The sequence below is a fragment of the Mesorhizobium sp. P171375 genome (genome assembly GCF_057786075.1).
In genome coordinates this window covers 64,516-118,881 of the sequence record NZ_JBYNWF010000001.1, presented here as the reverse complement: position 1 = coordinate 118,881, position 54,366 = coordinate 64,516, and the positions used below count along the sequence as shown (strand labels likewise).

Annotated in this window: 58 protein-coding genes, 1 tRNA gene and 1 riboswitch (2 of these 60 cut by a window edge); of the genes, 25 read left to right on the top strand and 34 right to left on the bottom strand. The window is 63.8% G+C overall.

Annotated elements, in window-relative coordinates; genetic code table 11:
* Positions 1-534: the 5' portion of a methionine biosynthesis protein MetW gene (gene metW, locus ACYHH6_RS00585; RefSeq protein ID WP_112562220.1), read on the bottom strand. Its footprint begins 81 nt before the window's first position; only the first 534 of its 615 coding nucleotides appear in the window; the start codon lies at positions 532-534; its stop codon lies beyond the left edge, outside the window.
* Positions 535-592: 58 nt separating this feature from the next.
* Positions 593-1,762 (bottom strand): homoserine O-acetyltransferase MetX, encoded by a 1,170-nt coding sequence (gene metX / locus ACYHH6_RS00580; protein ID WP_192258304.1) that lies wholly within the window; start codon positions 1,760-1,762, stop codon positions 593-595.
* Between the two features lie 60 nt (positions 1,763-1,822).
* A riboswitch (SAM riboswitch) is annotated at positions 1,823-1,900 on the bottom strand.
* A gap of 119 nt (positions 1,901-2,019) precedes the next feature.
* Here metX and hisC point away from each other — a divergent pair.
* The gene (gene hisC, locus ACYHH6_RS00575; RefSeq protein WP_435053286.1) at positions 2,020-3,138 is read left to right on the top strand and encodes a histidinol-phosphate transaminase; all 1,119 of its coding nucleotides are present in this window, start codon (positions 2,020-2,022) and stop codon (positions 3,136-3,138) included.
* Positions 3,139-3,142: 4 nt separating this feature from the next.
* The gene (locus ACYHH6_RS00570) at positions 3,143-4,078 is read left to right on the top strand and encodes a prephenate/arogenate dehydrogenase family protein (protein WP_352585382.1); all 936 of its coding nucleotides are present in this window, start codon (positions 3,143-3,145) and stop codon (positions 4,076-4,078) included.
* Positions 4,079-4,086: 8 nt separating this feature from the next.
* Here ACYHH6_RS00570 and ACYHH6_RS00565 read toward each other — a convergent pair whose 3' ends face one another.
* Together ACYHH6_RS00565 and ACYHH6_RS00560 are read right to left on the bottom strand one after the other, a co-directional pair.
* Positions 4,087-5,010: a sugar kinase gene (locus ACYHH6_RS00565; RefSeq protein ID WP_352585383.1), complete on the bottom strand. Its 924-nt coding sequence runs from the start codon at positions 5,008-5,010 to the stop codon at positions 4,087-4,089.
* A 61-nt stretch (positions 5,011-5,071) separates the two neighbouring features.
* Positions 5,072-6,070, bottom strand: a complete 999-nt coding sequence (locus tag ACYHH6_RS00560) for a DUF2125 domain-containing protein (protein WP_352585385.1) — start codon at positions 6,068-6,070, stop codon at positions 5,072-5,074.
* A 122-nt stretch (positions 6,071-6,192) separates the two neighbouring features.
* On the opposite strand from ACYHH6_RS00560, the gene ACYHH6_RS00555 reads away from it, so the two are divergent.
* From ACYHH6_RS00555 to ACYHH6_RS00545, 3 genes are all read left to right on the top strand, one after another.
* Positions 6,193-6,714, top strand: coding sequence for a gamma-glutamylcyclotransferase (locus ACYHH6_RS00555; protein ID WP_352585387.1), 522 nt, complete (start codon positions 6,193-6,195; stop codon positions 6,712-6,714).
* Between the two features lie 119 nt (positions 6,715-6,833).
* On the top strand, positions 6,834-7,781 hold the full coding sequence (locus tag ACYHH6_RS00550) for an aldo/keto reductase (RefSeq protein WP_352585389.1): 948 nt from the start codon (positions 6,834-6,836) through the stop codon (positions 7,779-7,781).
* Positions 7,782-7,878: 97 nt separating this feature from the next.
* Entirely contained in the window at positions 7,879-8,499 is a 621-nt protein-coding gene (locus ACYHH6_RS00545; RefSeq protein ID WP_352585391.1) for a LysE family translocator, read from the top strand.
* Between the two features lie 18 nt (positions 8,500-8,517).
* Here ACYHH6_RS00545 and ACYHH6_RS00540 read toward each other — a convergent pair whose 3' ends face one another.
* Both ACYHH6_RS00540 and ACYHH6_RS00535 read right to left on the bottom strand, forming a co-directional pair.
* Entirely contained in the window at positions 8,518-9,318 is an 801-nt protein-coding gene (locus tag ACYHH6_RS00540) for a lysophospholipid acyltransferase family protein (RefSeq protein WP_352585393.1), read from the bottom strand.
* A gap of 89 nt (positions 9,319-9,407) precedes the next feature.
* Positions 9,408-10,313 carry a LysR family transcriptional regulator gene (locus ACYHH6_RS00535; RefSeq protein WP_352585395.1) on the bottom strand — a complete coding sequence of 302 codons (906 nt, stop codon included), beginning with the start codon at positions 10,311-10,313 and terminating at the stop codon, positions 9,408-9,410.
* A 115-nt stretch (positions 10,314-10,428) separates the two neighbouring features.
* Between ACYHH6_RS00535 and ACYHH6_RS00530 the strand changes: the two genes are divergently transcribed.
* Complete coding sequence (locus tag ACYHH6_RS00530; RefSeq protein ID WP_352585397.1) at positions 10,429-11,061, top strand: pyridoxamine 5'-phosphate oxidase family protein; 633 nt, start codon at positions 10,429-10,431, stop codon at positions 11,059-11,061.
* 5 nt (positions 11,062-11,066) lie between these two features.
* Here ACYHH6_RS00530 and ACYHH6_RS00525 read toward each other — a convergent pair whose 3' ends face one another.
* The 3 genes from ACYHH6_RS00525 to ftsE form a co-directional block, all read right to left on the bottom strand.
* On the bottom strand, positions 11,067-11,792 hold the full coding sequence (locus ACYHH6_RS00525) for a YdcF family protein (protein WP_352585398.1): 726 nt from the start codon (positions 11,790-11,792) through the stop codon (positions 11,067-11,069).
* A gap of 134 nt (positions 11,793-11,926) precedes the next feature.
* Positions 11,927-12,916, bottom strand: coding sequence for a cell division protein FtsX (locus tag ACYHH6_RS00520; RefSeq protein ID WP_352585400.1), 990 nt, complete (start codon positions 12,914-12,916; stop codon positions 11,927-11,929).
* On the bottom strand, positions 12,909-13,568 hold the full coding sequence (ftsE, locus tag ACYHH6_RS00515) for a cell division ATP-binding protein FtsE (protein ID WP_352585401.1): 660 nt from the start codon (positions 13,566-13,568) through the stop codon (positions 12,909-12,911). The genes ACYHH6_RS00520 and ftsE overlap by 8 nt, the downstream gene beginning before the upstream one ends.
* A 180-nt stretch (positions 13,569-13,748) precedes the next feature.
* Between ftsE and ACYHH6_RS00510 the strand changes: the two genes are divergently transcribed.
* The 3 genes from ACYHH6_RS00510 to ACYHH6_RS00500 all read left to right on the top strand — a co-directional run bounded on the left by ACYHH6_RS00510 (position 13,749) and on the right by ACYHH6_RS00500 (position 15,392).
* Positions 13,749-14,387 (top strand): hypothetical protein, encoded by a 639-nt coding sequence (locus tag ACYHH6_RS00510; protein ID WP_352585402.1) that lies wholly within the window; start codon positions 13,749-13,751, stop codon positions 14,385-14,387.
* Positions 14,388-14,413: 26 nt separating this feature from the next.
* Positions 14,414-14,956, top strand: coding sequence for a hypoxanthine phosphoribosyltransferase (gene hpt, locus ACYHH6_RS00505; protein ID WP_192258290.1), 543 nt, complete (start codon positions 14,414-14,416; stop codon positions 14,954-14,956).
* 64 nt (positions 14,957-15,020) lie between these two features.
* On the top strand, positions 15,021-15,392 hold the full coding sequence (locus ACYHH6_RS00500; RefSeq protein WP_352585404.1) for a response regulator: 372 nt from the start codon (positions 15,021-15,023) through the stop codon (positions 15,390-15,392).
* Positions 15,393-15,398: 6 nt separating this feature from the next.
* Here the strand turns inward: ACYHH6_RS00500 and ACYHH6_RS00495 are convergent, their stop codons facing one another.
* Entirely contained in the window at positions 15,399-16,349 is a 951-nt protein-coding gene (locus ACYHH6_RS00495) for a DMT family transporter (RefSeq protein WP_352585405.1), read from the bottom strand.
* A 287-nt stretch (positions 16,350-16,636) separates the two neighbouring features.
* Here ACYHH6_RS00495 and ACYHH6_RS00490 point away from each other — a divergent pair, with 287 nt between their 5' ends.
* Positions 16,637-17,500: a LysR substrate-binding domain-containing protein gene (locus ACYHH6_RS00490; RefSeq protein WP_352585406.1), complete on the top strand. Its 864-nt coding sequence runs from the start codon at positions 16,637-16,639 to the stop codon at positions 17,498-17,500.
* Positions 17,501-17,522: 22 nt separating this feature from the next.
* Here the strand turns inward: ACYHH6_RS00490 and ACYHH6_RS00485 are convergent, their stop codons facing one another.
* The 3 genes from ACYHH6_RS00485 to ACYHH6_RS00475 form a co-directional block, all read right to left on the bottom strand.
* Positions 17,523-17,894, bottom strand: a complete 372-nt coding sequence (locus ACYHH6_RS00485; protein ID WP_352585408.1) for a glyoxalase superfamily protein — start codon at positions 17,892-17,894, stop codon at positions 17,523-17,525.
* A gap of 41 nt (positions 17,895-17,935) precedes the next feature.
* The gene (locus ACYHH6_RS00480) at positions 17,936-20,551 is read right to left on the bottom strand and encodes a TIGR02302 family protein (RefSeq protein WP_352585409.1); all 2,616 of its coding nucleotides are present in this window, start codon (positions 20,549-20,551) and stop codon (positions 17,936-17,938) included.
* A gap of 137 nt (positions 20,552-20,688) precedes the next feature.
* Complete coding sequence (locus ACYHH6_RS00475) at positions 20,689-21,630, bottom strand: threonine/serine dehydratase (protein WP_352585410.1); 942 nt, start codon at positions 21,628-21,630, stop codon at positions 20,689-20,691.
* Positions 21,631-21,680: 50 nt separating this feature from the next.
* Here ACYHH6_RS00475 and ACYHH6_RS00470 point away from each other — a divergent pair, with 50 nt between their 5' ends.
* On the top strand, positions 21,681-21,983 hold the full coding sequence (locus ACYHH6_RS00470) for an ArsR/SmtB family transcription factor (RefSeq protein WP_112562241.1): 303 nt from the start codon (positions 21,681-21,683) through the stop codon (positions 21,981-21,983).
* A gap of 20 nt (positions 21,984-22,003) precedes the next feature.
* On the opposite strand, the gene lysA is transcribed toward ACYHH6_RS00470, so the two are convergent.
* The 3 genes from lysA to argH form a co-directional block, all read right to left on the bottom strand.
* Positions 22,004-23,272, bottom strand: a complete 1,269-nt coding sequence (gene lysA, locus ACYHH6_RS00465; RefSeq protein WP_352585412.1) for a diaminopimelate decarboxylase — start codon at positions 23,270-23,272, stop codon at positions 22,004-22,006.
* A gap of 59 nt (positions 23,273-23,331) precedes the next feature.
* Positions 23,332-23,538 (bottom strand): hypothetical protein, encoded by a 207-nt coding sequence (locus ACYHH6_RS00460; RefSeq protein ID WP_112562243.1) that lies wholly within the window; start codon positions 23,536-23,538, stop codon positions 23,332-23,334.
* 70 nt (positions 23,539-23,608) lie between these two features.
* A complete protein-coding gene (argH, locus tag ACYHH6_RS00455; protein WP_352585414.1) occupies positions 23,609-25,009 on the bottom strand; it encodes an argininosuccinate lyase in 1,401 nt (466 codons plus the stop codon).
* Between the two features lie 35 nt (positions 25,010-25,044).
* Between argH and tlpA the strand changes: the two genes are divergently transcribed.
* A complete protein-coding gene (tlpA, locus tag ACYHH6_RS00450) occupies positions 25,045-25,740 on the top strand; it encodes a thiol:disulfide interchange protein TlpA (protein ID WP_352585415.1) in 696 nt (231 codons plus the stop codon).
* Here tlpA and ACYHH6_RS00445 read toward each other — a convergent pair.
* Positions 25,737-28,181 (bottom strand): bifunctional diguanylate cyclase/phosphodiesterase, encoded by a 2,445-nt coding sequence (locus ACYHH6_RS00445; RefSeq protein WP_352585417.1) that lies wholly within the window; start codon positions 28,179-28,181, stop codon positions 25,737-25,739. The two genes, tlpA and ACYHH6_RS00445, sit on opposite strands and share 4 nt — an antisense overlap.
* A 126-nt stretch (positions 28,182-28,307) precedes the next feature.
* Entirely contained in the window at positions 28,308-28,436 is a 129-nt protein-coding gene (locus tag ACYHH6_RS00440; protein ID WP_352585418.1) for a hypothetical protein, read from the bottom strand.
* Between the two features lie 217 nt (positions 28,437-28,653).
* Here ACYHH6_RS00440 and ugpB point away from each other — a divergent pair, with 217 nt between their 5' ends.
* From ugpB to ACYHH6_RS00420, 4 genes are all read left to right on the top strand, one after another.
* Positions 28,654-29,964, top strand: a complete 1,311-nt coding sequence (gene ugpB, locus ACYHH6_RS00435) for a sn-glycerol-3-phosphate ABC transporter substrate-binding protein UgpB (protein ID WP_112393259.1) — start codon at positions 28,654-28,656, stop codon at positions 29,962-29,964.
* A gap of 71 nt (positions 29,965-30,035) precedes the next feature.
* Complete coding sequence (ugpA, locus tag ACYHH6_RS00430; RefSeq protein WP_112393729.1) at positions 30,036-30,920, top strand: sn-glycerol-3-phosphate ABC transporter permease UgpA; 885 nt, start codon at positions 30,036-30,038, stop codon at positions 30,918-30,920.
* Between the two features lie 9 nt (positions 30,921-30,929).
* Positions 30,930-31,778 carry a sn-glycerol-3-phosphate ABC transporter permease UgpE gene (ugpE, locus tag ACYHH6_RS00425; protein WP_352585421.1) on the top strand — a complete coding sequence of 283 codons (849 nt, stop codon included), beginning with the start codon at positions 30,930-30,932 and terminating at the stop codon, positions 31,776-31,778.
* A gap of 7 nt (positions 31,779-31,785) precedes the next feature.
* On the top strand, positions 31,786-32,847 hold the full coding sequence (locus ACYHH6_RS00420; RefSeq protein ID WP_352585423.1) for a sn-glycerol-3-phosphate import ATP-binding protein UgpC: 1,062 nt from the start codon (positions 31,786-31,788) through the stop codon (positions 32,845-32,847).
* Between the two features lie 35 nt (positions 32,848-32,882).
* Here the strand turns inward: ACYHH6_RS00420 and ACYHH6_RS00415 are convergent, their stop codons facing one another.
* The 3 genes from ACYHH6_RS00415 to ACYHH6_RS00405 form a co-directional block, all read right to left on the bottom strand.
* Entirely contained in the window at positions 32,883-33,965 is a 1,083-nt protein-coding gene (locus ACYHH6_RS00415) for an ABC transporter ATP-binding protein (protein ID WP_352585424.1), read from the bottom strand.
* Positions 33,962-35,533, bottom strand: a complete 1,572-nt coding sequence (locus ACYHH6_RS00410) for an ABC transporter permease (RefSeq protein WP_352585425.1) — start codon at positions 35,531-35,533, stop codon at positions 33,962-33,964. Before ACYHH6_RS00410 ends, ACYHH6_RS00415 begins: the two co-directional genes overlap by 4 nt.
* A gap of 154 nt (positions 35,534-35,687) precedes the next feature.
* Complete coding sequence (locus ACYHH6_RS00405) at positions 35,688-36,695, bottom strand: iron ABC transporter substrate-binding protein (RefSeq protein WP_352585427.1); 1,008 nt, start codon at positions 36,693-36,695, stop codon at positions 35,688-35,690.
* A 204-nt stretch (positions 36,696-36,899) separates the two neighbouring features.
* Here ACYHH6_RS00405 and ACYHH6_RS00400 point away from each other — a divergent pair, with 204 nt between their 5' ends.
* From ACYHH6_RS00400 to ACYHH6_RS00390, 3 genes are all read left to right on the top strand, one after another.
* Positions 36,900-37,436, top strand: a complete 537-nt coding sequence (locus tag ACYHH6_RS00400) for a sigma-70 family RNA polymerase sigma factor (protein ID WP_352585428.1) — start codon at positions 36,900-36,902, stop codon at positions 37,434-37,436.
* Position 37,437: 1 nt separating this feature from the next.
* A complete protein-coding gene (locus tag ACYHH6_RS00395) occupies positions 37,438-38,076 on the top strand; it encodes an NrsF family protein (protein WP_352585430.1) in 639 nt (212 codons plus the stop codon).
* A gap of 204 nt (positions 38,077-38,280) precedes the next feature.
* Positions 38,281-40,209, top strand: coding sequence for a PAS domain S-box protein (locus ACYHH6_RS00390; protein ID WP_352585432.1), 1,929 nt, complete (start codon positions 38,281-38,283; stop codon positions 40,207-40,209).
* A gap of 130 nt (positions 40,210-40,339) precedes the next feature.
* Here the strand turns inward: ACYHH6_RS00390 and ACYHH6_RS00385 are convergent, their stop codons facing one another.
* From ACYHH6_RS00385 to ACYHH6_RS00355, 7 genes are all read right to left on the bottom strand, one after another.
* Complete coding sequence (locus ACYHH6_RS00385; protein WP_352585434.1) at positions 40,340-41,218, bottom strand: 3-hydroxybutyryl-CoA dehydrogenase; 879 nt, start codon at positions 41,216-41,218, stop codon at positions 40,340-40,342.
* Between the two features lie 119 nt (positions 41,219-41,337).
* Entirely contained in the window at positions 41,338-42,267 is a 930-nt protein-coding gene (locus ACYHH6_RS00380) for an electron transfer flavoprotein subunit alpha/FixB family protein (RefSeq protein ID WP_352585436.1), read from the bottom strand.
* A 23-nt stretch (positions 42,268-42,290) separates the two neighbouring features.
* A complete protein-coding gene (locus tag ACYHH6_RS00375; protein ID WP_352585438.1) occupies positions 42,291-43,040 on the bottom strand; it encodes an electron transfer flavoprotein subunit beta/FixA family protein in 750 nt (249 codons plus the stop codon).
* Positions 43,041-43,256: 216 nt separating this feature from the next.
* Positions 43,257-44,057, bottom strand: coding sequence for a rhomboid family intramembrane serine protease (locus ACYHH6_RS00370; RefSeq protein ID WP_352585439.1), 801 nt, complete (start codon positions 44,055-44,057; stop codon positions 43,257-43,259).
* Between the two features lie 31 nt (positions 44,058-44,088).
* Positions 44,089-44,670: a cob(I)yrinic acid a,c-diamide adenosyltransferase gene (locus ACYHH6_RS00365; RefSeq protein ID WP_352585441.1), complete on the bottom strand. Its 582-nt coding sequence runs from the start codon at positions 44,668-44,670 to the stop codon at positions 44,089-44,091.
* Positions 44,671-44,689: 19 nt separating this feature from the next.
* Complete coding sequence (locus tag ACYHH6_RS00360; protein WP_112562259.1) at positions 44,690-44,881, bottom strand: twin transmembrane helix small protein; 192 nt, start codon at positions 44,879-44,881, stop codon at positions 44,690-44,692.
* 23 nt (positions 44,882-44,904) lie between these two features.
* Positions 44,905-45,771 carry an SDR family oxidoreductase gene (locus tag ACYHH6_RS00355; RefSeq protein ID WP_352585443.1) on the bottom strand — a complete coding sequence of 289 codons (867 nt, stop codon included), beginning with the start codon at positions 45,769-45,771 and terminating at the stop codon, positions 44,905-44,907.
* A gap of 60 nt (positions 45,772-45,831) precedes the next feature.
* Between ACYHH6_RS00355 and ACYHH6_RS00350 the strand changes: the two genes are divergently transcribed.
* Entirely contained in the window at positions 45,832-46,680 is an 849-nt protein-coding gene (locus tag ACYHH6_RS00350) for a YihY/virulence factor BrkB family protein (RefSeq protein ID WP_192258267.1), read from the top strand.
* A gap of 113 nt (positions 46,681-46,793) precedes the next feature.
* Here the strand turns inward: ACYHH6_RS00350 and ACYHH6_RS00345 are convergent, their stop codons facing one another.
* Positions 46,794-47,690 (bottom strand): DMT family transporter, encoded by an 897-nt coding sequence (locus ACYHH6_RS00345; protein WP_352585446.1) that lies wholly within the window; start codon positions 47,688-47,690, stop codon positions 46,794-46,796.
* A gap of 221 nt (positions 47,691-47,911) precedes the next feature.
* On the opposite strand from ACYHH6_RS00345, the gene ACYHH6_RS00340 reads away from it, so the two are divergent.
* Positions 47,912-48,199, top strand: a complete 288-nt coding sequence (locus tag ACYHH6_RS00340) for a hypothetical protein (RefSeq protein ID WP_112562263.1) — start codon at positions 47,912-47,914, stop codon at positions 48,197-48,199.
* On the opposite strand, the gene gluQRS is transcribed toward ACYHH6_RS00340, so the two are convergent.
* Positions 48,200-49,075: a tRNA glutamyl-Q(34) synthetase GluQRS gene (gene gluQRS / locus ACYHH6_RS00335; protein WP_352585448.1), complete on the bottom strand. Its 876-nt coding sequence runs from the start codon at positions 49,073-49,075 to the stop codon at positions 48,200-48,202.
* A gap of 75 nt (positions 49,076-49,150) precedes the next feature.
* On the opposite strand from gluQRS, the gene ACYHH6_RS00330 reads away from it, so the two are divergent.
* On the top strand, positions 49,151-49,792 hold the full coding sequence (locus ACYHH6_RS00330; protein WP_352557616.1) for a DNA-3-methyladenine glycosylase family protein: 642 nt from the start codon (positions 49,151-49,153) through the stop codon (positions 49,790-49,792).
* Positions 49,793-49,920: 128 nt separating this feature from the next.
* A complete protein-coding gene (locus tag ACYHH6_RS00325; protein ID WP_008874122.1) occupies positions 49,921-50,478 on the top strand; it encodes an HNH endonuclease in 558 nt (185 codons plus the stop codon).
* A 152-nt stretch (positions 50,479-50,630) separates the two neighbouring features.
* Here the strand turns inward: ACYHH6_RS00325 and ACYHH6_RS00320 are convergent, their stop codons facing one another.
* Positions 50,631-51,149: a disulfide bond formation protein B gene (locus tag ACYHH6_RS00320; RefSeq protein WP_352585450.1), complete on the bottom strand. Its 519-nt coding sequence runs from the start codon at positions 51,147-51,149 to the stop codon at positions 50,631-50,633.
* A gap of 65 nt (positions 51,150-51,214) precedes the next feature.
* Positions 51,215-51,799: a YqaA family protein gene (locus tag ACYHH6_RS00315; RefSeq protein ID WP_352585452.1), complete on the bottom strand. Its 585-nt coding sequence runs from the start codon at positions 51,797-51,799 to the stop codon at positions 51,215-51,217.
* Between the two features lie 275 nt (positions 51,800-52,074).
* On the opposite strand from ACYHH6_RS00315, the gene ACYHH6_RS00310 reads away from it, so the two are divergent.
* Both ACYHH6_RS00310 and ACYHH6_RS00305 read left to right on the top strand, forming a co-directional pair.
* Positions 52,075-52,159 (top strand) — tRNA-Leu (locus tag ACYHH6_RS00310).
* Between the two features lie 104 nt (positions 52,160-52,263).
* A complete protein-coding gene (locus tag ACYHH6_RS00305) occupies positions 52,264-53,640 on the top strand; it encodes a tyrosine-type recombinase/integrase (RefSeq protein ID WP_352585454.1) in 1,377 nt (458 codons plus the stop codon).
* Positions 53,641-53,713: 73 nt separating this feature from the next.
* On the opposite strand, the gene ACYHH6_RS00300 is transcribed toward ACYHH6_RS00305, so the two are convergent.
* Both ACYHH6_RS00300 and ACYHH6_RS00295 read right to left on the bottom strand, forming a co-directional pair.
* Entirely contained in the window at positions 53,714-54,250 is a 537-nt protein-coding gene (locus tag ACYHH6_RS00300; RefSeq protein WP_352585455.1) for a hypothetical protein, read from the bottom strand.
* Positions 54,247-54,366 carry the 3' end of a DUF6680 family protein gene (locus ACYHH6_RS00295; protein ID WP_352585456.1) on the bottom strand. 465 nt of this gene lie beyond the right edge of the window, so 120 of the gene's 585 nt are visible here — the last part of the coding sequence; its start codon lies off the right edge, out of view; the stop codon is at positions 54,247-54,249. The genes ACYHH6_RS00300 and ACYHH6_RS00295 overlap by 4 nt, the downstream gene beginning before the upstream one ends.

Here is a 54,366-nt window from a genome sequence, read left to right as displayed (position 1 = left end):
GTTGCCGTCCAGCGCAGTCGCTTTCTCGACCGAGGCGCCGAGCTCCTCGACCAGGTTGACGAAGTCGCGGATGGTGCAGAAATGGATGTTGGGCGTGTCGTACCAGGAATAGGGCAGGTCCTCGGTCACCGGCATCCGTCCCTTGAAGAACAGCGACAGCCGCACCCGCCAATGGCCGAAATTGGGGAACGAGACGATGGCGCGGTTGCCGATTCTGAGCAGTTCGTCGAGCACCAGCTTCGGGTTGCGGGTCGCCTGCAGGGTCTGCGACAGGACGACGAAATCGAAACCCTTATCGGGATAGAATTCGAGGTCGGTGTCGGCATCGCCCTGGATGACCGAGAGGCCGCGCGCCACGCATTCATTGACGCCGCGCTGCGACAGTTCCAGCCCGCGGCCGTCGACCTGCTTGGTCTCCTGCAGGAGTTCGAGCAGCAGGCCGTCGCCGGAGCCGACGTCGAGCACCCGCGAGAGCGGCGGAATGAGGCCGGCAACGACTTCGAGGTCGACGCGCTGGGCGCGGTTGACACTCATGGCTTCGCCCCTCGGATGGCGCATGATCCCGGTGCGAAAAGTCTGCAACTTTTCGGGGTCATGCGCGGAGCCCCCTGGCGCGGGCCGCCGAGCCGATGAAGCCATTGATGGCGGCGAACAGTTCCGGTTCGTCGAGCAGGAAGGCATCGTGGCCGCGATCGGTGTCGATCTCGACGAAGGAGACGGACGCGCCGGCTGCGTTCAGCGCATGCACGATCGAGCGGCTCTCCTCGGTCGGGAACAGCCAGTCCGAAGTGAAGGAGACCAGGCAAAAGCGCGTCTTTGTGCCGGCAAAGGCATCGGCGAGCCGGCCGCCATGGTCGGCGGCGAGGTCGAAATAGTCCATCGAACGGGTCATGTAGAGATAGGAATTGGCGTCGAAGCGGTCGACGAAGGTCATGCCCTGATGGCGCAGATAGCTCTCGATCTGAAAGTCGGCGTCGAAACCGAAGGTCAGCGCTTCGCGATCCTGCAGATTGCGGCCGAACTTGCGGTGCAGTGCCGCTTCCGACAGATAGGTGATGTGGGCGGCCATGCGCGCCACCGCCAGCCCCTTTTCCGGGCGCTTGCCGTGCTCGAAATATTTGCCGCCATGCCAGTCCGGGTCGGCCATGACGGCCTGGCGACCGACCTCGTGGAAGGCTATGTTCTGCGAGGAATGGCGCGCGCCGGTGGCGATCGGCAGCGCCGAGAAGACGCGCTCGGAATAGCACGACGCCCATTCCAGCACCTGCATGCCGCCCATCGACCCGCCGAGCACGCAAAACAGCTTCTCGATGCCGAAATGGTCGACCAGCATCAGCTGCGCCCGCACCATGTCGCGGATGGTGATGATCGGCAGGTCGAGCCCGTAGGGCTTGCCGGTGGCGGGATTCGTCGAGGCCGGACCGGTCGAGCCGAGACAGCCGCCGATGACGTTGGAGCAGATGACGAAGAAGCGGTTGGTGTCGATGATCTTGCCGGGGCCGATCAGCACTTCCCACCAGCCAGGCTTGCCGGTCACCGGATTGGTGTTGGCGACGTGCTGGTCGCCGGTCAGCGCGTGGCAGACCAGAATGGCGTTGGAGCGGGCGTCGTTCAGCGTGCCGTAGGTCTGGTAGGCGATCTGGAACGGCGACAATAGCGTGCCGGCGTCGAGCTTGAGCGGCTTGTCAGGGCCAAAACGCAACACCGGGCTCGACGGGTTGTCGGCCTCATTGTTGGTTTTTGCGGCGCGGAGCGCGGTCATGTGACTCTCCTTGCCCGCCGTCAGGCAATAAAAAACCGGCAATGCGATCGCAAAGCCGGTTACGTCACGCAAACGGCCCTTTAGCGAGTTGTTTAACGTGGCTGCAAGCCGACCGGCCAAATCACCACGGAACTGTTCCGTTCTTCTAGAACTCGGGCGGCCCGGCGTCAACGGCCAGCTATTGCCCGGGCCTCTCGACATTCGGAGCCACGGCTTGTATTTCCGCTGCGGCCTCCGGACGGAGGCATTCTCGACGGATTTGCGACATGAACAAGACAACGGACAAGGCACGGCCGACGCCCCGCGCGGGCATCATGGACATCGACGCCTATGTGCCGGGCAAGAGCACGGCGCCGGCCGGCGTCGCCAAGGTCCATAAATTGTCGTCGAACGAGAACCCGCTCGGCCCGTCACCGAAAGCAATCGAGGCCGCGCGGGAGGTCGCTGCCAAGCTTGATGTCTATCCCGATGGCACCGCCCGTCGGCTGCGCGAGGCGATCGCCGAAGTGCATGGCCTGAACCCGGCGAACATCATCTGCTCCAACGGTTCTGACGAGATCCTCGGCCTGCTGGCGCAGACCTATCTGGCGCCCGGCGATGAGGCCATCATCACCGAACACGCCTTCATGATCTACAAGATCTACATCCAGTCGGCCGGCGGGACACCGGTGACGGTCAAGGAGACCGACGAGCGCGCCGATGTCGACGCGATCCTCGCCGCGGTGACGCCGCGGACCAAAATCATCTTCCTTGCCAATCCCAACAATCCGACCGGCACCTATTTGCCGTTCCAGGAGGTCCGTCGCCTGCATGCCGCCTTGCCTGGCAACGTGCTTCTGGTGCTCGACGCGGCCTACGCCGAATATGTCCGGCGCAACGACTATGAGGCCGGCATCGAGCTGGCCGGCAGCGCGCAGAACGTTGTCATGACCCGCACCTTCTCCAAGCTCGGCCTTGGCGGTGCGCGCATCGGATGGATGTACGGTCCCCTTCACATTGTCGATGCCATCAACCGGATCCGCGGCCCTTTCAATGTCAACGCGACGGCGATCGAGGCGGGCATTGCCGCCATCCGCGACCGCGCCCATGTCGAGCGCAGTTCGTTGCACAACGAGACCTGGCTTACCTGGCTGAATGACGAGCTGACGAAGCTAGGGCTCAGGGTGACACCGAGTGTCGGCAATTTCGTGCTCATCCACTTCCCCAATGACAAGAAGCATTCGGCAGAGGCGGCGGACGAGTACCTCACCCAGCGCGGCTATATCTTGCGCCGCGTTACCGGCTACGGGTTTCCCAACGCGCTGCGCATGAGCGTCGGCACGGAAGAAGCCAATCGTGGCGTCATCGATGCCCTCACGACATTCCTGAAAAGCTGAAACAATGACATCACCGATGTTTGAAAAGATCGCGCTGGTCGGCATCGGCCTGATCGGCTCGTCGCTGGCCCGCGTCATCCGCCGCGAAGGCCTGGCCGCCCATGTCGCCATCGCGACGCGCAGCCCGACCACGCTGGCGCGTGCGAAGGAGCTCGGTCTCGGTGAGTCCTACACCACGGACGCAGAAGAAGCGGTTCGCGATGCCGACCTCATCATCGTCTCGGTGCCGGTGGGATCGTCGGGCGAGGTGGCGCAAGAGATCGCGCCGGCGCTGAAAATGGGCGCCATCCTCACCGATGTCGGCTCGACCAAGGCCTCGGTGATTGCACAGATGCAGCCCTATGTGCCGGACGGCGTGCATTTCATCCCGGGACATCCGCTGGCGGGTACGGAAAAGTCCGGCCCGGATGCCGGCTTCGCCGAGCTGTTTGAGAACCGCTGGTGCATCTTTACGCCGCTGCCCGATACCGATCCGGCCGCGCTGGAGAAGCTGTCGCAATTCTGGCGGCGCTGCGGCTCCAACATCGACACAATGGACCCGCAGCATCACGACATGACGCTGGCGATCGTCTCGCATCTGCCGCACATCATCGCCTACAACATCGTCGGCACGGCCGACGACCTGGAATCGGTGACCAAGACCGAAGTCATCAAATATTCGGCCTCGGGTTTCCGCGACTTCACCCGTCTCGCGGCTTCGGACCCGACTATGTGGCGGGACGTATGCCTGCACAACAAGGATGCCATCCTGGAAATGCTGGCACGCTTCTCGGAGGATCTGGCCTTTCTGCAGCGGGCGATCCGCTGGGGTGACGGCGATAAGCTGTTCGACCTATTCACCCGCACCCGTGCCGTGCGCCGCTCGATCATCGAGGCCGGCCAGGATATCGACGTGCCGGATTTTGGTCGCCAAGCGGTGGAACACCCCGCCAAGAGCTAAAATCCGTTTCAGGCAGGCCAGGTCGCCGCGACCATGGCCATTGTCTCGGCCCGGTCCGGCGCGCCCAGCCGGCCGCCGAAGCGCTGGCATTTGAGCGCGGCGGCCGCACTGGCAAAGCGCAAGGCCTGCTCGACAGGCATGGCTTCGGCGAGCCCAACGGCAAAGGCGCCGTGGAAGATGTCGCCAGCGGCCAGCGTGTCGACGGCCTTGACCTTCGGCGCCGCGATGTGGCGAACGCAGCCTGAGGACCGGTCATGCCACCAGCTTCCCGCCGCTCCGCCGGTCACCGCGACGAAGGCATCGGTGCGGCTGGCGAGATCGGCGCAGGCGGTCTCCGGATCTAGGGCGTGGCCGCAGACAATGCGCGCCGCTGTCTCCGAAGCGACGATGTGCGACGCCAGCGGCAACAGAAGCTCCAGCACTTCGAGTGGCGCTGTGTCGGCATCGAGGATCGCCGGCCTGCCGGCGTCGCGCGCGGCGGTCAGGGCAAGGGCGGCAGCGCCCGGCCAGCGCACATCGACGAGAACGGCGTCAAATGCGGCAAGGTCTGTGACGGGCAGCGTCTCGGGATCAGCCTGCGCCTTCGGGTCGTAGAAAGGCACGATAACGCGCTCGCCATGGGCGTCGACGAGGATCGAGGCCAGCGCCGAACGCGCACCTTGAACGCGGCGGACAAAACTGCAATCGACGCCCTCGGCCTCGATGCCGGCCAGCAGCTGGTCGCCGATGACATCGTCACCCGCACTTGCCCACAGGAACACCTCGGCGCCGAGACGGCGTGCGGCGCAGGCCGCACTTGTCGCCATGCCCGCAGCGATCTGGACGCCGTCCGAAGCGATGAACTTGCCTTGGTGCGTGGGCAGGGTTTCGAGGCGCAGGATGGTGTCCAGCGTCAGCGCGCCGACACTAAGCAGTTTTACTGGCCGGTTCATGCGTTGGCTTGGCTAAGCATGGATCCTCCCCCAAAGCGGTTCCCGCCTTTGGGATCATGCTCTAATCGAGCGGCTTGATCTTGCCCAGAGGAATGAAGCCGAGCGAGGCCTTGCCCTTCACCACCTTGAGCGGCATCGACGGCTCGTTGCCGAGCAAAGCCAAGCCGGCAAAGCCTTGTTCGATCTGGCTCTTCTGCTCGGGGATGGCGGTGGCGAGGATTGCCGCCACGGCCTTGGGATCCTTGAGCTTGATCGTCAGGTCGGCGTTGACCAGGCCATTGGCGTCGACCGACACCGGGCCGGAGACGGTGATGCGCGCGGTTCCCGACGACAGATCGAGCTTGTGGATGTCGGCGGTCTGGCCGCGCACGCTCTTTGCCTCGGTCTTCATCAGCGCCACGCCGTTTTTCAGCGTCGCGTCACCGCTGCCGTCGAGTGGCGGCAGCACGCGCCCGCCGATCGCGTCTGGATCGATCTCAAGATCGGTGAAGTTTCCGACATAACCGATGTCCTGGCCGTCGGGCCGCAGTTCTCCCGCCGCAGTTCCGGCGCTGAACAGCGAAACCGGGTCGGTGTCATCAGCCGGGTCGGTCTGGCCGGACAGGCCTTCGGCCTGCAGCGAAATGCTGCGCGGCAAGGGCCAGGACAGCTTTGCACCGGCCTGTAGATTGTCCCAGTCGATCCAGAGCGGGGTCATCCCGGGCATCGATGTGCGCAGCGGTCCGCGCAACTCGGCGGCGGGCGATAGCGGGCGGATGAGTTCGGCCAGAAAGTTGAAGCTACCGGTCGAGGCAGCGACGTTCCTGGCGTCGTCCTCGTAAGCCAGCGTATCACAGGAAATGGCGAAGCTCAGGGGATAGCCGCTGACGGTGAGATTGGCGCAGCCGGCCTCGATGCCTTTGATATTCAGCTGCGCCACCGCCTTGTCGGCTTCGCTTCTGACGCGGCCGGCAACATAGAACCAAACCGCGCTGTAGGCGCCGAACAGCATAACGGCCAAAGCGGCGAGCCAGAACAGCCGGCGGCGAAACTTCGACGGGCGTTCGTCACTTGACGTCATGCTGCGGCTTTCATTAACGCGGCGTGTTGCGGGTGGACTGTGGTTTACGCAACAAGCAAAAAGACAGAAGAGCACCGATTCCGATGCGGCGGCGTCACTCTCGTGCAATCAGGCTTGGCGATATGGGCGATTTTTGGGTTTTTGGCTACGGCTCGCTGATCTGGCGGCCGGGATTCGCGCATGTCGAGACCCGGCGCGCCCGCCTTTACGGCTACCGCCGGTCGCTCTGCGTCTATTCCTTCGTGCATCGCGGCACGCGCGAGCGGCCGGGCCTGGTGCTTGGCCTCGACCGTGGCGGCTCCTGCATCGGGCTGGCGTTTCGCGTGCCCGGTGAGTTGCGCGATGAGGTGCTTGACTATCTGCGCGAGCGCGAACTGGTGACCAGCGTCTACCTTGAGCGTGTGCTCGACATCCGCCTCGACGGCGGCGAAACGGTCCCGGCGCTTGCCTATATCGTCGACCGCCAGCACGAGCAGTATGCCGGCGGCCTCGACGCGGCGCATGCGGCAAACGTCATCCGCGGCGCCATCGGCCAGTCCGGAAACAATGAGGACTATGTGCTGAGCGCGGTCGAGCACCTCGAAGCGCTCGGTATCAGCGATCACTGGCTGGAAGAGGTGGCGAAACGGGTCGCGCCTTTGTGAAGTGCTGGGCCGCCGGAAAATTGGCTGAGGCCTTTGACCTCGGCGCGGCGAGACCTAGCTTAGCTGCGGCCCGAAGCATTCGGGTTCGCCCGCCGCCGCCAGCATCACGGAGCCCCATCTTGCAGAAACGCCGTCTCGGTCAAACCGACCTTTCCATCGCGCCGCTGGTTCTGGGCGGTAATGTCTTCGGCTGGACCGCCGACGAGAAGACCTCCTTCGACCTGCTCGACCGGTTCGCCGGCGCCGGCCTCAACGCCATCGACACGGCCGACGCCTATTCGCGCTGGGTGCCCGGCAACAAGGGCGGCGAATCCGAGACGATCATCGGCAAATGGATGAAAAGCCGCGGCAACCGCGACAAGATCGTCGTCATCACCAAGGTCGGCTCGGATATGGGGCAAGGCAAAAAGGATTTGTCGGCCGCCCATATCGAGAGGGCGGTCGACGCATCGCTCAAGCGGCTGCAGACCGATGTGATCGACCTTTACCTGTCGCACTGGGCGGACCCGGCCACGCCTTACGAGGAGACGCTCGGCGTTTACGATAAGCTGCTCGCCGCGGGCAAGGTCCGCCATATCGGCGCCTCCAACCTCGACGCCGGCCAGTTGCGCGCCGCACTCGATGTGGCCAGCCTGCGCGGCCTGCCGCGCTATGCCGTGCTGCAGCCGGAATACAATCTCTACGATCGCTCGTCTTTCGACGGGCCGCTGCATGATCTGTGCGTGGCGGAGGATATCGGCGTCATCACCTATTTCGCTCTCGCCAAGGGGTTTTTGAGCGGCAAATACCGAAGCGAGGCCGATCTTGGCAAAAGTGAACGCGGCGGTGGCGTGAAGGGCTATCTCAATGCGCGCGGCATGCGCATCCTGGCGGCGCTCGACACTGTGTCGGCGCGGCATTCGGCCAGCCAGGCGGAAGTGGCGCTCGCCTGGGTGATGGTGCAGCCCGGCATCACCGCACCGATCGCCAGCGCCACGACGCTCGATCAGGTCGACAGCCTGGTGCGCGCCGCATCGCTGAAGCTCAGCGCGGAGGATCTCGCGGCGCTGGACAAGGCCAGCGCCTAGCTGCTCAGCCTGAGCCTTTGCCGCGCACGAACATCCAAGACGCCCTGCGCCGCCCGACATATTTCTCCCGCATCGTGGCAAGATGCGGGAGAATCGCATGACCGCAGAGGTTCTTTCCCAGTCGTGGCAGCAATTGCTGGCGCTGGTGCTGGCGGCAACCGTCGTCATGGGCAGTCCGGGCCCGGCGACGATCAGCGTCACGGCGATAGGCGCAGGCTTCGGCCTGCGCAATTCGCTCCGCTATGCTTGGGGGATCATTCTCGGCACGGTTGCGGTGCTGCTGGTGGTGGCCACCGGCATCACGGCTATCCTCACCTCGATGCCGGGGGTGGCGCCCGTGCTGGCGGTCGCTTCCGCCGCCTACATCCTCTATCTCGCCTTCAGAATAGCGACGGCGCCGCCGCTGGCGGCACGCGACAGCAGGGCTGTGCTGCCAACCTTCCTCGGCGGCTTCCTGCTCGCCGTCGCCAATCCGAAGGCCTATGTGGCGATTGCCGCGGTCCTTGCCGGCTCCGCGACGGCGGCCGGCGCCGATGCTCTCGGCGTTCCGGCGAGGCTCGCGGTTCTCACCTTGATGATCGTCGCTATCCATGTGCTGTGGCTTCTGGCTGGCGCGGCCTTCGCCCGCACCCTGCGCCAGCCACAGGCGTCGCGGATCATCAATCTGGTGTTCGCCGCAACACTGGTGCTGACCACGGCATTGGCCGCGTGGCCGTAAGTCCGAGTCGTGTCGAGATCAGGCCTGGGTCTTCGTGGCCGCAGCGAGTTCGGCCAGTCGCTTGACCGCCGTTGGCGGCATTGGCGGCGGGTTCGGCGCGCGGGAAGCTTCGATCAGGAGCTGATCGCAGGCGGCTTCGGTCTCGCCGATCAGCCGGTCCATGAATTCGTCCTTGCCGAGCCCGGGCGGGATCGGCGGCAGGAAGCGGGCCTTGATGGTGCCGGGAAAGCGCATGAATTTGCGGCGCGGCCAATAGAGGCCGGCGACATGGGCAACCGGCACCACCGGAACGCCGAGCTGCGCGTAGAGTTCGACAATGCCGTATTTGTAGGCCGGCTCGTCGCCCGGCGCGCGGCGCGTGCCTTCGGGATAGATGATCAGCTGACGCGGATTGCGTGCCATTTCCTGTCTGGTCGAGGCAACGACCTGCTTCAGCGCCTTGGAGCGGCTGCCGCGGTCGACCGGGATCATCCGCATCTTCATGATGTACCAGCCGAAGAAGGGGATCCAGGTCAGTTCGCGCTTCAGGATGTAAAGCGGGTCCTGAAGGAGGGGGAAGAAGGCGATGGCATCCCAGAATGACTGGTGTTTCGGCGCCAGGATGAAGGAACCTTCGGGCAGGTTTTCCAAACCGGTGATGTCGCTCCTGGTGCCGGCGATCTTGTCGTGGAGCCACAGGCTGGTGCGCGACCAGAATTTCGGCACGAACCAGGCACGGTGGCGCGGCGACAGGAAATAGTACGGGGTCCAGAGGATCATCTGGACGATCAGGTTGACGTAGAAGACGAGGTTGAACGCCAGCGAGCGGATATAGAGCATGCGGGGAAGGGCCCGTTGAGGAGGTGTGCGTTGGTTACACCAAGCGCGGGCAAAAAGGAAACGCCGCAAAGGCCGCAGCCAGCCTCGGCTCACCACATCGCCTGCAGCAGCCGCTGCTTCAGCCGCGGTGCGGCGAAATCGAGGAAGGCACGCAGTTTCACCGGCAGCAGGCCCTGGCCGGCATGGACGAGGCTGACCGGCCATGGCTGCGGCTCGAAGGGCCGCAAGACCGGGACGAGCACGCCGGAGCGTACCGCGTCCGCGATCTGGTAGGACAGCACCCGCGTCATGCCTGCGCCGGCAATCGCGGCATCGATCGCCGCTTCCGCGGTGTTGACGCGCAGCCGCGAGCGGATCGGCACAATCAGTTCGCCCTTGCCGCCGGCAAAGCTCCAGCTGGCGAGAGCGGAGGGCCCCTCGAAACTGATGCACTCATGCCCGGCCAGATCTTCCGGGGCCTGTGGCATGCCGTGCGTGGCGATGTAGGCGGGACTGGCGCACACCACGCGGCGGATCGCGCCGACGCGGATGGCGACCAGGCTCGACGGCGCAAGCTCGCCGATGCGGATAGCGAGATCGAGATGCTCCTCGGCCAGTTGGGTTATCCGGTCGGCCAATGTCAGGCGGATGTTGACTTGGCTGTAGGCCGCGAGGAACTCGGTGACGACAGGCAGCACGTGCAGGCGGCCAAAGACGATCGGGGCAGTGATGAACAGGTCGCCGGTCGGCGTGCTGTATTCGCCGGCGGCGGTGCGCTCGGCCTCGTCGACCTCGCCCAGGATACGACGGCAGGCGGCGAGATAGGCCTGGCCGGCATCGGTCAGCGTCAGCTGCCGGGTCGAACGGTTCAGCAGTCGCGTCTGCAGATGCTTTTCAAGGTCGGAGACCTTGCGGCTGACCGTCGCCAGCGGAATTCCGAAGCGGCGGCCGGCGGCGGAAAGGCTGCCAGCCTCCACCGCGGCGACGAACAGCGACATGGCGTCGAAGCGATCCATCATTGCTTCCAGAAAATGGAAGGAAAGGTTGCGAACATGCCATCTACATCCGAAAGATGGAAGCCACTATATCGGAGTACACAATGGCCAGAGATTTGGCCTCCAGGAGGCTTTCATGAACGCGCATACCTTCACCAGCGACGTCGCCTTCACGCCGACGGTCAAGGCGATCCAGACCCGCAAGGGGTCGCGCAACGGTTATGCCAGCGCCGAGGAGCGCGGCGGATGGCGCGCCCATATCACGCCGGACCTCGCCGACTTCATCGCGGCGCAGACCAGCGTCTTCCTGTCGACGGCCAATGGCGAGGGCCAGCCCTATATCCAGCATCGCGGCGGGCCTGCCGGCTTCCTCAAGGTGCTGGACGAAAAGACCATCGGCTTTGCCGATTTCTCGGGGAACAGGCAGTTCATCACCCAGGGCAATCTTGCCGACAACAACCAGGCATTCCTGTTCCTCATCGACTATGCGCATCGGCAGCGCGTCAAGATCTGGGGCACGGCGCGCGTTGTCGAGGACGATGCCGAGCTTTTGGCAAAGCTGATGCCGCAGGATTACAAGGCTCGCCCCGAGCAGGTCATCCTGTTCACCGTCTCGGCCTGGGATGCCAATTGCCCGCAACACATTCCGCAGCGTTTCGAGGCCGCCGACGTGGCGGCCGCACTTGCCGAACGCGACAAGCGGATTGAGCAGCTCGAACAGGAGATTGCGCGGCTGCGCGGTACCTCGGACGGCGCGGCCAAGGGGTAATCGACTCAGTCCTTTGCGGTCGAAACCTCGGCCAGCGCGACGCTGTCGGCGGTCTGGCGGACCGGGACGATGCCGCGCGCCAGCGCCAGCAGGTATTTGCTGTATTCGGTCAGAAGCACGCGCAGTGCTTCCGGCTTGGTCAGCCAGTCGCCATTGTCGAGGTTGGTGTTGACCACCGGATAGGGCTCAAGCTTGGCGCCGTGCAGCAGACGGCTCATCTCCAGCAGGCTGCGCGGCATGTGATAATTGTTGGTGACGAGAATGACGCTTCCATAGGCGTGGCTCTCCACCCATTTGGCGCTCTCCTGGGCATTGCCGATCGTGTCGAGCGCGGCGCGGTCGATGTCGACGCAGCAGGAAAACAGCTCCTTGTCACTGCCGGTCGCAGCCTGTAGCTGGCGGCGGCTGGCGGAGGGATGAACGCCTGAGATCAGCAACCTCTCGCCCTTGCCGGAGGCAAGCAGGTCGAGTGCGGCGTCGAGGCGCGCCTGACCGCCGGTCAAGACGATGATCGCATCGGCCTTTGCCGGATCGGCCGGGGTGGTCATGTGGCTGACCTTGCTGGCGAACCAGCCGAAGCCGCCGGCAAACAGCGCCACCAGCAGCAGCAGACAGAGGGAGGCAAGACGCAGCACCGTCCGCAAACGACCCGGGCCGGTGCGCACACGTGAACGCGCACCCACCACTGGCATCTGTCCAGCCGTCCCGGTCGAGTTCCGCGCGTCCATCATCCTATGGTTAATCCTGAAATGCCGCTTTGATAAGGAAAAAAGCGCACATTGCGTTACGTCGGTTTTCGATCCGTGATCGCTCCGTTATTCCTGTCCCTGGCCCCCGAACTGTTTTTCGCTCCTGCCGTCATTGCTCAGCCCGCATCCGGCTGACGGACATCGATGTCGCTGAGATAGGCGACGACGGTGGCGTGCGAGGTCGCCGCCGTCAGCCCGCCGATCACCAGCACCATCAGGCCGACACCGAGATAGCCGGCCGATCCGATGGCGAAATTGCCGAACAAAGCGGCGGCCTGGTCGGCCTGCGGCGTTGCCATGTTGCGCGACGACCACCAGGAAAAGACGATGAAAACGAGGATCGCGGCGGCGCCGCCGGCGGCAGCGCCCTTCATGCCGGTGACCAGGAAATGCCAGCGGAATTCGCGCGCGATGAAGCGCGCCTCGGCGCCGACGAAGTGCAGCACCTCGATGATATGGCCATTGCCGGCCATGGCGCCCCGAGTGGCGAACACCACCGTCAGCACTGTCGCCGACAACATCAGCACCAGCACGGCGATGCCGATGGTGACGGTGGTGCGGGCCATGGCGACCAGCCGGTCGACCCAGGTGCGGTGATCGTCGAGCGATGCGCTGGGCAGTTTGGGCGTGATCGCTGCGCGGATGGCGGCAAAGTCTGGCGGGCTGGTCTCGTCGATGGTGACGATGATCAGCCGCGGCACCGGCAGTTCGTCGATGTTCAGCCCCGAGCCCAGCCACGGCTCCAACAGGCGGGCCGTCGCATCGCGGTCGATGATCCTGGTCGCTTTCACGCCGGGGAACTCACCGGCGATCTGCGAAGCCTGGGCAAGGGCTGCCTCCATGTCGAGGCCGTCGACAGGCTTGATCTGGATCGTCGCCTCGCGCGAGATCTGGTTCTCCCAGACCGAGGCGGTATCGCGCACGAGTGTGACGGCGCCGAAGGTCAGGCAAGACAGAAAGGTCATGATGGCGATGACCAGCACCAGAGCGCGGCCGGCAATGTTCTGCGCCGGCACGATCGGCGCCATGCGGCGCTGGACGCGCTGAGGCGTAGCGGCCTGCTCTGCGGCCGCTTCATGCAGCTGTTCGGCGGATAGTTCAGTCATAGATATCCAGCCTTCCGCCGGCCAGGATCATGCGGCGCGCGTCGACCTGCTCCATCAGGCCGAGATCGTGGGTGGCGATCACCACCGCAGTGCCGAGACGGTTGAGTTCGATGAACAGCCTGAGCAAACGGCGCGCCAGCGGCGGGTCGACATTGCCGGTCGGCTCGTCGGCGAGCAGGATCTCGGGCTGTTCGATCAGCGCGCGGGCGATGGCGGCGCGCTGCTTTTCGCCGCCCGAGAGGACCGGCGGCAGCACATGCATGCGCTCGCCGAGACCAACCCATTTCAAAAGTTCGGTGACGTCGGTGCGGTAACTCGCTTCCTCGCGGCCGCGCACGCGCAGCGGCAGGGCGACATTCTCATAGGTGGTCATGTGGTCGAGCAGGCGGAAATCCTGGAACACCACGCCGATGCGGCGCCTGAGATGCGGTAGTTCGGCGCGCGAGATGCGCGAGCGGTCCTTGCCGAAGATGGTGATCAGCCCGCGCGTCGGCTTCAGCGACATGAACAGAAGGCGCAGCAGCGTCGTCTTGCCGGCGCCGGACGGCCCGCTCAGGAACTGGAAGGAGCTCTCCGGAATGTGCAGGGAGATGTCGCAGAGGATTTCCGGACCCATGCCATAGCGGAGGCCGACATTTTCGAAGCGGATCACGTGCGACGACCTGAAATGTGTGGCGGCGGCGTGCCAGCCCTTTCTGTCCAACGACCATCGGCCGCCATGGTTAACCGTCGGTTAATTTTCGTTGTTTCTGAATACGTCACAAGGGTTCCGGTGGGGAAGCGTTAACCATTTCCATTTACCTAAAAGAAACGAAGAGCGAACAGCGGGGCCATGATGGCTGAGCAACGAACCGCGCGCCCGGTTTCCGGCGAAATCATGACCGGGACAAGTGTCGCGCCGGAATTGCGTCCTATGGCGACCGATATCGTCGATGCCGATTATGAGGTGCTGCCACGCAGTGTCTCCAGGGCGGACGCCATCCGGCCGCCTGCGCGCAACATGGCCACACCGTCGATCGAAGGCATGGAGATGCTGCGCAAGCCGGAAGCCGAAACCGAGCGGCCGCCGGCGTCGCGAGGCGGGCCGATCTTCTGGATCGCCGGGGTCGGTGCGGCGCTCGCCGCTTTCTGGGTCTCGGGCGGCCACGCTTTGGTGCGCCAGACGCCGTTCTTTGCGGTTGAGCAGCCGGCGGGCGCCGTACTCAGCATTGCCGGCGTCACCTCGCATGTCGACGCTTCCGGGTCCACCCCGGTGCTGTTCGTCGATGGCGAGGCCGTGAATGACGGTGTGAAGGCGGGACCATTGCCGCCGCTGGAAATCCGCGTCACCGGCAATGACAGCCGCATTACGCGCTATACGTTGGGGACATCCAGCCGTTCGCTGGCGCCTGGCGAAAGATTCGGCTTTTCCAGCCGTCTCGACGTGCCTAGAAACGGTGTAAAGGCCGTCTCGGTCACTTTCGCCGGTTAGGCGACGATCTCTCGGAAAGGTTATTGATGCCAGTTGTGCGCGGCAAGGACATCGAAGTCCTGTTTTCGGCGTCCGCGATCGCGCGGCGCAATCTGGAACTCGCCAAGGAGATCGCCGAGCGCGACTATCACGACCTGCTGGTGATTTCGGTGTTGAAGGGCTCCTTCATCTTTGCCGCGGATCTCATTCGCGCCATGCACGATGTCGGGCTGTCGCCGGAGGTCGAGTTCATCTTCATCTCCAGCTATGGCGCTGGCACCACCAGCGGCGAGGTGAGGGTGCTGCGCGACATCGACAATGAGGTCGCCGGCCGCGACGTGCTGTTGATCGATGATATTCTCGAATCCGGCAAGACGCTCTCCTTCACCCGCAATCTGATGCTGTCGCGCGGCGCCAAAAGCTGCGCCATCGCGGTGCTGCTCGATAAGCGCATGCGTCGCCAGACCGAGCTCAACGCCGATTATGTCGGCTTCGACTGTCCCGATTATTTCGTCGTCGGTTACGGCATGGACGTCGCCCACGCTTTCCGGGAATTGCCATTCGTCGGTGTCGTCAAAGGCGACGCTTGAGAAAAGGCCTTCGACGTTTCAAATTTTCAGAAAAAGTCAACTTTTGCCCGCCAAATTCCGGCCCATGGCAAAGCTTCTGATCGTCGAGGACGATGAGTCCGTCCGTACCCTCGCTGCCCGCGCGCTCGAACGCGCCGGGCATTCAATCGACATTGCCGCCAATGGCGCGCAGGGGCTGGCGATGATCAGCGCGGCGGGCGGCGGTTACGACCTCGTCGTCTCCGATATCCGCATGCCGGAGATGGACGGCATCGAGATGGCGATCGCGGCGGCCAGGCTTTTCCCGGCGATGAAGATCCTGCTGATGACCGGCTATGCCGACCAGCGCGAGCGCGCCGAGGAGTTGAACGGCATCATTATCGATGTCGTGCAAAAGCCTTTCACGCTGGCCGAAATCCGTTCCCGCGTCGAACAGGCGCTGGCCTGCTTTGCCTGACGCTATTCAAGCCGCATCCTGGCTTGCAGCAAGGGCAGGCGCCACGCTCCTGCGCCGTTCGGTGTTGAGCGCCAGCAGGCCGGCGCCGATGATCAGCGCCGCACCGATGGCGGTGGTCGAGCGCGGCACCTCGTTGAAGAACAGAAAGCCCCACAGCGGCGACCAGATGATCCCCGTGTATTCGAAGGTGGCCACGCGGTTGGCCGGCGCCAGCCGGTAGGCCTGCGACAGAAGGATCATCCCGGCCGAGGCGACGAAACCGCAGGCCGCCATCTTGAGGAAATCCGGTGTCGTCGGCCAAACCCATGGCCGCACCAGGAATTCGAGGCTTGGATGGACCGCGTGGGTTATGCCTGCAAGCCAGAATGTGCCGGCAACAAGGGCAGCGCCGACGAGGTAGGCGCCGTTCTGGTAGAACGCCATGACGGTGGAGGATTCGGTGTCGCCGATCTTGCGCGCCATCAGCTGCGAAAAGCCGTAGAGCAGCGCAGAACCCAGCGACAAGAAGGCCGCCCAGTCGAACAGGCCGGCGCCCGGGCGCAGCATCACGACCACGCCCAGCATGCCGATCAGCACGGTGGCGAGCGTCTGCCAGGACACGCGTTCGCCGAGATAGGGTCCGGCCATCGCCATGATGAACAGCGGCGCCATGAAGTAGAGCGCCACCGCGTCGGCGAGCGGCAAGGCGGCGATTGCCAGATAATAGACCGTATAGGAGCTGAACTGGATGAAGGCGCGGATCGTCAGCAGGCCAAACCGCTTCGAGGCGATGGCCCGCAGGCCGACATCGGCTTGGGCGAGAACGATCAGGATCGGCAAGGCGACGATCGAGCGGATCCACATCACCTCGGTGACGGGATAGCCGCCCGATACCGCCTTGACGAGCGGGTCCTGGAGCGAGAACACCAGCACGCCAAGGCACAGGCTGATGATGCCGAGAACGATCCGGTTGCGCATGTCGTTGCTGCCGGCCCCTAGAGCATGATGCCGAAAAGTGTGAAGCGGTTTTCGGACGACATCATGCTCTTCCATTTGATTCTGAAGTGCCCGCAGCCGCCTGGCTGCGGGGTAAAAAGAACCCGCCACCGTTTCGGGCAGCGGGTATGAGTGAGGACTCTTCGATTGGTCCGCAACCGATTTCGCGGCCGCATATCCAATGGGTAAGCTGACTATCGTCCGGCGTTTGACATGTTGCAAACGAATTGGAATGATACCAGCGATCAAATTTGCTTATGACGGATTCGATGCGACCAACCCTCGACAGCGATCTTCTGCGCACCTTCGTCGCCATTGCCGAAGCCGGCAATTTCACCCGGGCGGCGGAGCAGGCCGGCCGCACCCAGTCGGCGGTGTCGATGCAGATGAAGAAGCTCGAGGAGCTGGTCGGCGACAGCCTGTTCGAACGCGGCTCGCGCGGCGTAGCGCTGACGCGCCGTGGCGGCGAGCTGATCGTCAATGCCCGCCGCATCGTCTCGCTGCTCGACGAGACGGCGGCGTCGATGGCGGCGGCACCTCTCGGCGGGCCGGTTCGGATCGGCATTCCAGAGGAATATGGCCACGCCATCCTGTCGCGAGCACTCAGCGCCTTCTCCAAGCGCCACACCAAGGTTGAGGTCACGGTGCGCTATGCGCATTCGGGCGCGCAGCTGGCGGCGCTGGCTGCCGGCGAGCTCGACCTCGCCGTGGTCTTCGAATGGCAGGATCCCGGCGGCGGCGAGGTGCTGATGCACGATCCGACGGTGTGGGTGACATCGAGCCTGCATCACATGCATGAGGAGCGGCCGGTGCCGATCGCGCTCTACAACCGGGCCGGCTGGTGCAAGGACTTCGCCATCAAATCGCTGGAACAGCGCGGCCTGGCCTACCGAGTCGCCTATACCAGCGACACCACCGGCGGCCTGAAGCTCGCCGTCACCTCTGGCCTGGCGATCGCGCCGATCTCGCACAGCAACATTCCCGATGGCTGTCGCGAGCTCACTGCCGCCGACGGGTTCGGCCACATCGACTCCTCGAATGTGGTGATGCATCGCAACCCGAACGCGTCAGGCGAGGCGATCGACGGCATGCAGGAAGCGATCCGCGACGCATTCGTCAACAGGTCCGATTAGACAGCTCCTTCCAGGAAACTGCCTAGCCTGCCGCATCCTCGTAGAAATGCAGGCGGTTGCCGAAGGGATCACCGACCGTCACTTCGCGGGTCTGCCACGGCGTTGTTTCGAGACCCGGCCGGGCGTAGCGGTATTTCTTGCCGATCAGTTCGCGGTGCAGCGCGGCGATATCCTCGACCTTGATGCGCATGGCCACGCCCGGCGCGCCGTCGCCGTGATGTTCGCTCAGATGCAGCACGCAGCCGTCGCGGATTACACCCATGTAGAGCGGCGCATTGTCGTCGAAGCGATGTTCGAACTCGACTTCGAAGCCGAGGAAGTCGAGGTAGAATTCGCGCGCCTTGGCGATGTCGAAGATGCGCAGGATGGGCGTTGCGGCACCGAGTTTCGGCATGGCGCTGATACCATTCAGTTCGACGGATGTTGCCTTGGAGGCTACTTCAGCTCCAGCAGCCGCTCGAGATAACTGCGCTCGATGTCGGGGCTGAGCGCGTTGCCGAGCCGCTTGCGAATCGCTTCGAGGATCTGGCGCGCGCGCTGCACGTCGATCTCGTCGGGCACCTTCACCGAATCGCCGAAATCGGGTCCGCGGCTGGCGCGTGGCCGGCCCAGCGGATCGCGGTCGGCGTCCTGCTGGCGGCCGCCTTCCTGGCTACCGCCCTGGTCGCCCTGCATCGCCTGCAGCTGCTTCATCATCTCCTTGGCGCCCTTGCGCAGCGCTTCCAGCGCGCGGCCCTGGTGGCCGACTGCCTGGTCGCCTTCACCTTCGCCAAGCGACTTTTCGGCATTGCCCATGGATTTGCCGGCCTCACCAAATCCTTCATTGGGCTGCATGCCCATGCCTTCCAGGCCCTTCTTCAGCTTGTCGAGCTCGCTTTGCAACTGACCCTGGCCTTCCTGCAGCTGCTTCATCGCATCGGCGAATTCCTGCGGCGTCATCGACTTCGGCCGGGCAAGCGGATCGCGGTCGTCCCCGACGCCGGGTTTGTCCTGATCCTGTCCGCCGAGCTGCTGGTCGCCATCCTGTTGCTGCTGGTCTTGATCTCGCTGGCCTTGGCCGCGCTGCATCTGGTCCATGCGGTACGTGTCGTTCATCATCTCCTGCTGGCGGCGCATGATCTCGCCCAGCTTGTCCATCTGCTGGCGCATCTCACTGTCCTGCTCGCCGCCTTGCTGCTGACGGCCGGCCTGCAGGTTGTTCATCATGTTTTCCAGCTGCGACAGCAGCTCCTGCGCCTTGTCTCGGTCGCCTGATTTCGCAAGGTTCTCGATCTGGTCCATCATGCGGTCGATGTCGCTCTGGCGCAGCTCGCGGCCGTTCTGCTGCATCTGCGGCGCGTTCGGGTTCTGCTTGGCGCGCTCGGCGAACTCCTGCAGGAATTCGTTCATCGCCTCGCGCAGTTCTTTCATTGCCTTTTCGATCTCTTCGTCGCTGGCGCCACGCTTGATGGCATCCTGCAGCGCCTGCTGCGCCTGGCGCAGGCGCTTTTCCGCCGCGGAGAGATTGCCTTCCTCAATGCCGAGCGCGATTTCCCAGAGATAGCCAACCTCGCTGCGCAGTTGGTCGTCGCTGTCGGACATCTTCAGCCGGCTGCGGGCGCTCATGATGGCGAGGTAATGCGACATGGTGTCGAACGTGTCTTCGGGCCGAAGCGTGACGGCGTCCATCAGGTCGAGCACGCGCGGCTTGGCGTTGGCATCGAGCGCCAGCAGGCGGCGCTGCTCGATCACCGCCCGCGCCAGCGGATTGGCGAAGGGCCGCTCGGGCATCACAATCGTCTTGGTTTCGCTGGTCGCGGTGTGCCCGGCATCGTCGGTGGCGACAAGCGACAGCTTGATGCTGGCGCCGGCCCAGACATGTTCGGTGAGGTCCTTGGTGGTCTTGGCGGCGTTCGCCTTGCCGCCGCGGCGCGGTAGCGCCAGCGGCATTTCAGGCGGTCCGTAGAGCGGATGCGCACCGGGCGCCGCCGGATCGACCAGCGCGAAAACCGCCTTGGCGGCGGCCGCGCCATAGTCGTCGTCGATCTGGTAATTGAGCTCGAAGGCGCCGTTGACGGCGCGCTTGGGCTCGCCGACGAAGCGGATCGTCGGCGGCTTGTCGGGGATCACCGCGAAAGCCCATTGGCCGAGATCGGCTTCGCCCGATTTCAGCGTCAGCGTGCCGTCGGCCGTCAGCTTGCCGGTGAACTGGCGCAGCTTGGGTGTTGCCGGGTTGACCGCCGCTGCCTTGATCGCTGCTGCCTGCGGCTCGGTCGGGTCGATGGCGCGGGCATTGCCGCTCTTGTCGGCGAAGCTGAGCGTTTCCTCGCCGGAGCCGCCGGTGACGCGCAGCGAGACGTCGCTGCCTTGCGGCACGGTAAAGGTGGCGGCTGCCTGCTTGGCATTGTTGTCGATGACTGGGGTGGTCAGGAAGATGGGCGGCTTGCCGGTATAGGCCGGCGGGGTCACCCAGGCATCGATGCGCGGCGGAACGATGTCGCGCGCCGCATGGGCGCGGAAACCATCGGAGAGCCTGCCGCCGGACGGTCCGAAGGAAAAGGCGAAAGCGGTGACCAAAAGCAGCGCCGCCACGGCGCGCAGCCCCCACGGGTCGCGTTCCGGCACGCGGGCACGCGGCAGATCGGCGCCAAGATCGCCGAGCTTGTCGGCCATGCGCTTTTGGTGCTCGCGCCACAGCGCCTGGGAAAAGATGCTTTCCTTGCCGCTCGGACGGTCGGTCTGCACCAGCACCGGGCTGTGCTGCAACTGGTTGGCCGCCTCGATGCGGCGGTCGACCTCGGCGGCGGAGGGAAGCTTGAAGAAACGCAGCGGATAGAGCGCTGCAAGCGCGGCAATGCCGAAAGCCGCGACCAGGACAATGCGCGCAACGTCAGGCAGGCGTGGGAAAAGGCCGAGCCAGGAGAGGCTGAGGAACAGGCTGGCGACGATGAGCAGCGGCAGAAGCAGCGGCCAGCCGCGCTCGACCGTCATCGAGACCCGTGTCGCCAGCCGGCTTAGAGCAAGCCGTCCGGCCAGGCTGCGATCGCCGCTGGAAATGGGGCTTTCCGTCATCGGCCCTTCCTGCCCGGGCGGGATAGCCCGGACTCAACAAGCAGAAGTTTACCAGCAAACACGGCAAAGGCGAGGCGGTTCCGGAAAACTTGAAAAGCTTTGGCGGGTTTCCCTCCGCATTTCAGTCAAAGCAAGGTTTAGAACTTTGTCGGATCGGTGTTCGAGCCGCAGACCAGGACCGCGATCCGTTCGCCCGGCGCCGGCGTGTAGCGGCCGGACAACAGCGCTGCGAAGGCCGCGGCGCCACCCGGTTCGGCGATGATCCGCACCCGCTCCCACAGTGCCTTCTGCGCGGCGATGATGGCGTCGTCGGTGACCAGGATGGAGCGCTCGACAAAGGCCTCGGCGATCGGGAACATCATTTCGCCGACGCGCTTGGGCGCCAGCGAATCGGCGGCGACGCCTTCGGCTGGCGCATCGACGGGGTGGCCGGCCTCGAAGGCGCGATGCAGCGTCGGCGCGCCCTCGGGTTCGATGGCGATGATCCTGATGCGGCCGGCGAACCAGGCGGCGATGCCGCCGATCAGGCCGCCGCCGCCGACGGCGACCAGCAGCGTGTCGATTTCAGGCAGGTCTTGCTCGATTTCGAGGCCGAGCGTGCCTTGGCCGACCAGTGTTTCTTCCTGGTTGAAGGCGTGGATCTGCAAGGCGCCAGTGTTTTCGGCAAAAGCCTCGCTGGCGGCCAGCGCTTCGGCATAGCGGGCGCCGCCGACGATCAGTTCGGCGCCGTAGCCGCGGATGCGCTGAAGCTTGGCCGGCGGGCTGACTTCAGGGACGAAGATCGTCGCCTTGTGGCCGAGCCGCATGGCGGCATAGGCGACAGCGGCGCCATGATTGCCGCCCGACGCCGCGACGACGCCGGCCGCGGGCACCGGCCGTTCCAGCAGATTGGTGAAGGCGCCGCGCGCCTTGAACGAGCCGGAATGCTGCAGGCATTCGAGCTTGAGGTCGACCGCCAGCAGCGGCCGGTCGAAATCGGCCATGTCGACGCGCAACACCGGCGTGTGTCTGACATAGGGGCGGATGCGCGGCTCCATCGCGGCAATGCGTTCGCGCGTGATGCTGTTGCCGTTGGTCATGACCATCTCCTTGGGATTGACAGCAATTAGTAACTTGGCAAAATGGCTAAATGCAAGAGGTTGATGTCTTCAAGGCGATCGCCAACGAACGCAGACTGCAGATCCTCGACTGGCTGAAGGATCCGCGGGCGCACTTCCCGGCCCAGGCAGACGGCGATCTGGTCGAGGACGGCGTTTGCGCGCTGCTGATCGCGGAGAAGCTCGGCATTACGCAGGCGACGCTCTCCGAGCATATGCGCGTGCTTACCCAGGCCGGCCTGCTGCGCCCCAAGCGCATCAAGCAATGGACGTTCTACCGCCGCGACGAGGACAAGATCGCCGACACAAGGATGCTCATCCAGAACCGGCTATAGCGCAGCCGGCGCGGCGGCTTCTATGCAAGCCAGTCGGGCACCGAATCCATGCCGATCAGCTCGTCATAGGTCTGGCGCTGGCGCACGACATGAAAGCGGTCGCCGTCGACCAGAACCTCGGGCACCAGAAGCCTTGTGTTGTAGGTGCCGGACTGTACCGCGCCATAGGCGCCGGCCGTCGAGACGGCAATCAGGTCGCCAGACTTCAGCCGGGGCAGGTCACGGTCGAGGCCGAGATAGTCGCCGGTCTCGCAGACCGGGCCGACGACATCGACCGCCATGCGCGGCGTGTCGGCGGGCGGCTGCACGACCGGCTTGATGTCGTGGAAGGCATCGTAGAGCGTCGGCCGGATCAGATCGTTCATGGCGGCGTCGACGACGAGAAAATTCTTGGCGTCGCCTTCCTTCACGAAGATCACTTCCGACACCAGTATGCCGGCATTGCCGACGATCAGCCGGCCCGGCTCGAACATCACCTTCACCCCAAGCTTTGTCAGATGCTTGCTGACGATCTCGGCATAGGCATCGGGCAGAGGCGGCGGGCTGTTGTCGGTGCGGTAGGGGATGCCGAGGCCGCCGCCGAGATCGACGTGCTCGACGGCGTGGCCATCGGCGCGCAGCGCGCCGACCAGTTCCGCCAGAAGCGCGAAGGCGTCGTCAAAGGGCTGCAACTCGGTGATCTGGCTGCCGATATGGGTGTCGATGCCGATGGGCTTGATGCCCGGCAGGCCGGCGGCACGGGCATAGACCTGGCGCGCCCTTTGCCACGGAATGCCGAACTTGTTCTCGGCCTTGCCGGTGGAGATCTTCCTGTGCGTCCTGGCGTCGACATCCGGGTTGATGCGCAGCGAGACCGGCGCCACCTTGCCGAGTGCCGTGGCGCGGGCCGACAGCAATTCCAGCTCCGGTTCGGATTCGACGTTGAAGCAGAGAATGCCGGCCTCGAGTGCGAAATCCATTTCGCGCGCGGTCTTGCCGACACCGGAAAACACGATCTTGTTGGCCGGGATGCCGGCGGCGAGCGCGCGGCGCATTTCGCCTTCCGAGACGGTGTCGGCGCCGGCGCCCAGCCTTGCCAGCGTGCGCAGCACCGCCTGGTTGGAATTCGCCTTCAAGGCGTAGCAGACCAGCGTGTCGAGCCCGGCGAAGGCCCCGGCAAAGACACGGAAATGCCTGGTCAGCGTTGCCGTCGAATAACAATAGAACGGTGTGCCGACGCTTGCGGCGATGTCTGGTATCGCCACGTCCTCGGCATGGAGCACGCCGTCGCGGTAGTCGAAATGGTTCACGAGAGTGTTTCCGGAAGTTGGAGCAAGAGACCAGATAAACTAAGCCGGTCTCGTCGGCTCTAGAGCAGCGGGTCGAGGATGAACTTCTTGTCCACGACCGGTTTTTCCGGCTCCGGCGGCACGGGCTGCTTGGCGCGCTCGGCGTCCTTGCGGGCCTGGACGGCTGCTTCATAGGGCGTGTCAAGACCGGCCTTGCGGCCGCAGGCGGTCACGGCGACCATCGCCGTCAGGAGCGTCAGCGTCACCAAAATCCTGCGTGCGGTCATCGATCCATCCGTCCGAAACTTTTATGTGCTGCCGCTTTTAACCGAGTTCTCGGCGCATTGCACCCCGGCATCATGCCTTGGCGATGCGCTTTTTCCAGGTACGGATCTGCTTCCTGACTTCGGACGGCGCGGTGCCACCGAAGCTTGTGCGGCTCTTGACCGAATTCTGCACCGCAAGCACCGAGAAGATGTCCTGGGTGATGCCGGGGTTGATCGATTGCAGATCCTCCAGCGAAAGCTTCTCCAGGCTGACCTTCTTCTCTTCAGCCAGCGCCACCGCGCGGCCGGTGACATGATGCGCCTCGCGGAAGGGCAGGCCCAGCGTGCGCACCAGCCAGTCGGCAAGGTCGGTCGCGGTCGCGTGGCCTGAGCCAGCGGCTTCTTTCATGGCGGCGGCGTTCACCGTCATGTCGCGCACCATACCGGTCATCGCGGCCAGCATCAGATCGAGCGTTTCGGCGGCATCGAAGACGGATTCCTTGTCTTCCTGCATGTCCTTGCCATAGGTCAGCGGCATGCCCTTCATCACCGTCAGCAGGCCGACCATATGGCCGGTGACGCGGCCGGTCTTGCCGCGCACGAGTTCGGCGGCGTCCGGGTTCTTCTTCTGCGGCATGATCGAGGAGCCGGTGGAGAAGGAATCCGATAGCCTGATGAAGCCGAACTGCGGCGTCGACCAGATGATGATCTCTTCGGCGAGCCGAGACAGATGCGTAGCGCAGATCGCTGCCAGGGCTAAGAACTCCAGCGCGAAATCGCGGTCGGAAACGCTGTCCAGCGAATTGCGCATCGGTTCGCGGAAGCCGAGCGCTTTTGCGGTCTGGTGGCGGTCGATCGGGAAGCTGGTGCCGGCAAGGGCTGCCGCGCCCAAGGGGCTTTCATCCATCCGCTCGATGGCGTCGCGGACGCGCGACAGGTCGCGCGAAAACATCTCGACATAGGCCATGCAGTGATGGCCGAAGGTCACCGGCTGCGCTGCCTGCATATGGGTGAAGCCTGGCATGACGGTTGCCGCATGCTCCTCGGCCCGCTCGAGGAAGGCTGATATCAGACCCTTCAGCGCCTCGGCGACACGGAAGCACTCGTCCTTGACCCAGAGTCTCAGGTCCACCGCGACCTGGTCGTTGCGCGAGCGGGCGGTGTGCAGGCGGCCGGCGGCCGAGCCGATCAGATCGGCGAGGCGGGCCTCGACATTCATGTGGATGTCTTCCAGCCGGGTCGAGAATTCGAACGTGCCGGCCTCGATCTCTTTCAGGATCGTGTTCAGGCCGTGAGCGATTTTTTCTTGATCGGCCGCCGAAATAATGCCCGTTTCAGCCAACATCTCGCTATGGGCGATCGAACCTCTTATGTCCTGCGCATAGAGTTTGCGGTCGAACGAGATCGACGCGTTGATCGCTTCCATGATGGCGGCCGGACCCGAGGCAAAACGTCCGCCCCACATCTGGTTGCTGGCCTTCTTGTCGCTCATCGCTATAACCCGTGCTCCGGAGCAGTTTTAGAATAATGGCAGACGGCAATAGATACTTCCCGGCCCCGCGCCTGATCCTTGCCGCTTTGGTGGCGGGCGTGCTGGCGGGCGCGGTCGCGGTATATGTCAGCGAGAGCGGTTCTGGCAACAACGCAGCCTCCGGCAGCACGCCGGCGCAAGCTGCCACTGGCGGCGGCAAGGACGACGTCGCCTGTGCCGCCAAGAGCGACCGTGCCAAGAAGGTCGCCGCCGCGGCCACGGGCCAGGTTGCGGCATTGTTACCGGCCGATCCACCGCAATCGCTGAAAAGCCTGGCCTTCAACGGGCCGGATGGCAAGCCGATGACGATCGTCGACCATGCCGGCAAGACGGTGCTGCTCAATCTGTGGGCGACATGGTGCGCGCCTTGCCGTGCCGAAATGCCGGCGCTCGATGCGCTGCAGAAGGAAAAGGGCAGCGACGCCTTCGAGGTGATCGCGGTCAATGTCGATGCCGGCGACGATGTGAAGCCGAAGAAATTCCTTGGCGACATCGGCATCGAGAAGCTCGGTTACTACCGCGATTCGACGCTGGCGTTGTTCAACGACGTCAAGACACGCGGCCTGGCGCTAGGCCTTCCCGTCACCATGCTGATCGACGGCGAAGGCTGCCTGGTCGCGCATATGAATGGCCCGGCCGAATGGTCGGGACCGGATGCCAAGCGGCTCATAGAGGCCGCACTCGCGCCTTAAGCTGAGCGAAGCGCCGCCGCCGGTTCGAGCATCAGGATGCTGCCGCCGCGCGGTTCGATCGGGGCGTCGTCCTCAGCTGGTGCAGTGACGCCGGTCAGTTCGCTGAACGCCTCGATCGGGCTCGGCCGGCCAAGATAATAGCCCTGGCCAATCTCGCAGGCCTCGGCGTCGAGGAATTTCAGTTCGCCCAGCGTCTCGACGCCCTCGGCCAGAACCGGCAGGCCAAGACCACGGCCAAGCCCCAGCACGGCGCGCACGATGGCCGCCACCTGGCCGTTGCTGTCGACCGATTTGATGAACGAGCCGTCGATTTTGATCTTGTCGAAGGGGAACGCGCGAAGGTTGGACAGCGAGGAGTAGCCGGTGCCGAAATCGTCCATCGCCACACGCACGCCCAGCGCCTTGACCTGCCGCAAGGTGGCGAGCGCGCGGGGCATATCCTTGACCAGCGCCGTTTCGGTGATCTCGAGTTCGAGCCTGCCTGGCGCTAGCCCGGAGGCAAGGAGGACCTCGTGGACCTTGCGGCTGAAATTCGGGTTGTGGAGCTGCACCGCCGAGACATTGACCGCGACGGTGAGAGAGCTCTTCCAGCGGGCAGCCTCGGCGCAGGCTGTCGCCAGCACCCATTCGCCGATCTGAATGATGACGCCGCTGTCTTCGGCCACCGGGATGAAGGTCGCCGGCGACACGTCACCGCGCTGTGGATGGCGCCAGCGGATCAGCGCCTCGAACCCGACCATCCGCCCACTACTGATCTCCTTTTGCGGCTGGTAGACGAGGCGAAACTCATTGCGCGCTATGGCCTGGCGCAGTTCGTGCTCCATCACGCGCCGGTCGCGCGCCTCGGCGCCCATCGAGGCCTCGAAATAACGGTAGGTGTCCTTGCCTTCGGCTTTGGCGCGATAGAGCGCGGTGTCGGCGTGGCTGACCAGGGCTGTCGGTTCATCGGCGTCGAGCGGATAAAGTGCAATGCCGATGCTGGCCGACACCAGGCCGCCGCCGACCGACTGCCGGTTTTCCTCGCGCATCGACGCCAGCACCGCCTCGGCGATGCGGCCGGCTGCCTGCGGATCAGAAAGGTTTGGGGCGATGATTGCGAACTCGTCGCCGCCGAGACGCGCCAGCATCTGCCCCTGGCGGAGCACGCCGGAGGCGCATAGCGCCACCTTCTGCAGCATGGCATCGCCGGCGCCGTGCCCGAACAGGTCGTTCACTTCCTTGAAGCGGTCGAGGTCGAGCAGCAACAGCGCAAGGTGCCCGCCCTTGCCGCCTCGGTTCATTGCGGCAATTTCGGCCTCGAGCCGGCCGGAGAAACTGCGGCGGTTGGGGAGCCCGGTCAGCGGGTCGAAGTGGGCGAGGCGCAGGATCTCCTGCTCGGCCTTCTTGCGTTCGCGGATGTCGCGCACTGCGACGACGCTGTGCGGCTTGCCGCAATAGTCGATGCTCCTGGCGATCAGTTCGACGGGGATGGCGGTGCCGTCATGGCTTCTCAACTCGGCTTCCTGTGCCTGTCCGCTGCAGTCGGACATGCTGGCCGCTGTGCGTTCGCCGAAAAGGTCGCCGAGCAGCATCGCGTTCAGCGCTTCCGGTGCCATGCCGGTGAGAGCGGCGATGCTGTCATTGGCGCTGACGATGCGGGTGCCGTCGCAGACGATCAGGCCCTCGACGGCGGCGTTTGCGAGGCCATGCATACGCTCGGCCTCGAGCTTGTGACGACGGAAACGCAGGTCGATCCACAGTGCCGCGGCTGAAAGCACCAGGATAACCAGGCTGACTGCAGCGGCGGCGAAGGCCTGCGATACCGGCTCGACCGTGAACTGCGATATCTCAATGGAGGAGTCCGGGAAGATCGACACCGCGCCCATGGCGATGAAGTGCAGGGTGCAGATCGCCAGCGTCAACAGGACGGCGGCGCCGATGGTCGCCTGCATGGACGGGCGCCGCAGCACGACCAGCAGCGCCAGTGCGGCGAGAGTGACGCCTGCCAGCAGCGAGACGGCGACCAGAAGCGTGTTCCAGACGATGCGTCCTTCGACCTCGAAAGCGGCCATACCGATATAGTGCATGGCGGCGATGCCGGCACCGAGGATCGCGCCGCCGACCAGGGCGTAGTCGATGCCCCGGCGCAAGGTGGCAATCCACATGCCGGCGGCTGTCAGGGCGACGGAAGCGGCTAGCGAGAGCGCCGACAGTTCCGCATTGTACGCGTTGGGTATTCCCGGAGAAAAGGCAAGCATGGCGATGAAATGCGTCGCCCAGATACCGAAGCCGGTGGAAGTGGCTGATATCATCAGCCAGGTATAGCGGTTGCGCTCGTTTGAGCGGTCGACATGGCGAAGCAGATTGACCGCCGAGAAGGAAGAAATACCGCAAATAAGGGCTGCCAGTGCGACCAGTCTCAGATCGTGCTCGTGCACGATGCAATTATAGACCGTCAGCATCTCGCCCCACCTGCTCTCCCGCAGCAATCAGCCATCGACTTGATTAGTACGGGGCGCTTGAAGAATCAGTTATGGGCACCACAACTACAGCGGGTTTTTCCGGTTGTACCTTGCAGCGATCTTGTCTCATTCCGGGCGCAAGGTCACGAGCAGCGCTTGGCGCGACGCCGCGCCGCCGATCTCGATCCGGCCGAGCGCCGGCATGGCGGCCGCATGACGCAGGTAAGTGGCGTTGTCACGCGGGCCTTCACGCATCGCCGGGCGGTCGGCGATCGTCGCGGCCCACCACGCCCCATTGTATCGCTGAGCCGGCTTGGCATTTCTCTCTGTCCTCGTTGCAGAGTGAGGGGCGCGAAGTTAGCCGGATATGAAATTCACGAAACAGCAATGAAACCGTTGTCCGATTGTCATGAGCGACACATATTGCCTTTGCGGGAGTGCCCCTTTCGCCAATGACAAACGGGAGATGAACATGAAGTTGCTCGGCTTTGCGGCCGGTGTCGCCGCTACCTTGACCCTGCTTTCCACCCCCTCCGCCTTCGCCGCCACCCAGATCAGTTGGTGGCATGCCATGACCGGCGCCAATGCCGAGGTGGTCGACAAGATCGCCAAGGATTTCAATGCCAGCCAGAGCGACTATGAAATTCTCCCTGTTTTCAAGGGAACCTATCCCGAAACGCTGAATGCCGGCATCGCGGCCTTTCGCGCGGGTCAAGCGCCTGACATCATCCAGGTATTCGACGTGGGCACCGGCGTCATGATGGCCGCCGAAGGCGCGATCAAACCGGTGGCCGACGTCTTGACCAGCGCCGGCATGACGTTCGACAAAAGCCAGTATTTGCCCGGCATCGTCGGCTACTATTCGAAGCCGGACGGCACCATGCTGTCCTTCCCCTATAACTCCTCCTCGCCGATCCTCTATTATAACAAGGATATCTTCCAGAAGGCCGGGCTTGATGTGAACAACCCGCCCAAGACCTGGAACGAGGTGTGGGAATACGCCAAGAAGATCAAGGCGAGCGGCGCCGCCTCCTGCGGCTATACCTCAACCTGGCTGACCTGGATCCACCTCGAGGCCTTCGCCGCCTGGAACGACGTTTCCTATGGCACTAACCAGAACGGACTTGCCGGAACCGACGTTGAGCTCAAGATCAATGCGCCGATCTTCGTCAATCATTTCCAGGCGCTCGCCGATCTCGCCAAGGACGGCACCTTCAAATATGGCGGCCGCACCTCCGAAGCCAAGCAGATCTTTCTTGCCGGCGAATGCGGCATCTTCACCGAATCGTCGGGGGGCCTCGGTGACATCGTCAAGTCGGGCATGAACTACGGCATCGGCCAGCTTCCCTATGATAGCGACGCCAAGGGCGCACCCCAGAACACCACGCCGGGCGGCGCCAGCCTGTGGGTGTTCGGCAACAAATCGGACGAGGAATACAAAGGGGTCGCGGCGTTCTTCTCCTACCTGTCCAAGACCGAAGTGCAGGAGTATCTGCATCAGAAGTCGGGTTATCTGCCGGTGACGCTCGCTGCCTATGAGGCGACCAAGAAGTCCGGCTTCTATGACAAGAACCCAGGCCGTGAGACGCCGATCCTGCAGATGCTGGGCAAGGCGCCGACCGAGAATTCGAAGGGCGTGCGCCTCGTCAACCTGCCGCAGGTGCGTGATATCGAGAACGAGGAGTTCGAGAAGATGCTGGCCGGTCAGCAGACTGCGCAGCAGGCGCTCGACAACGCGGTCGCACGCGGCAACAAGGCGATTCAGGAAGCGATCGGAAACTGAAGCGATTTGTCAGTTAAACCTCGTCCACGCGGACCCGCGTGGACAACTTCCTGAATAGCGAGGGAATCACACTGTCTCCACGCGTCGTCTTTCCCAACAAGACCCTGCCTTATCTGCTGGTGGCGCCGCAACTCGCCATTACGCTGATCTTTTTCTACTGGCCGACGGGGCAGGCGCTCTACCAGTCGATGCTCAGGGAAGACCCGTTCGGGCTGAAGAGCAAGTTCGTCGGGCTCGCCAATTTTCGCAAGGTGCTGGCCGACCCGGCCTACCTCAACTCGATCAAAGTCACGCTGGTGTTCTCTCTGGCGACCGCGATCGTCGCCATGGGGGTGGCCCTGTTGCTTGCCGTCATGGCCGAGAAGGTGGTGCGCGGCAAAGGCCTTTATCGCACGCTGCTGATCTGGCCGTATGCGGTAGCGCCAGCGATTGCCGGCATGTTGTGGCTGTTTCTGTTCAACCCCTCGATCGGTTCGCTGGCCTACGCCTTGAGAGGTCTCGGCATCGCCTGGGATCCCTTGCTTAACGGCAACCACGCCATGATCCTGCTGGTGTCTGCGGCTGCCTGGAAGCAGATCAGCTACAATTTCCTGTTCTTCGTCGCCGGGCTGCAGGCGGTGCCGAAGACGTTGATAGAGGCGGCGGCCATCGACGGCGCTGGCGAGACGAAGCGCTTCTGGACCATTGTCTTCCCGCTACTCGCGCCGACGACCTTCTTCCTGCTGGTCGTCAACACTGTCTATGCGCTGTTCGACACTTTCGGCATCGTTCATGCCGTCACCGGCGGCGGGCCCGGAAAGACCACCGAGACGCTGGTCTACAAGGTCTACAATGATGGTTTCGTCAATCTGATCCTCGGCGATTCAGCGGCGCAGTCGGTCATCCTGATGATCATCGTCATCTCGCTCACGGCCATCCAGTTCCGCTATGTGGAACGCAAAGTTCACTACGGCTGAGGGCGAGCGATGATCGGCCAGTCCCCGCTTCGCACCGTGATCGCCCACGCCGTGCTCATCCTCGGCATCCTGGTCGTCGCCTTCCCGATCTATTACACCTTCGTCGCCTCCACGCAGACTCTGCAGACCATCCTCAGGCCGCCATTGCCGCTCCTGCCCGGCGACCAGTTCTGGACCAATTACAGCGAGGCGCTGTTCGGCGGTGTCGGCCGCATCGGCGGCGTCAGTGTCGGCCGATTGCTGCTCAACACCACGGTCATGGCGCTCGGCATCGCGGTGGGAAAGATTTTCATCTCGATCCTGTCGGCCTATGCGATCGTGTTCTTCCGTTTTCCGCTTCGGATGGTCTTCTTCTGGCTGATCTTCATCACCCTGATGCTTCCCGTCGAGGTGCGCATCCTGCCGACCTACAAAGTGATGGTCGATCTCGGCATGATCGACACCTATGCCGGCCTGATCATTCCGCTGATCGCCTCGGCCACCGCAACGCTGTTGTTTCGCCAGTTCTTCATGACCATTCCGGGGGAACTGGTGGAGGCGGCGCGTGTCGACGGCGCCGGGCCATGGCGCTTCTTTTTCGACATCCTGTTGCCGCTGTCGCGCACCAACATCGCAGCACTGTTCGTCATCCTCTTCATCTATGGCTGGACGCAATATCTGTGGCCGCTGCTCGTCACCAACAGCAACGACATGAACACCATCGTCATCGCGCTGAGAAAGATGGTTTCCTTTGCCGATGCCGATACCCAATGGCATCTGGTCATGGTCACCGCGATGCTGGCCATCCTGCCGCCGATCCTGATCGTGGTGCTGATGCAACGCTGGTTCGTGCGCGGACTGGTCGATTCCGAAAAGTGAGAAGCTGATGGCGACCGTTGATCTGAAGGATGTGAACAAGATCTATCCCAGCGGCGTCGAAGCGGTGAGGGGTGTCTCCATCGCCATTCCCGACAAGGAGCTTTGCGTGCTGGTTGGGCCGTCCGGCTGCGGCAAGTCCACGCTGCTGCGGATGATTGCCGGGCTGGAGACCATTTCTTCCGGGACGGTCGCCATCGACGGCAAGATCGTCAACAGCATCGGCCCGACCGAGCGCGACATTGCCATGGTGTTCCAGAACTATGCGCTCTACCCGCATATGAAGGTCTACGACAACATGGCCTACGGGTTGCGCAACCGCGGCACGCCCAAGGACGAGATCGACAGCAGGGTTCGCTCGACCGCCAAGGTGCTGGAGCTCACGGCGCTGCTCGACCGGCGCCCGCGCGAACTTTCCGGCGGCCAGCGCCAGCGCGTGGCCATGGGGCGTGCCATCGTGCGCAATCCGAAAGTCTTCCTGTTCGACGAACCGCTTTCCAACCTGGACGCCAAACTGCGAGGCCAGATGCGGGTCGAAATCAAGAATTTGCAGCGCTCGCTCGGTGTCACCTCGGTCTACGTCACCCACGACCAGTTGGAGGCGATGACGCTGGCCGATATCCTCGTCGTCATGAATGCCGGGTTGGTCGAGCAGACGGGCGCGCCGCTCGACATCTACGAGAAGCCGGCCTCGACCTTCGTCGCTTCCTTCATTGGCGCACCACCGATGAACCTTCTGCCTCTTTTGCAGGGACCGGCTGGTCCGGCGCTGACCGATGGCAAGGCGGTTGACTTTGCGCCTGCCAACACCGCCACGCTTGGCTTCCGCCCTGAGGATGCCGACGTCACCTTCGGTGCCGAGGCACCGTCCGGCGCGCTCGTGCTGCCGGCATTGGTCGAGGCGGTCGAACCGGTGGGAGCTGAAAGCTTCCTTCACTGTGCCGCCGGCGGCAACCGCATTGTCGTGCGTGTGGCCGGCCGCGCCACGGCCAAACCCGGCGATCAACTGCGCGTCGTGGCAAGGACGGAGAAGCTGCATTGGTTCGACAACGCCGGAAAACGAGTCGATTAACGCAGCCGTTCGCGCCAATCAGACGCGTCGGCAGTTCAGGCAAACACATGCGCCTTGCCGGAGACGGTCAAACGCACGATCTCGCCGACGGAAGGCGCGTCGATGCCAGGCTTGCGTAGGATCAGCGGCGTGTTGCCGATCGCGGCTGCGTCAGGCGGATCGGGGTTGTTCAACAGCCGCACCGCAATCGTGCACATCGAGCCGGCGAACTCCGAGTCCGTCACCTCGGCGAAGATCGTGCCCGGCGGGCCAGACATGCCTTCGCGCGACGTGCGGTTCACCTGCACCTGCTCCGGTCGCAGCATGATGCGGGCGATGTCGCGGCGCTCCTTCGAGTCGACGGCGATGCGGCCGAGCGAGGAGGTGGCGAAGCCGCCTGAAACCTTTGCCGGCAGGATGATGGCGTCGCCAAGGAACTCGGCGACCATCCGGTCCTTCGGCTGCAGATAGAGTTCACGCGGCGTGCCGACCTGCGAGAACTTCCCGTCACGCATGACCGCGACCTGGCTGGCGAAGGACAGCGCCTCGGCCTGGTCGTGGGTGACCAGGATGGTGGTGATCCCGGCAGCTTCGAGCAATTCGGCAACTGCCTTGCGCATCGAGGCGCGCAGGCCGGTGTCGAGCGCCGAGAATGGCTCGTCGAGCAGCATCAGCCTGGGTTTCATCGCCATGGCGCGGGCCAGCGCCACGCGCTGCTGCTGGCCGCCCGAGAGCTGGTGCGGGCGGCGTTTGAGGATCGCCTTGTCGAGCCCGACCGTATAGGCAAGCTCGGCGATGCGCTCGGTGCGCTGGTCCTCGCCGCGGGCCATGCCGAAGCCGATATTGTCGGCGATGCTGAGATGCGGAAACAGTGAGCCGTCCTGCGCCACCAGGCCGATGCCGCGGCGATGCGCCGGCACGGCATGGCCGCCATTGGCCAGTACCTGGCCGTCGAGCACGACGCGCCCCTGGTCGGGCGCCTCGAAGCCGGCGATCAGCCGCAGCAAGGTGGTCTTGCCACAGCCGGACGGCCCGACGATCGCAGTGCGGCTGCCGCTGGCGGCGCTGAGGTCGATGCCGGCAAGGGCTGCGACCGGGCCGTAATGCTTGGTGAGGCCGCTGATTTCGAGAAAGCTCATCGTCCGGCCATCCGTTTCGACTGGACATAGAGCAGCCAGGTCAGCGGCAGCGACATCGCCACCATGATGAAGGCGTAAGGGGCGGCGGAGGCATAGTCGATCTCGCCGCTGTAGGACCAGAACGCCATGGTCAGCGTGCGCGTGCCGTTGGGCGCCAGCATCTGGGTAGCGGTCAGTTCGTTCATGATGCCGAGCGCCACCAGCGCCATGCCGGCCGCAGCCCCAGGCGCCGAAAGGCGGATCGTCGTCGACCACAGCGCTTTCAGCGGCGGCCGGCCGAGGCTGGCGGCGGCGCGTTCGAGCTCGATCGGCGCCTGCGCGATCGACGCGCGGAGGCTAATCAGAGCCCGCGGCAGGAACATCAGGGCATAGGCGACCAGGATGGTGAACAGCGTCTGGTAGAGCGGCATGGCGATGCGCACGGTGATGGTGACCAGCGCCAGTGCAATGACGACGCCGGGCAGCGAGCCGACAATGTAGTTGCAGCCCTCGAGCAGCCGCTGCAGCGGCCCCGGCGCCCGGATCGAGATCCATGCCATCGGCATGGCTGCGATGGTCGCAAGCAGGGCGCCGGCGAGCGCCAGGAACAGCGTCTGGCCAAGCGCCAGGCCGATCTCGTCGAAACGCCAGACATCGGCGCCGCCGGCGACCAGCCAGCGGCCGATGGTGACGAAGGGCACGCCGATGGCGAGTAGCGTGGTGATGGCAGGCAGAGCCAGGCAAGGCAGCGTGGCGCGTCCGAGCCTGCTGCGCTGCCGGTGGCGCGCCGCACCTGAGCCGACGCGGGCATAACGCTCTTCGCCGCGCACCAACACCTCGAGAGCGAGCAGCACGAAGCAGCAGGTCACCAGGACGCCGGCCAGCATGTTGGCGGCGGGTCCGTTGAAGGTCGACTGGAACTGGTCGACGATGGCGGTGGTGAAAGTGTCGAAGCGGATGAAGACATAGAGGCCATATTCGGCCAGCAGATGCAGGCCAACCAGCAGCGCGCCGCCGCAAATGGCGAGTCTCAGCTGCGGCAGCACGACGCGTGCGAACACGCGCCACGGTCCGAGGCCGAGCGCTGCGGCTGCGTCTTCCAAAGCGGGATCGAGCCGGCGCAGCGACGCCGCGATCGGCAGATAGAGGAACGGGAAATAAGCGAGGACCGACACCAGCACGCCGGCCCAAAGGCCGTGCAATCCCGGCACCAGGGTAATCCAGGCATAGGAGTGCACGAAGGCGGGGATGGCGAGCGGCGCCACCGACAGCCAGGCCCAGAGGCGAGCGCCGGGCAGGTCGCTGCGCTCGGTCAGCCAAGCCAGCGCCATCGACAGGACGATGGCGATGGGGACGGTGAGTGCCACCAGAAGCACGGTGTTGATCAGAAGTTCGCCAACGCGCGGCCGGAAGACCAGGGCCGAGACAGAGTCCCAGCCGGTCTGCACGGCGATCCAGATGATGAAGGCAAGCGGCAGCAGCGACAGCAGCGAGACGATGATGGCGGCAAGAGCGATCCAGGACATAGGCTGCCGGCGGGATCGCCCGGCTGCCTGGCCTGAACGTACGAGATCGACCGCAGATTGCATCAGCTCGGCCGCGCCACTGCCGCCGGAGCGGGGGCGCCGCAGGCGCGGCCGGAAACGCAATGTGTCGTCATGGACAATGCCATCCCGAAAACAGAGCGCTCCTGCGGAAAGCCTCGCAGGAGCGCAAACGTTGCCCTTTTAGGACGAACGCGGACTAAAGCAAGCCGGCTGCCGTCATCAGATCGGTCACCTTCTTGGAGTTCAGCTTTGCCGGGTCGACCTTCGGCGCCTGCAGATCGGCCAGCGGCACCAGCTTGGGATTAGAGGCGGCGCCCTTGCCGACCGCGTACTCGAAGGACGTGCCGGTCTTCAGCACGTCCTGACCGCCCTTGCCGGTCACCCATTTCAGGAACGCCTGGGCTTCCTTCGGATGCTTGCTCGAGGCCAGCACGCCGCCGCCGGAAATCGAGACGAAAGCGCCGGGATCCTGGTTCTTGAAATAGTGCAGCTCGACGTTCTTGCTGTTCTCGCCGGTCTTGGCCTGATCGCCGAAATAGTAATAGTGGTAGATGATGCCGCCTTCGATCTCGCCGGCATTGACCGCCTTCATCACCGTGCCGTTGCCCTTGTAGGCGGTGAAATTCTCCTTCATCGCGTTCAGCCAGTCGGCGGTGGCGGCTTCGCCCTTGAGCTCAAGCAGCGCGCTGACGATGGCCTGGAAATCGGCGCCCGACGGCGAGGCGGCCCAGCGGCCTTTCCAGCTCGGATCGGCGAGATCGAGCATCGATTTGGGCAGCTGGTCGGCGATGAGCTTGGTCTTGTTGTAGGCAAAGACGGTGCTGCGCGCCGCGACACCCACCCATTTGCCGCTGCTCGGCTGGAATTCAGCCGGAACCTGGGCCAGCGTATCGGCGTCGACCGGCGCGAAAAGGCCCGCCGCTTCGACCAGGGTCATGGCCGGGGAGTTCTCGGTCAGGAATACGTCGGCTGGCGAAGAAGCGCCTTCGGCGACGATCTGGTTGGAGAAATCGCTGTCGCCGCCATTGCGCAAGGTGACCTTGATGCCGGTTTCCTTGGTAAAGCCATTGACCCATTCCTTGGCCAGGCTCTCGTGCTGGGCGTTGTAGACGATAATGCCGGCATCTTCCGCCATCGCCGGACCGGCGATCAGGCTGATTGCTAGCGCGGTGGCGCCGACCAGGGTGGAAAGAGCATATTTCATGGCGTCATCCTCGATCTCGGCGGTTCTGGTTTTGCACGGCTGCACCTACCAATACCTGATTACCATAGTCAACATTGGTGGGCTGCTTCAATCCGTCGCTCGCCCGCAAACTTTCGTGATTTTGCCGCACTTTGGCTTGGACATTATTTCGTTGGCCACGTAACAAATCAGCGCCGAAGCGCGAAGATCGGGGAGTGAACTCTTGTGAGCGGCAAGGATGAGGCCGAGCTTTCCCGGCTGATGCGGGCCGCGATCGCGGGAGACGAAAGGGCTTACGCCGACTTTCTGCACCGGATCGCCGCACTGGTTCGCGGCTTTGTCAGGCGCAAGATCGTACAGGGCGGGGTCGATCCCGAGGATGTCGTGCAGGAAACCTTGCTGGCCATTCATGTGAAACGGCATACCTGGCGCCAGGACGCGCCGGTGCTGCCGTGGATCTATGCGATTGCCCGCTTCAAGCTGATCGATGCCTTCCGGCGGCGCGGACGGCGCATCGAGATCGAGATCGACGAGATCGCCGAGACCTTTGCCGAGCCGGAGACCGAGACCGTCAGCGAACGCGACATTAGCCGGGCGCTGGACGGCCTGCCGCCGGCGCAGCGGTCGGTGGTCTCGGCCATATCGGTCGATGGCCGCTCGATCGGCGAGACGGCGGCCAAGCTCGGCGTCAGCGAGACGGCGGTCAGGGTGTCGCTGCATCGCGGGCTTGCCGCGATCGCCAAACGCTTCGGGCGGCAGTGACATGAGAACCGAAGATCTCATCAAGGCACTCGACGCTGATATCAGCAGCAAGGCGATGCCGCTGCGCTCGGCCTGGTGGATGGCTGCGGCTGCGGCGGTGGTGATCGCGGCGGTGGTCTTCTTTCTCACCATCGGGCCACGTCCCGACATCATGATCGCCATGCACACGATGCGGTTCCTGGCGAAATTCGTCTTCACTATCGTGCTTGCCATCACCGCCTTTGGCCTGATCCGGGCACTGTCGACACCGGGCGCTTCGACGGCGAGAGCCGCGGCCTGGATGGCGGCTGCGCCGCTGCTTGTGGCTGTGGCCGTAGCTCTCGAACTGTTCATGGTGCCGGAGCCGATGTGGAGCACGCGCATGGTCGGCTCCAACATGTTGATCTGCATGGGCTTCATCCCGCTGATCGGCATCGGGCCGCTTGCCGTGTTCCTGTGGATGCTGCGCTATGGCGCGCCGACGCGGCCGGTGCTTGCCGGTGCGGTCGCAGGCCTGCTCGCTGGCGGCCTGGCGGCGACCTTCTATGCCGCGCACTGCTTCGACGATTCGCCGCTTTTCGTCGCCACCTGGTATACGCTTGCCATCGCCGTCCTTGCCGGGCTCGGCGCGCTCGGGGGACGGTTCTTCGTGCGCTGGTAACCGGCCCGCCTGAGGTAGCCCGCAATAATCACCGATCCTTAATCATGCCGGCAATTGTTTGCGGGTTAACCCTGTTGCCGGTGGCTCAGGCGCAACCTTTCCTTAAAATCGATCATCCAAGGTTTCCTGCAGAAATGTGTTGCGCACGGGGTGGCATGCACAGTGACGCGATGGAAACGAAAAAGCCTGCGGGCTGACGGTCACGTGGCTTTGGTGCTCGCGGCCGGAGGATTTTGCGCCGCCGTCGTGGCGATGCTGCTGTCGCGGCTCGACGTCAGCGCCGAAGTGCTGAAGCTCTGTCTGCTGATATCGGTGCCGGTCACCGCCGTGGCGCTGATGCTCGCCGCGCTGTTCATTTACCGGATACTCGACGACCGCCGGCAGATCGCCGAGAGCGAGCAGCGTTTTCGGCGCGCCATGGAGGATTCGGCGATCGGCATCGCCATTGTCGGCCTCGATGGCCGTATCCACGAAACCAATCCGGCCTTCGCCGCCATGCTCGACTACAGCAAGGAAGAGATCGAGGCGCTGACTTTCTTCCAGATCACGCATCCCGACGATGTGCTGATCGGCCGTGAGACCATGGACGGCATCCGGGCGGGCACCGTCAACGCCTTCCAGTTCGAAAAGCGTTACCTCAAGAAGGACGGCACGCCGGTGTGGGCCCATCTTGCCGGTTCCGTCATTCGCGACGAGAAGAGCGGCCGTCCGCTCTACCTCGTCTCGCAGATCGAGGATATCGACGCGCGCAAGCAATCTGAGGCGCGCATAGCCGAGGCCGAAACGCGCTGGAATTTTGCCCTGGCCAGCGCCGGGCAAGGTGTCTGGGACCTCGACATGCGCAAGGGCGGCACCACCTATTCCGCCGCCTGGGTGAAGATGCTGGGCTATGCCGAGGGCGAGCTGGACGGCGACCCCGACCGCTGGCTGACGATGATCCATCCCGACGACCGCGAGAATGTGGCCGAGGCCGATCGCGCCCATCTGGAGGGCAGGACGCCGTTCTTCGAAGCCGAGTTCAGGATGCGCCACAAGGACGGCCACTGGGTCTGGATACTCGATCGCGGCAAGACGCTCGAGCGCGACAGCGAAGGCCGGCTGATCCGGGCCATAGGCAGCCTGACCGACATCACCCAGCGCAAGCAGGCCGAGGAAAGCCTGATTGTGTCGGCGGCGGCTCTGGCGGATGAGAAGGAACGGCTGAGGGTGACGCTGCAGTCGATCGGCGACGCCGTCATCTGCACCGATGCCGCCAACCGCATCACTTTCATGAACCCGGTCGCCGAAAAGCTGACCGGCGTTGTCGGCGCCGAGGCGCTCGGCAAGACGCTTGGCCATGTCTACTGGGCAGTGGACGAGGAGACCGGGCAAAGGATCGGCATGACCCGGCCGGCGCTCGGCGGCTCCAGCCCAGCCGACCAGAACAGCCGCGCCGTCCTCATCCGCCGCGACGACACGCGCTGCAGCATCCGCCACGTGGTGTCGCCGATCATGAATGACCGCCAGGAGTTCTGTGGCCTGGTTATCGTCTTTCAGGATTTCACCGATGCGCGCGCTTTGCAGCGCCAGCTCGCCTACGCCGCCGCGCATGACGCGCTGACCGGCCTTGCCAATCGCTCAAGCTTCATCGGCACCATGGAAGAGCTGGTCGACCGGCGCCGCAAGGCCGGCTCGGCAACACTGGCGGGCGAGCATCATTTCATGTTCATCGACCTCGACCATTTCAAACTGGTCAACGACACCGGCGGCCACGCCGCCGGCGACGCCCTGCTGAAGCGGGTTGCCGAGGCTATTCGCGGCGCGCTTGGGCCGGAGGATATCATCGCCCGCCTCGGCGGCGATGAATTCGCGGTCGTCCTGAAATCGGGGTCGAGCGCTGGCGCCAAGATTGCCGCCCGCTCGATCATCGACGCCATACGCGGCCTGCAGTTCACCTGGGACGGCCGGCCGCATGCGATCGACGCCAGCATCGGCGTGGCGCCGATCCGCAGCGGCGAAGTCGACGAGATCATCGCCCGCGCCGATGCCGCCTGCTATGCGGCCAAGGCCGCCGGCCGCGGCTGTGTTTCCGTGGCGCCTGACGATAACGAGTCAAATGGTCAGGCCGAGCGGCCGCTCGCGGCAGCGTCCTGACGGCGGAACGGACTAGAGCGATTCAGCGTTTCACAGAATCGCTGAACCGCTCTAAACATTTGTTTTTACGCAATTCCGGACGGAAAACCGTTACACACTTTTCCTGGAATCGCTCTAGTGTTCTGATAGGTTAGCGCGTCGGAACCGGGTGTTCGCCGCGATAGTCGTAGAAGCCGCGTCCGGTCTTGCGGCCAAGCCAGCCGGCCTCGACATACTTCACCAGCAGCGGGCAGGGGCGATATTTCGAATCCGACAGGCCGTCATGCAGCACCTGCATGATCGACAGGCAGGTGTCGAGCCCGATGAAGTCGGCGAGCTGCAACGGCCCCATCGGATGGTTGGCGCCAAGCTTCATGGCGGTGTCGATGGCGTCGACCGAGCCGACGCCCTCGTAGAGCGTGTAGATCGCCTCGTTGATCATCGGCAGCAGGATGCGATTGACAATGAAGGCCGGGAAATCCTCAGAGACGGTGATCGTCTTGTCGAGCTGCTTCACATAGTTCTTGGCTGCCTCGAAGGTCTGGTCCTCGGTGGCGATGCCGCGCACCAGTTCGACCAGCTTCATCAGCGGCACCGGGTTCATGAAATGTATGCCGATAAAGCGCTCGGGACGGTCGGTCTGCGCGGCCAGGCGGGTGATCGAAATCGACGACGTGTTGGTCGCCAGGATCGCTTCCGGATTGAGCTGCGGACAGAGCTGGGCATAGATCTTGCGCTTGACCGTCTCGTCCTCGGTCGCCGCTTCGATCACCAGATCGGCACCGGCGAGATCGGCCATGGCGGGAGCCGCCGAAATGCGCGCCATCGCTTCGTTGCGCAGCTTTTCGTCAAGCTTTCCGGAGCCAACCTGACGGGCCATGTTGCCGCTGACGGTGGCAATGCCCTTCTCGATACGGTCGGGCGAGATATCGTAGATCAGCACCTTGAAGCCCGAAAGCGCGGACACATGCGCGATGCCGCCGCCCATCTGGCCGGCGCCAATAATGCCGATCGTCTCGATCTTGGCCATTTGCAGCGATCCCGTCGAAAAGGCCTTAGCGGCCTGCTTTTTGTGCAGTGCAAACTAAAAGGGTGGGGCAGCTTCGTCTACCCCACCCTTCACAATTTAATACGCTTTGGCAGAGAGCGTCAAAGCGCCTTTTGCAGCTCCGGCAGGATGACGAACAGGTCGCCGACCAGGCCGTAATCGGCAACCTGGAAGATCGGCGCCTCTTCGTCCTTGTTGATGGCGACGATGACTTTCGAATCCTTCATGCCGGCAAGGTGCTGGATGGCGCCGGAAATGCCGACGGCAATGTAGAGGTCGGGAGCCACGACCTTGCCGGTCTGGCCGACCTGCCAGTCGTTCGGGGCATAGCCGGCATCGACGGCAGCGCGCGAGGCGCCGACGGCGGCACCGAGCTTGTCGGCGACCGGCAGGATGACTTCCTGGAACTTCTCCGCCGAGCCGAGCGCGCGGCCGCCCGAGATGATGATCTTGGCCGAGGTCAGCTCCGGACGGTCGGTCTCCGACAGCTTGTTCTCGACGAAAGAGGACAGGCCTGGGTTGGCCGCTGCCTTGACGGTCTCGACCGCAGCCGAACCACCTTCGGGCGCCGCCTGGAAGGAAGCGGTGCGCACGGTGATCACCTTCTTGGCGTCGCTCGACTGCACCGTCTGGATGGCGTTGCCGGCATAGATCGGACGCTTGAACGTATCCGGCGAAACCACCTCGATGATTTCCGACACCTGCGCGACATCGAGCAGGGCCGCCACGCGCGGCGCGATGTTCTTGCCCGACGAGGTCGCCGGGGCAATGATGGTGTCGTAGGCGCCGGCCAGCGAGACGACAAGTGCCGCCGTCGGTTCGGCGAGGCGCTCGGCCAGTTCGTCGGCCTCGGCCAGCAGCACCTTGCTGACGCCCTTTAGCTTGGCGGCGGCATCGGCAGCACCCTTGGCGCCCTTGCCGGCAACCAGCACATGCACGTCCGAACCGATCTGCAGGGCAGCCGACAGCGCCTTGGCGGTCTGGTCGGAAAGGCTTGCATTGTCGTGTTCTGCGATGAGGAGAATGGTCATCTTTCTGTTCCTTTCCCGATCGCTTACAAAACGCCGGCTTCGTTCTTGAGCTTGTCGACCAGTTCGGCGACGCTCTTGACCTTGACGCCCGCCTTGCGGCCACTCGGCTCCTCGGTCTTGATCACCTTGAGGCGCGGCTTGACGTCGGCGCCGTAATCGGCCGGGGTCTTTTCGTCGAGCGGCTTCTTCTTGGCCTTCATGATGTTGGGCAGCGAGGCGTAACGCGGCTGGTTGAGGCGAAGATCGGCGGTGACGATCGCCGGCATCTTCAGCTCCACCGTCTGCAGGCCGCCATCGACTTCGCGCGTCACCTTGGCCTTGTCGCCGTCGAGCACCACCTTGGAGGCGAAGGTGCCCTGTGCCCAGCCGAGCAAAGCGGCCAGCATCTGGCCGGTCTGGTTGGAATCGTCGTCGATCGCCTGCTTGCCGAGGATGACGAGGCCGGGCTGTTCTGCCTCAACAACGCCCTTCAGCACCTTGGCGACGCCCAGCGGCTCGGTCTGTTCTTCGGTCTTGACCAGGATGGCGCGGTCGGCGCCCATGGCGAGCGCGGTGCGCAGGGTTTCCTGCGCCTGCTGCGGACCGATCGAAACGACGATGATCTCTTCGGCCTTGCCAGCTTCCTTCAGCCGGATCGCCTCTTCCACCGCGATCTCGTCGAACGGGTTCATCGCCATCTTGACGTTGGCGAGTTCCACCGCCGAACCATCAGCCTTCACGCGAACCTTGACGTTCGCATCCACAACCCGCTTCACGGGCACAAGGATCTTCATTTGCCTGTCACCTCTCCTGAGATATTCGGGCGCGCTATAGCAGCGTGCGCCACTGCAGAGTTGTCGAAAGCCGACATTCCTGACTGAATTCCGGCACTACGGAATTCTGGCCGGACGGAATTCTTGTCTTCTGCCGCCTAACGGTGGCGTCCTCCGTAGTTGTGGCAGCGCAACACGTCAATATGCTACGGCAGCGGCCAAACCACTCAAATCGGTTCAGTCCTGAGCGGAAGCGCTGCCGCGGCCCCAGCGCGTCGCCGGTTGCGTGGACGCGGGATCGGCCGGCGCTGGCCCGGTGGAAACGGCGGGCTGATCGGCGGGTTCGGGCTCGCCGTCGTCACCGGCAAGCAACGGCACGCCGCGGCTGCGCATGATGAGCACCAGTACGCCGCCGGCAATGATGCCGCCGATATGGCAGGCCCAGGAAATCTGGTTTTCGCCGCCGGCGGCAAACATCACCACCTGGAAGCCGATCCACAGGATCAGCGGGATGAAGGCCGGGATGCGCAGTGGAATACGGGCGAAGACCAGCACCCACACCTTCACTCGGGGGTATAGGACCAGATAGGCGGCGACGACGCCGGCGATGGCGCCGGAGGCGCCGATCAGCGGCACTTGCGAATCCCAGGCGACGAGCCCCTGGAAAAAGGCTCCCGCGATGGCGCACAGCAGGTAGAAGATGAGGTAGCGGATGTGGCCGAGCGCATCCTCGACATTGTCGCCGAACACCCACAGGAACAGCATGTTGCCGCCGAGATGGAAGATATCGGCGTGCAGGAAGGCATAGGTGATGTAGCTCAGGCTCTCCGGAATGACGATGAACTGGGGCGAGAGTTCGGCTGTGTCGTGGACAACTGAAGGAATGAAGCCGAGGCCGAGCACGGCTGCGTTGTTGAAATTTTCACCGCCGATCGTGGTGATAAGAAAGACCAGCGCGTTGGCCGCGATCAGGCCGATCGTGACATATTGCAGCCTTATGTGGCGCAGCCTGTTGGTGTCGTAAAGCGGGATAAACATGCCCCGGATCCTCGTCCGCTTTCGAGAAAACTCAGCGGTTCTTGCCGGGCACCCATAACACGTCGGCATTTCCGTTGTCATTGACCGCACGGGCGGCCACGAACAGAAAGTCGGAGACGCGGTTGATGTATTTCAGCCCCTCGCGGTTGACGTGCTCGGCCGGGTCCTGCGCCAGCGCCACCATGATGCGCTCTGCCCGCCGCGCCACGGTTCGGGCAAGATGCAGGGCCGCGGCCGCCGGCGTGCCGCCGTTGAGCACGAAGGATTTCAGCGGCTTAAGCTCTTTGTTGAGGAGGTCGATGTCTTTTTCGACGCGGTCGGTCTGCGAGGCGATGATGCGCAGCGGCTCATAGTCCAGCGGCTTGCCGTCGTCAGGCACGGCGAGATCGGCGCCGAGATCGAACAGGTCGTTCTGGATGCGGGACAGCATCGCGTCGATCGCGGGATGGCCAGCTGCGGTGTGCAGGCGAGCGATGCCGATGCAGGCATTGGCTTCATCGACGGTCCCATAGGCATCGACGCGCAGGTCGGATTTCAGCCTGCGTTCACCGATGCCGAGGCCTGTGGTGCCGTCGTCGCCGGTGCGGGTGTAGATCTTGTTGAGCTTGACCACGTCGCCTCCCGAACGGCCGTCACTTGCGGGTGAAATACACCACCAGCAGGATCAGCGCCAAGGCCACGGCCTGCAATAGCACACGGGCCTGCATCAGCTTGTTGGAGGTGACGCCGTCGCCGCCGCGCATCATGTTGATGAGGCCGCGGACCAGCACGATCAAGACCGCGGCCATGGCCACAACGGCGAGGATTTTGAAGACGGTGACCATCTAACGGCTCCAGTTCGTTTCGCTCAGGCGCGCCTGGCAAGCACGCGGTAGAGCATCGATGCCGGCAGGATGCGCTTGAGCATGACGCCGATTCTGGCCGGCACAGTTACCACATAGTGTGGGCGTGGGCGCCGCGACAGAAGTGCATGGCGCACGGCCGTGTAGACCACCTCTGGCCCCGGTTTCAGCCGCGATGAGCTGCCGCCGGCCGTGAGCCGCGCCAGTTGCGCGGCATAGGCGACGTGGTGGACGGAGTTCTCGTGGTCGATGTTTTTCAAAAACCAGAACAGCCCGTTGCTGGCAATTTTCGACGTCACCGGCCCGGGCTCGATCAGCGAGACGTGGACGCCGCTGCCCTGCAATTCCTGCTGCATGCACAGCATCAGGCCCTCAAGCGCGTGCTTGGAGGCCGAATAGGCGCCGCGAAAGCGCACCGGCGTCAGTCCGAGGATCGAGGAACAATGAACGAGGCGGCCGTGTCCCTGGCGGCGCATTACCGGCACGATGCGTTGGGTCAGGTCGTGCCAGCCGAAGAAATTGGCCTCGAACTGCTCCCGCAATGCCGAAACCGGCAGGTCTTCTACGGCGCCCGGCTGTGCATGGGCGCCATTGTTGAACAGGGCGTCGAGGCGTCCGCCTGTCCGCTCCAGCACCGATGCCGCAAGGGCGGCGATGGAGTCGGGCTCACGGTAGTCGAGATAAAAGGCCTCGATACCCACGGCCTCGAGCGCGGCGATGTCTTCAAGCTTGCGCGCCGTCGCGAACACCCGCCAGCCATCCGACTTCAGCGCCCGGGCGCAATAGGCGCCAATTCCGGAAGAGGCACCGGTGACAATGATGGTGCGCAATTCTTTCGCCGGTGGGATCGTGGTTTGAGCAAGGGTTGCCATTTGCCACAATCCCTTCCCATATTCGCGGCGTCGAGACAATCGAAGGGAACGCGGCTCTTGATGCGGAATATCGTCGTGCTGCGCCGCGTGCTCTATGACGCGCTTGGCCATTTCAACACCGACGACGGCTGGGCGATGGCCAGCCATCTGGCGATCACATCGCTGATGGCGCTGTTTCCGTTCCTGATCTTTGCCACCACGCTGGCGAGTTTCCTGGGCGCGCAGGCGTTCGCCGATACGGCCGTGCATCTGGTCTTCGATACCTGGCCCGAGCAGATTGCCAAGCCGATCGCGCGCGAGGTGCTCAACGTGCTGACCGTGCGGCGCACCGATCTTTTGACCTATGGCGTGCTCCTTGCCGCCTATTTCGCCTCCAACGGCATCGAGGCACTGCGCACCTCGCTCAACCGCGCCTACCGCGTCGCCGAAACACGCGGCATCATCTACCGCCGGGTGCAGAGCATCATCTTCGTGCTGATCGCCACGGCCGGCTTCCTGGCGATCAGCGTGCTTCTGGTGTTCGCGCCGCTGCTCGCGCGGCTCGCAGAAGCGCATATCGAATGGATCAAGCCCTATATGGGCACGATCACGCTGTGGCGTTTCATCATCGCCTCGACCGTCATTGTCGGCGGGCTGTTTGCCGTGCATTTCTGGCTGCCAGCGGGCAAGCGCCGCCTCGTCTCGATCGTACCGGGCATCCTGTTCACGCTTGCCGCATGGCTTGTCGGCTCAACCGTCTTTGCCACCTATCTCGATCACTTCTCGTCCTATGTCACGACCTATGCCGGGCTCGCCTCGATCATGATCGCGGTGGTTTTCCTGTACATGTTATCGGCGATCTTCATCCTCGGCGGCGAACTCAACGCCGCGATCAGCCGCTATCTTGAAGCGAGGGCGCGGGTCGGATGACAGGAATTGAGGAAGTGAGGACTTGAGGAAAAAAGGGCCATATCTGGCGTCGGGTGCTTTTTTCTCCAATTCCTCAATTCCTCAATTCCTCAATTCCTCAATTCCTCAATTCCTCAATTCCTCAATTCCCCAGTTTTTCCGTTGGCCGGCCGGGCGGTGGCCAGCCCAACGCCTAATGTCGCGATCGCCATGCCGACAATCTGCACGAGGCTGAGCTGTTCGCCGAACAGCGCCCAGGCGATGACAGCCGTGACGGCCGGAACCAGGTAGAACAGCGACGCGACCTTCGACATCTCGCCGTCGCGGATCATCACCATCAACAGGAAGATGGCGCCGATCGACAGCACCAGCACCAGCCAGGCCATGGCAAAGATCAGCTCGCCATTGATGACGACCGTGTGGGTCTCGAAGGCCAGCGAAGCCAGGATCATCAGCGCGCCGCCGCCGACATATTGCCACATCGTCGCCGCCACCAGGTCGCCGCCCGACGCATAGCGCTTCTGCCAGATGGTGCCGGCGCTCATGCCCAGCACCGAGACGAGCGAAGCGACCAGCGTTTCCGACGTGACGCCGCCACCGAGCGCGCCGAGCTTCGGCCACAGCACGATGACGACACCTATGAGGCCAACGGCGAGGCCGGCCCAGTGGCGCGGCAGGATGGCCTCGCCGAGGAACTTGCCGGCAAGCACCGCCGTGATCAGCGGCTGCAGCCCGACGATCAGCGCCGAAAGTCCGGCCGGCATGCCTCGGTGGATCGCCCAGAACACCGCGCCGAGATAGACGCCATGCATGAGGATGCCGGCGACGGTGGCGTGAAGCGCTTCGGCCCTTGTGGCGCGCTTCGAGCCAAACACGAGCATCAGGCCGGCGAGCAGCAAGGCGGCAATGACAAAGCGGGCCGCCAGGAAAGTGAAGGGTTCCGCCCATGGCATGGCATAACGCGCACCGATGAAGCCGGTCGCCCACAGGACGACGAAGGAGGCGGGGATGAACCGCTTGAGACTGTGCATTTTTGGGGGAAGCCGTTCGTGTCCGGTGGGGGCCGATTGGGTGAAGAGTCAACTACGGCAATTGCTCTAATGCGCTTCAATCCGGCAAGCAAAGCGAAACAATTGATACATAAGCTCATGGGAATGTAAGGGGCGGCCGAATTCAAAGGGCGGCGTCACGGCAATCGGCTTCTGTCGATCGATCCGGCGACACGGCGTTTCGGCTTCGACAGGGAGCGCGCATGCTGTTGCATCTCGACACAAGCTGGCTGTTGATGACGGTTGCGAGCGTGGCCGTGTTCGGCTTCTTCTTCGGCTCAGCGCTTGACGCCATCATGCAGGAGGACGGTTTTGGGTCGACCGGCAACACGCTGCTGTTCACGCTTGGCTTTTTCGTTGCGATCATGGTCGCAAACGAGCATGGCATCGTCCTTAGAGATCTGAAGCTCGCGGTTGCCTGGGGACTGGGCGGCGCCTTCGCGTTTATCGCCGCGTTGGCGCTGCTCAAGGCGGGGCTGGCCCGCCTTTAGCTAGAGGCCGACCAGCCGCCGGACATCGTCCGGTGAAGCGCCTGCCTGCCTGAGTGCGGCAAGGCCGGTATCGCCAAAACTCTTCGACAATTTGCGCCCATCCGGTCCAAGCACGAGACGGTGGTGGAAATAGTCCGGCTGGCCGAGGCCGAGCAGTTCCTGCAGCAGGCGCTGGATGCCGGTCGCGGCATAGAGGTCGCGGCCGCGCACGACATGGCTGACGCCTTGCAGGGCGTCGTCGACGACGACGGCCAGGTGATAGCTGGTCGGGATGTCGCGGCGCGCCAGGATGACGTCGCCCCAATCCTGCGGCCGGGCTTCGACAGCTCTTGTCGCCGACAGCGTCTCGTCGGTGAATTCGCGCCAGGACAAATCCGTGCCGAGGCGTGCCCGTGCCGCTTCGACGTCGAGGCGCCAGGCGAAGGGCGCATTGTCGGCGATCCGGCGGTTGCGTTCGCGGATCGGCAGCGCCTTGTCGGCGGCGGGATAGAGCGGCACGCCGTCGGGGTCGCGCGGCCAGTCGCGGCCGCGCTTTTCGCTGTCGGCGATAAAAGCCCTGATCTCGCCACGGCTCATGAAGGCGGGGTAGACGAGCTCTTCGCGGATCAGCCGGTCGAGTACGGCCTGATAGTCGGCGAAATGTCCGGCCTGGCGGCGCACCGGTCGTTGCCATTCGAGACCCAGCCATGCGAGGTCGCGAAAAATGCCGGCCTCGAATTCCGGCGTGCAGCGCGTCGTGTCGATGTCCTCGATGCGCAGCAGCAGGCGGCCGCCGGCAGCGCGCGCCAGTTGCTGGTTGAGCAGCGCCGAATAGGCATGGCCGAGATGCAGTTCGCCATTCGGGCTCGGCGCGAAGCGGAATGTCAGGAGCGTCATCTCAGAGGCGGCAATCCGGTTGTGCAGGGGTTTTGCCAATTGCTACTTTGCTGCTCATCGGCGGACAAGGATACCATGCAACGCATCGCGACACTGGACGACATTGCGCGGGGGCTGGATGCGCTTTGCACTATCGATCCGCGGCTGGAAAAGGTGCGAGGCATGGCCGGCGAGGTGCCGTTGCGGCTGTCGGAGCCGGGGTTTCGTAGCCTTGCCTCGATCATCGTCTCGCAGCAGGTCTCTCGCGCGAGCGCCGATGCCATTTTCGGCCGGCTGGTGAAACTGGTCGATCCGCTGACGCCGCAGGCGATCCTCGCTTCCGGCGAGGACATGTTTCGCGAGGCCGGGCTGTCGCGGCCGAAGCAGCGCGGTCTGATCGCGGTTGCCCAGGCCGTGGCCGACGGGCTCGACCTGCACCACCTCTGTTCGCTCGATGCCGAGGAGGCGATCGCGGCGATGACAGCGGTGCCGGGCATCGGCCCGTGGACGGCGGAAGTCTATCTTCTGTTCGCCGCCGGCCACCCCGATATTTTCCCCGCGCGCGACGTCGCGCTGCAGAGCGCGGTCGGCCATGCGCTCGGCATAGATCCACGTCCGCCGGAGAAAACACTCATCGCGCTGGCCGAATCATGGAGCCCGTGGCGAGGTGTCGCATCGCGGCTTTTCTGGTCCTATTATCGCGAAACCAGGGGCAGGGACGCCGCGCCACCGGCCTGAAACCGCAAAAAAGCATGAAAATCATGCATTTTTGCCGCTTTTGAGGAGCGACAATCCGCTTCACATCCCTGTCATGTCGGGCTTACAGTATCCGCGCCGATCGGTTCTAGAACGAGGAGGTCAACAAGGTGACGGTTGCCGTATCTCCGGATGGGCTTCCCGCGCTGGTGCTGAATGCGGATTACCGTCCGCTCAGCTATTACCCCTTGTCGCTCTGGTCCTGGCAGGACGCCATCAAGGCGGTGTTCCTCGACCGAGTCAACATCGTCGCCGAATACGAGCATGCGGTGTCTTCGCCGACCTTCTCGATGAAGCTGCCCAGCGTCGTCAGTCTGAAGGCCTATGTGAAGCCGTCCAGGCACCCGGCGTTCACCCGCTTCAACGTCTTCCTGCGCGACCGCTTCCAGTGCCAGTATTGCGGCACGCCCGAGGATTTGACCTTCGACCACGTCATCCCGCGCCATCGCGGCGGGGCAACGACATGGGAGAATGTCGTGGCCGCCTGTTCGCCTTGCAATCTGAGGAAGGGCGGCATGATGCCGGCGCACGCCAAGATGTGGCCGCTGCAAAAGCCCTATCAGCCGACCGTGCACGATCTGCACAACAATGGCCGGCTGTTCCCGCCCAACCATCTGCATGAAAGCTGGATGGATTATCTGTACTGGGATGTCGAACTGGAACCATAGAGTTCGGCACAAATCCGCCATGCTGGCCGCCTGACGCAGCTTTCTGCGCTTCCGGTGCTCACGTACTTAAGTACGCTCCGCTCCGGTTCTCGAAAGCCGCGCCATTCGACTCAGCCTGCCGAATTTCTGGACGAACTCTGCGTCGCGCTGAATTAATCGCGGGCCAGCGCGCCGTGGAAGGCGACGGCGGCGAGGATGAAGCTGGCGATGGCGTTCCAGCCGGCCAGCGACAGGCCGAGGATGCGAAGTGCCGCCTTGTCGCAGGACGGCGGCACGAATTTGTCGAGCGCGTCGAGAACGCCCTTGCCGCCGGTATCGACCGGGCCGGCGCCGGCCGTGCAGTCAGCCGGTCCCTGCCACCAGGCCCATTCGACGCCCGAGTGATAGACGCCGAGATAGAGGCCGTAGAGCATCAGCAGGCCGCCAATGGCGAGCAGGCCGCGCGTCAGCCAGGCCGGCGCGCTGAGCATCGAGGCGATCATCGCCAAAAGCATCAGTGGCGCGCCGATGTAATAGGGCGTGCGCTGCTCCAGGCAGAGGTGGCAGGGGATGTAGCCGCCTATGTGCTGGAAGGCGAGCGCGGTGCCGACCGTGGCGGCCATGGCGACGGCGAGAAACAAAGCCGTGCGCGTCCGCTGGCGTCCGGTGTCGGCATTCATGGTCGCTGTCATGGGTCTTCGTCCGTTGAATTCGCCGTCCGCCGGCATAGTCCTGAAACACCGCCCGCCGTGGGCGGTCAGAAGGCGTATTTGACCACGATATAGAGCGAAATCAGGGCGGCGGCGCCGGCGCCGACGATCAATCCCAAACGCTTCTCGATGAATTCCTTGATCTCCTCGCCATAGCGGCGCAGCAGCCAGGCGAGAAGCAAGAAGCGAGCGCCGCGCGCCAGGATGGCCGAGACGATGAAGACGACGAGATTGACGTGAAGCGCCCCGGCCAGAATGGTGACCACCTTCATCGGCGGCAAGTGGGCGGCGCCGGATGTGACGAGCAGCACCAGCATCAGCCCGGTGCCGGACGACTGCCACCTCTCGAACATGTCGAGGCCGCCGAAGTGCTCCAGCATCGGCCGCGCTATCGTGTCGTAGGCGTAGTAACCGATCAGCCAGCCGGCAATGCCGCCCAGCACGGACGCAACTGTGGCGGTCAGCGCGTAGCGATAGGCGCGTTCGGGCCGCGCCAACGCCATGGGCAGGTACAAGACGTCGGCAGGTATGAAAAACACCGAGCTTTCGACGAAGGCGATGAAGGCCAGCCACCATTCGGCGGATTTGCGTGCCGCCAGCGACAAGGTCCAGTCGTAAAGTCCGCGAAGCATCGGCTCTCCTGATGCAGGTCGCCCAAACTGCGCAGCGGCTTCGGGACAACGGCATGCACAAACAATGATCGAAGCGCGCCACGTCGATCTCTCAGGCCGGGCGCGCTTTCACTCGCGGCCTGTCTAGAAAGATTTTCTGCGCCGCACAATGGCAGGAGCTACACGAAACCGAAAGGCGGGCTTTTGCCGCAAGCAGGGCAGGGCGACGCATTTGGCCAGTTGACGAACAGGCCTCCAACCGTATAGTCCGCGCCCATCCAGGCCCTCAGGCCTGAGCCCCTATGGCGGAATTGGTAGACGCGCTCGACTCAAAATCGAGTTCCGCAAGGAGTGCTGGTTCGATTCCGGCTAGGGGCACCACTTCCCACCCGACACACCTTGAAACCCAAGGATTGCAAGGCCTTCGCTTTCCCCGAGGTACACTTTTAGGTACACCAGGGGGTACAAATCGAATGAGACTGGTCTTGAAGCACGTCCAGAAACGCGGCCAGACGTGGCGCTATAGGCGCAAGGTGCCCGCCCCGCTTCGGGAGATACTCGGCAAGGGTGAACTGATCGCGCCTTTAGGGGAAAGCGAGCAAGAGGCGATTAAGCGGTATGGTCGAGTGCACGGTATTGCCGAGCAGACGTTGACGGACGCGAAGCGCCGGCTCGCCGAGGGTCGAGGCCAAATCACTGCGCGCATCGAGACCCCGCTCGACCACTTCGCCAAAACTCGTGATGCAATCAAGGCTTTTGGCTTCGACCCGGACCCGCCCAGCATAAGTGAGGCCGAGTGGTTCGCCCGTTCCTCGGTGGCAGAAAGATTGACTGCCGGCCGCCCGGTTGACCCGGAAACAGGCCATCCTCTCGACGTTGCCCCTGCCGAGACCGCGCTTATAGCCGCCCTGCATTCGGGTCTTGGCCCGGCCCCCCTTCCCACGCTGGAGGACGCCAAGCGACTTTATCTAGGGGACCGTGCCAAACGCTCCAGTTCAAGCGAACTGGCGAGAAAGAAGGACGAGCAGCGGGCAGAGCGGGTAGTGGGTTATGTGATAGAAGCTCTCGGAAGGAACCCCGTCCTGACAGAGCTGCGACGGGCAGACGCCCGCGCCGTGCTCGATCACATGCTTCGCGTTAAAAACAGCCCGTCTACGGTCGAACGATATCTGAACGACATCAGGGCAGTCATTAATCACGCCCTTAAGGAAATGGACCTGGGCCGCATCGCGAACCCTTTCACAGGGCTGGAGGTAGGAGGTTCGAATGAGGGCGAGACAGCCAAGGACAAAAGGCGTTCGCTCAAGGACGCGGAGCTTATCGCCATTCGTTCGCGGATCGACACGCTGTCACGCGCCGACGACCTCAAGCACCTCTGGCGCATCTTGGAGGGCACGGGGTGCCGGCTCGCAGAGGTCACGGGTGCGCGCACCGTCGACGTCGTCGTGGAGGGAGAACTTCCTCACATCAACGTCCAATGGCACGAGGCGCGGCGTCTCAAGACCCAATCATCGCGCCGGAAGGTGCCCTTGGTAGGGGAAGCACTTAAGGCGGCGAAGGCCGCTCTGGAGGCGGCAGGCGAGGGTGCTTTGTTGTTCCCTCGCTACGGCGGAGAGAGTGGCCCCACGAGCGCGTCAGCGGCCCTCATGAAACACGTTCGGGCCATCGTGAAAGACCGCAAGGCCACGGTCCACTCCCTTCGGCACAATATGAAGGACCGCCTGCGAGTGGCCGGAGTTGCGAAGGTCACCCAAGACATGATCCTCGGGCATGCAAGCGGGGGTGTGGGGGAAACCTACGGGAGCGACGAGGCGCGGCTTAAGGTGGCGATGGACGCCATGACCAAGGCTGCAACCGCCTAGCTACTTCTTTGTCGGCCGAGTTGGCGGCGGCGGGGGAGATGACGGTTTGCCGGCGCCCACGCCTCCGACCCGGCTAGGGACCGCTGGGGGCGGGGTTGGACTGGGGGTTCCCCTGCGTTCGTGGCTGGGTGTTGGTGGGCGGGACGGCGGTTGGGGGGGCATTGGCAGCAGCTCTCATGCTTGTATAGGCGTGAAGCGTCAAAAAACAAACTCCGAGCAGAAATAGCACAAGTGCAATGATATTGAGGGCCTGTGTTAGTCCTCTGAACGGATTTCCACCACTTTCGTAAACGGTGGCAGTGATGATGCAATTGTCGATCTTCTTGATCTCTCGCTGCGCATCTTCACCGCCCGTGAAGTAGGAAACGATGTTTGCCGAGATAGCCGAACCGAAACAAAGCCAGGACATAAGCAAGAAGGTGCTGACGCCTGCGCCGCCACCAATTTTGTCCATGAATGTGATTGATATGGCGAGAGCCCCACTTGATATGCCTAACAGAGACTTGTCCAAGGTCGTCAGTTGGTCCGACCGAAGCTCCACCATGGCCTTTCGGTGCTCTAAGAGGCCTTCGAAGTAGGTCTCTGGCAATCCGTCCTCTTCCTCTGTCATTTGGCCGGTCCCGGTTCCGGCTTCGCAACGGTCGGAGGGGGTGGGAACGGGTTCTGTGACGTTGGCTGCATTGCGGTCACGGGTAGAGCCCTTACACCCGATAGCAGCTCATTCAC

What these genes read in the sequence shown, in the direction of transcription:
- ACYHH6_RS00545 (WP_352585391.1), top strand. Translation starts at nt 7,879, where the DNA reads ATGACCGCAGAGGTTCTTTCCCAGTCGTGGCAGCAATTGCTGGCGCTG.
- ACYHH6_RS00330 (WP_352557616.1), top strand. Translation starts at nt 49,151, where the DNA reads ATGCAACGCATCGCGACACTGGACGACATTGCGCGGGGGCTGGATGCG.
- ACYHH6_RS00520 (WP_352585400.1), bottom strand. Translation starts at nt 12,916, where the DNA reads ATGACTGAACTATCCGCCGAACAGCTGCATGAAGCGGCCGCAGAGCAG.
- ACYHH6_RS00315 (WP_352585452.1), bottom strand. Translation starts at nt 51,799, where the DNA reads ATGCTTCGCGGACTTTACGACTGGACCTTGTCGCTGGCGGCACGCAAA.
- ACYHH6_RS00530 (WP_352585397.1), top strand. Translation starts at nt 10,429, where the DNA reads ATGAACGCGCATACCTTCACCAGCGACGTCGCCTTCACGCCGACGGTC.
- ACYHH6_RS00495 (WP_352585405.1), bottom strand. Translation starts at nt 16,349, where the DNA reads ATGCGCAACCGGATCGTTCTCGGCATCATCAGCCTGTGCCTTGGCGTG.
- ACYHH6_RS00540 (WP_352585393.1), bottom strand. Translation starts at nt 9,318, where the DNA reads ATGCTCTATATCCGCTCGCTGGCGTTCAACCTCGTCTTCTACGTCAAC.
- ACYHH6_RS00345 (WP_352585446.1), bottom strand. Translation starts at nt 47,690, where the DNA reads ATGCACAGTCTCAAGCGGTTCATCCCCGCCTCCTTCGTCGTCCTGTGG.
- ACYHH6_RS00395 (WP_352585430.1), top strand. Translation starts at nt 37,438, where the DNA reads ATGAGAACCGAAGATCTCATCAAGGCACTCGACGCTGATATCAGCAGC.
- argH (WP_352585414.1), bottom strand. Translation starts at nt 25,009, where the DNA reads ATGAGCGACAAGAAGGCCAGCAACCAGATGTGGGGCGGACGTTTTGCC.
- ACYHH6_RS00555 (WP_352585387.1), top strand. Translation starts at nt 6,193, where the DNA reads ATGGGCGATTTTTGGGTTTTTGGCTACGGCTCGCTGATCTGGCGGCCG.
- ACYHH6_RS00485 (WP_352585408.1), bottom strand. Translation starts at nt 17,894, where the DNA reads ATGCCGAAACTCGGTGCCGCAACGCCCATCCTGCGCATCTTCGACATC.
- ugpE (WP_352585421.1), top strand. Translation starts at nt 30,930, where the DNA reads ATGATCGGCCAGTCCCCGCTTCGCACCGTGATCGCCCACGCCGTGCTC.
- ACYHH6_RS00440 (WP_352585418.1), bottom strand. Translation starts at nt 28,436, where the DNA reads ATGCGTGAAGGCCCGCGTGACAACGCCACTTACCTGCGTCATGCGGCC.
- ACYHH6_RS00560 (WP_352585385.1), bottom strand. Translation starts at nt 6,070, where the DNA reads ATGACGTCAAGTGACGAACGCCCGTCGAAGTTTCGCCGCCGGCTGTTC.
- gluQRS (WP_352585448.1), bottom strand. Translation starts at nt 49,075, where the DNA reads ATGACGCTCCTGACATTCCGCTTCGCGCCGAGCCCGAATGGCGAACTG.
- ACYHH6_RS00570 (WP_352585382.1), top strand. Translation starts at nt 3,143, where the DNA reads ATGACATCACCGATGTTTGAAAAGATCGCGCTGGTCGGCATCGGCCTG.
- ACYHH6_RS00405 (WP_352585427.1), bottom strand. Translation starts at nt 36,695, where the DNA reads ATGAAATATGCTCTTTCCACCCTGGTCGGCGCCACCGCGCTAGCAATC.
- ugpB (WP_112393259.1), top strand. Translation starts at nt 28,654, where the DNA reads ATGAAGTTGCTCGGCTTTGCGGCCGGTGTCGCCGCTACCTTGACCCTG.
- ACYHH6_RS00525 (WP_352585398.1), bottom strand. Translation starts at nt 11,792, where the DNA reads ATGATGGACGCGCGGAACTCGACCGGGACGGCTGGACAGATGCCAGTG.
- ACYHH6_RS00490 (WP_352585406.1), top strand. Translation starts at nt 16,637, where the DNA reads ATGCGACCAACCCTCGACAGCGATCTTCTGCGCACCTTCGTCGCCATT.
- ACYHH6_RS00380 (WP_352585436.1), bottom strand. Translation starts at nt 42,267, where the DNA reads ATGACCATTCTCCTCATCGCAGAACACGACAATGCAAGCCTTTCCGAC.
- ACYHH6_RS00320 (WP_352585450.1), bottom strand. Translation starts at nt 51,149, where the DNA reads ATGACAGCGACCATGAATGCCGACACCGGACGCCAGCGGACGCGCACG.
- ACYHH6_RS00410 (WP_352585425.1), bottom strand. Translation starts at nt 35,533, where the DNA reads ATGCAATCTGCGGTCGATCTCGTACGTTCAGGCCAGGCAGCCGGGCGA.
- ACYHH6_RS00355 (WP_352585443.1), bottom strand. Translation starts at nt 45,771, where the DNA reads ATGGCAACCCTTGCTCAAACCACGATCCCACCGGCGAAAGAATTGCGC.
- ACYHH6_RS00420 (WP_352585423.1), top strand. Translation starts at nt 31,786, where the DNA reads ATGGCGACCGTTGATCTGAAGGATGTGAACAAGATCTATCCCAGCGGC.
- ACYHH6_RS00500 (WP_352585404.1), top strand. Translation starts at nt 15,021, where the DNA reads ATGGCAAAGCTTCTGATCGTCGAGGACGATGAGTCCGTCCGTACCCTC.
- ACYHH6_RS00375 (WP_352585438.1), bottom strand. Translation starts at nt 43,040, where the DNA reads ATGAAGATCCTTGTGCCCGTGAAGCGGGTTGTGGATGCGAACGTCAAG.
- ACYHH6_RS00370 (WP_352585439.1), bottom strand. Translation starts at nt 44,057, where the DNA reads ATGTTTATCCCGCTTTACGACACCAACAGGCTGCGCCACATAAGGCTG.
- hpt (WP_192258290.1), top strand. Translation starts at nt 14,414, where the DNA reads ATGCCAGTTGTGCGCGGCAAGGACATCGAAGTCCTGTTTTCGGCGTCC.
- ACYHH6_RS00415 (WP_352585424.1), bottom strand. Translation starts at nt 33,965, where the DNA reads ATGAGCTTTCTCGAAATCAGCGGCCTCACCAAGCATTACGGCCCGGTC.
- ACYHH6_RS00470 (WP_112562241.1), top strand. Translation starts at nt 21,681, where the DNA reads ATGCAAGAGGTTGATGTCTTCAAGGCGATCGCCAACGAACGCAGACTG.
- ACYHH6_RS00535 (WP_352585395.1), bottom strand. Translation starts at nt 10,313, where the DNA reads ATGGATCGCTTCGACGCCATGTCGCTGTTCGTCGCCGCGGTGGAGGCT.
- metX (WP_192258304.1), bottom strand. Translation starts at nt 1,762, where the DNA reads ATGACCGCGCTCCGCGCCGCAAAAACCAACAATGAGGCCGACAACCCG.
- tlpA (WP_352585415.1), top strand. Translation starts at nt 25,045, where the DNA reads ATGGCAGACGGCAATAGATACTTCCCGGCCCCGCGCCTGATCCTTGCC.
- ACYHH6_RS00565 (WP_352585383.1), bottom strand. Translation starts at nt 5,010, where the DNA reads ATGAACCGGCCAGTAAAACTGCTTAGTGTCGGCGCGCTGACGCTGGAC.
- ACYHH6_RS00475 (WP_352585410.1), bottom strand. Translation starts at nt 21,630, where the DNA reads ATGACCAACGGCAACAGCATCACGCGCGAACGCATTGCCGCGATGGAG.
- ACYHH6_RS00350 (WP_192258267.1), top strand. Translation starts at nt 45,832, where the DNA reads ATGCGGAATATCGTCGTGCTGCGCCGCGTGCTCTATGACGCGCTTGGC.
- ACYHH6_RS00385 (WP_352585434.1), bottom strand. Translation starts at nt 41,218, where the DNA reads ATGGCCAAGATCGAGACGATCGGCATTATTGGCGCCGGCCAGATGGGC.
- ACYHH6_RS00360 (WP_112562259.1), bottom strand. Translation starts at nt 44,881, where the DNA reads ATGGTCACCGTCTTCAAAATCCTCGCCGTTGTGGCCATGGCCGCGGTC.
- ACYHH6_RS00445 (WP_352585417.1), bottom strand. Translation starts at nt 28,181, where the DNA reads ATGCTGACGGTCTATAATTGCATCGTGCACGAGCACGATCTGAGACTG.
- ACYHH6_RS00300 (WP_352585455.1), bottom strand. Translation starts at nt 54,250, where the DNA reads ATGACAGAGGAAGAGGACGGATTGCCAGAGACCTACTTCGAAGGCCTC.
- ACYHH6_RS00340 (WP_112562263.1), top strand. Translation starts at nt 47,912, where the DNA reads ATGCTGTTGCATCTCGACACAAGCTGGCTGTTGATGACGGTTGCGAGC.
- ACYHH6_RS00480 (WP_352585409.1), bottom strand. Translation starts at nt 20,551, where the DNA reads ATGACGGAAAGCCCCATTTCCAGCGGCGATCGCAGCCTGGCCGGACGG.
- ACYHH6_RS00460 (WP_112562243.1), bottom strand. Translation starts at nt 23,538, where the DNA reads ATGACCGCACGCAGGATTTTGGTGACGCTGACGCTCCTGACGGCGATG.
- ACYHH6_RS00510 (WP_352585402.1), top strand. Translation starts at nt 13,749, where the DNA reads ATGATGGCTGAGCAACGAACCGCGCGCCCGGTTTCCGGCGAAATCATG.